The organism is Cryptosporangium arvum DSM 44712 (genome assembly GCF_000585375.1).
In the GTDB taxonomy this organism is placed as follows: Bacteria; Actinomycetota; Actinomycetes; order Mycobacteriales; family Cryptosporangiaceae; genus Cryptosporangium; species Cryptosporangium arvum.
Map to the genome: position 1 here is coordinate 5,532,512 of NZ_KK073874.1, position 56,306 is coordinate 5,588,817.

The 56,306-nt window shown below is 73.0% G+C and carries 54 protein-coding genes and 1 pseudogene (2 of these 55 running past the window's edge); 26 read left to right on the forward strand and 29 right to left on the reverse strand.

From position 1 onward, the window contains the following. The 4 genes in view from CRYAR_RS43615 to CRYAR_RS25250 are tightly spaced (at most 21 nt apart) and all read left to right on the forward strand, a layout consistent with a single transcriptional unit that may run on beyond the window. A protein-coding gene (locus tag CRYAR_RS43615; RefSeq protein ID WP_051570929.1) for a phosphatidylglycerol lysyltransferase domain-containing protein crosses the window boundary here: on the forward strand, window positions 1–2,447 show its 3' portion. It extends 499 nt beyond the left edge of the window; only the last 2,447 of its 2,946 coding nucleotides appear in the window; the start codon falls outside the window, past its left edge; the stop codon is at window positions 2,445–2,447. 21 nt (window positions 2,448–2,468) lie between these two features. Then, window positions 2,469–3,011: a TetR/AcrR family transcriptional regulator gene (locus CRYAR_RS25240; protein WP_035855617.1), complete on the forward strand. Its 543-nt coding sequence runs from the start codon at window positions 2,469–2,471 to the stop codon at window positions 3,009–3,011. Continuing rightward, on the forward strand, window positions 3,008–4,186 hold the full coding sequence (gene pabB / locus CRYAR_RS25245) for an aminodeoxychorismate synthase component I (RefSeq protein ID WP_063725761.1): 1,179 nt from the start codon (window positions 3,008–3,010) through the stop codon (window positions 4,184–4,186). Before CRYAR_RS25240 ends, pabB begins: the two co-directional genes overlap by 4 nt. After that, a complete protein-coding gene (locus tag CRYAR_RS25250) occupies window positions 4,183–4,752 on the forward strand; it encodes a DUF6518 family protein (protein ID WP_035855621.1) in 570 nt (189 codons plus the stop codon). Before pabB ends, CRYAR_RS25250 begins: the two co-directional genes overlap by 4 nt. Here the strand turns inward: CRYAR_RS25250 and CRYAR_RS25255 are convergent. Continuing rightward, a complete protein-coding gene (locus CRYAR_RS25255) occupies window positions 4,742–5,065 on the reverse strand; it encodes an STAS domain-containing protein (protein ID WP_035855622.1) in 324 nt (107 codons plus the stop codon). The genes CRYAR_RS25250 and CRYAR_RS25255 overlap by 11 nt on opposite strands. A 152-nt stretch (window positions 5,066–5,217) precedes the next feature. Continuing rightward, entirely contained in the window at window positions 5,218–5,628 is a 411-nt protein-coding gene (locus CRYAR_RS25260) for a hypothetical protein (protein ID WP_063725934.1), read from the reverse strand. A 73-nt stretch (window positions 5,629–5,701) separates the two neighbouring features. On the opposite strand from CRYAR_RS25260, the gene CRYAR_RS25265 reads away from it, so the two are divergent. Both CRYAR_RS25265 and CRYAR_RS25270 read left to right on the forward strand, forming a co-directional pair. Further along, a complete protein-coding gene (locus CRYAR_RS25265; RefSeq protein WP_035855623.1) occupies window positions 5,702–6,757 on the forward strand; it encodes a sensor histidine kinase in 1,056 nt (351 codons plus the stop codon). Next, complete coding sequence (locus tag CRYAR_RS25270) at window positions 6,754–7,404, forward strand: response regulator (protein ID WP_035855624.1); 651 nt, start codon at window positions 6,754–6,756, stop codon at window positions 7,402–7,404. The genes CRYAR_RS25265 and CRYAR_RS25270 overlap by 4 nt, the downstream gene beginning before the upstream one ends. Window positions 7,405–7,578: 174 nt before the next feature. On the opposite strand, the gene CRYAR_RS25275 is transcribed toward CRYAR_RS25270, so the two are convergent. After that, window positions 7,579–8,442 carry a TIGR03564 family F420-dependent LLM class oxidoreductase gene (locus CRYAR_RS25275; RefSeq protein ID WP_035855625.1) on the reverse strand — a complete coding sequence of 288 codons (864 nt, stop codon included), beginning with the start codon at window positions 8,440–8,442 and terminating at the stop codon, window positions 7,579–7,581. 82 nt (window positions 8,443–8,524) lie between these two features. Here CRYAR_RS25275 and CRYAR_RS25280 point away from each other — a divergent pair, with 82 nt between their 5' ends. Then, the gene (locus CRYAR_RS25280; protein ID WP_035855626.1) at window positions 8,525–9,373 is read left to right on the forward strand and encodes a LysR family transcriptional regulator; all 849 of its coding nucleotides are present in this window, start codon (window positions 8,525–8,527) and stop codon (window positions 9,371–9,373) included. Window positions 9,374–9,518: 145 nt separating this feature from the next. Next, complete coding sequence (locus tag CRYAR_RS25285; RefSeq protein ID WP_157018045.1) at window positions 9,519–11,024, forward strand: AbfB domain-containing protein; 1,506 nt, start codon at window positions 9,519–9,521, stop codon at window positions 11,022–11,024. On the opposite strand, the gene CRYAR_RS25290 is transcribed toward CRYAR_RS25285, so the two are convergent. After that, window positions 11,021–11,506 carry an LURP-one-related/scramblase family protein gene (locus tag CRYAR_RS25290; protein ID WP_035855627.1) on the reverse strand — a complete coding sequence of 162 codons (486 nt, stop codon included), beginning with the start codon at window positions 11,504–11,506 and terminating at the stop codon, window positions 11,021–11,023. The genes CRYAR_RS25285 and CRYAR_RS25290 overlap by 4 nt on opposite strands. Before the next feature lie 131 nt (window positions 11,507–11,637). On the opposite strand from CRYAR_RS25290, the gene CRYAR_RS25295 reads away from it, so the two are divergent. Both CRYAR_RS25295 and CRYAR_RS44635 read left to right on the forward strand, forming a co-directional pair. Further along, complete coding sequence (locus CRYAR_RS25295) at window positions 11,638–12,045, forward strand: DUF6069 family protein (RefSeq protein WP_035855630.1); 408 nt, start codon at window positions 11,638–11,640, stop codon at window positions 12,043–12,045. Between the two features lie 53 nt (window positions 12,046–12,098). Next, window positions 12,099–13,466, forward strand: a complete 1,368-nt coding sequence (locus CRYAR_RS44635; RefSeq protein WP_063725762.1) for a toll/interleukin-1 receptor domain-containing protein — start codon at window positions 12,099–12,101, stop codon at window positions 13,464–13,466. A 134-nt stretch (window positions 13,467–13,600) separates the two neighbouring features. Here CRYAR_RS44635 and CRYAR_RS25305 read toward each other — a convergent pair whose 3' ends face one another. Further along, window positions 13,601–14,827, reverse strand: coding sequence for a cytochrome P450 (locus tag CRYAR_RS25305; RefSeq protein WP_035855631.1), 1,227 nt, complete (start codon window positions 14,825–14,827; stop codon window positions 13,601–13,603). Window positions 14,828–15,077: 250 nt separating this feature from the next. Between CRYAR_RS25305 and CRYAR_RS25310 the strand changes: the two genes are divergently transcribed. The 6 genes from CRYAR_RS25310 to CRYAR_RS25335 are packed head-to-tail and all read left to right on the forward strand — an operon-like array spanning window position 15,078 to window position 22,142. Next, window positions 15,078–16,505: an APC family permease gene (locus CRYAR_RS25310; protein WP_051572176.1), complete on the forward strand. Its 1,428-nt coding sequence runs from the start codon at window positions 15,078–15,080 to the stop codon at window positions 16,503–16,505. Beyond that, window positions 16,502–17,857, forward strand: coding sequence for a type I glutamate--ammonia ligase (locus CRYAR_RS25315; RefSeq protein ID WP_035855632.1), 1,356 nt, complete (start codon window positions 16,502–16,504; stop codon window positions 17,855–17,857). Before CRYAR_RS25310 ends, CRYAR_RS25315 begins: the two co-directional genes overlap by 4 nt. Further along, complete coding sequence (locus tag CRYAR_RS25320; RefSeq protein WP_211247625.1) at window positions 17,845–19,104, forward strand: amidohydrolase family protein; 1,260 nt, start codon at window positions 17,845–17,847, stop codon at window positions 19,102–19,104. The genes CRYAR_RS25315 and CRYAR_RS25320 overlap by 13 nt, the downstream gene beginning before the upstream one ends. Next, a complete protein-coding gene (locus CRYAR_RS25325) occupies window positions 18,995–20,128 on the forward strand; it encodes an alpha/beta hydrolase family protein (protein ID WP_035855633.1) in 1,134 nt (377 codons plus the stop codon). The genes CRYAR_RS25320 and CRYAR_RS25325 overlap by 110 nt, the downstream gene beginning before the upstream one ends. Beyond that, window positions 20,128–21,285 (forward strand): M20 metallopeptidase family protein, encoded by a 1,158-nt coding sequence (locus CRYAR_RS25330; RefSeq protein ID WP_035855634.1) that lies wholly within the window; start codon window positions 20,128–20,130, stop codon window positions 21,283–21,285. Before CRYAR_RS25325 ends, CRYAR_RS25330 begins: the two co-directional genes overlap by 1 nt. After that, window positions 21,285–22,142 (forward strand): LLM class flavin-dependent oxidoreductase, encoded by an 858-nt coding sequence (locus CRYAR_RS25335; protein WP_051570932.1) that lies wholly within the window; start codon window positions 21,285–21,287, stop codon window positions 22,140–22,142. The genes CRYAR_RS25330 and CRYAR_RS25335 overlap by 1 nt, the downstream gene beginning before the upstream one ends. Here the strand turns inward: CRYAR_RS25335 and CRYAR_RS25340 are convergent. After that, the gene (locus tag CRYAR_RS25340) at window positions 22,113–22,484 is read right to left on the reverse strand and encodes a hypothetical protein (protein WP_051570933.1); all 372 of its coding nucleotides are present in this window, start codon (window positions 22,482–22,484) and stop codon (window positions 22,113–22,115) included. The genes CRYAR_RS25335 and CRYAR_RS25340 overlap by 30 nt on opposite strands. Before the next feature lie 81 nt (window positions 22,485–22,565). Between CRYAR_RS25340 and CRYAR_RS50315 the strand changes: the two genes are divergently transcribed. Continuing rightward, window positions 22,566–22,853 carry an ROK family protein gene (locus tag CRYAR_RS50315; protein WP_051570934.1) on the forward strand — a complete coding sequence of 96 codons (288 nt, stop codon included), beginning with the start codon at window positions 22,566–22,568 and terminating at the stop codon, window positions 22,851–22,853. Window positions 22,854–23,038: 185 nt separating this feature from the next. After that, window positions 23,039–23,299 (forward strand): ROK family protein, encoded by a 261-nt coding sequence (locus CRYAR_RS50320; RefSeq protein WP_051570935.1) that lies wholly within the window; start codon window positions 23,039–23,041, stop codon window positions 23,297–23,299. Between the two features lie 25 nt (window positions 23,300–23,324). On the opposite strand, the gene CRYAR_RS25350 is transcribed toward CRYAR_RS50320, so the two are convergent. After that, a complete protein-coding gene (locus tag CRYAR_RS25350) occupies window positions 23,325–23,876 on the reverse strand; it encodes a DUF4232 domain-containing protein (protein ID WP_169745082.1) in 552 nt (183 codons plus the stop codon). A gap of 58 nt (window positions 23,877–23,934) precedes the next feature. Between CRYAR_RS25350 and CRYAR_RS25355 the strand changes: the two genes are divergently transcribed. Beyond that, window positions 23,935–24,705 carry an SAM-dependent methyltransferase gene (locus tag CRYAR_RS25355; protein WP_035855637.1) on the forward strand — a complete coding sequence of 257 codons (771 nt, stop codon included), beginning with the start codon at window positions 23,935–23,937 and terminating at the stop codon, window positions 24,703–24,705. Window positions 24,706–24,739: 34 nt separating this feature from the next. On the opposite strand, the gene CRYAR_RS25360 is transcribed toward CRYAR_RS25355, so the two are convergent. Both CRYAR_RS25360 and CRYAR_RS25365 read right to left on the reverse strand, forming a co-directional pair. Further along, entirely contained in the window at window positions 24,740–26,056 is a 1,317-nt protein-coding gene (locus CRYAR_RS25360; protein ID WP_051570937.1) for an amino acid permease, read from the reverse strand. A 131-nt stretch (window positions 26,057–26,187) separates the two neighbouring features. Then, window positions 26,188–27,141 (reverse strand): AraC family transcriptional regulator, encoded by a 954-nt coding sequence (locus tag CRYAR_RS25365; RefSeq protein WP_035855640.1) that lies wholly within the window; start codon window positions 27,139–27,141, stop codon window positions 26,188–26,190. A gap of 80 nt (window positions 27,142–27,221) precedes the next feature. Here CRYAR_RS25365 and CRYAR_RS25370 point away from each other — a divergent pair, with 80 nt between their 5' ends. Beyond that, the gene (locus CRYAR_RS25370) at window positions 27,222–28,034 is read left to right on the forward strand and encodes an NmrA family NAD(P)-binding protein (RefSeq protein WP_035855641.1); all 813 of its coding nucleotides are present in this window, start codon (window positions 27,222–27,224) and stop codon (window positions 28,032–28,034) included. A gap of 54 nt (window positions 28,035–28,088) precedes the next feature. On the opposite strand, the gene CRYAR_RS25375 is transcribed toward CRYAR_RS25370, so the two are convergent. The 4 genes from CRYAR_RS25375 to CRYAR_RS25390 are packed head-to-tail and all read right to left on the reverse strand — an operon-like array spanning window position 28,089 to window position 32,060. Next, on the reverse strand, window positions 28,089–29,693 hold the full coding sequence (locus CRYAR_RS25375; RefSeq protein WP_035855642.1) for a GMC family oxidoreductase: 1,605 nt from the start codon (window positions 29,691–29,693) through the stop codon (window positions 28,089–28,091). A gap of 18 nt (window positions 29,694–29,711) precedes the next feature. Continuing rightward, window positions 29,712–29,999: a hypothetical protein gene (locus tag CRYAR_RS25380; RefSeq protein ID WP_035855643.1), complete on the reverse strand. Its 288-nt coding sequence runs from the start codon at window positions 29,997–29,999 to the stop codon at window positions 29,712–29,714. Between the two features lie 2 nt (window positions 30,000–30,001). Next, window positions 30,002–31,189, reverse strand: coding sequence for an amidohydrolase family protein (locus CRYAR_RS25385; RefSeq protein WP_035866311.1), 1,188 nt, complete (start codon window positions 31,187–31,189; stop codon window positions 30,002–30,004). Between the two features lie 13 nt (window positions 31,190–31,202). Then, on the reverse strand, window positions 31,203–32,060 hold the full coding sequence (locus CRYAR_RS25390) for an amidohydrolase family protein (RefSeq protein ID WP_035855644.1): 858 nt from the start codon (window positions 32,058–32,060) through the stop codon (window positions 31,203–31,205). Window positions 32,061–32,124: 64 nt separating this feature from the next. On the opposite strand from CRYAR_RS25390, the gene CRYAR_RS25395 reads away from it, so the two are divergent. Together CRYAR_RS25395 and CRYAR_RS25400 are read left to right on the forward strand one after the other, a co-directional pair. Continuing rightward, window positions 32,125–33,222: a TIGR03857 family LLM class F420-dependent oxidoreductase gene (locus CRYAR_RS25395; RefSeq protein WP_342673874.1), complete on the forward strand. Its 1,098-nt coding sequence runs from the start codon at window positions 32,125–32,127 to the stop codon at window positions 33,220–33,222. Next, window positions 33,219–34,277, forward strand: coding sequence for a phosphotransferase (locus tag CRYAR_RS25400; protein ID WP_169745083.1), 1,059 nt, complete (start codon window positions 33,219–33,221; stop codon window positions 34,275–34,277). Before CRYAR_RS25395 ends, CRYAR_RS25400 begins: the two co-directional genes overlap by 4 nt. 1,795 nt (window positions 34,278–36,072) lie before the next feature. On the opposite strand, the gene CRYAR_RS25405 is transcribed toward CRYAR_RS25400, so the two are convergent. From CRYAR_RS25405 to CRYAR_RS48195, 8 genes are all read right to left on the reverse strand, one after another. Further along, entirely contained in the window at window positions 36,073–36,891 is an 819-nt protein-coding gene (locus CRYAR_RS25405) for an SDR family NAD(P)-dependent oxidoreductase (RefSeq protein WP_051570938.1), read from the reverse strand. A 47-nt stretch (window positions 36,892–36,938) separates the two neighbouring features. Next, window positions 36,939–39,230: an APC family permease gene (locus CRYAR_RS43630; protein ID WP_051570939.1), complete on the reverse strand. Its 2,292-nt coding sequence runs from the start codon at window positions 39,228–39,230 to the stop codon at window positions 36,939–36,941. A 239-nt stretch (window positions 39,231–39,469) separates the two neighbouring features. Next, window positions 39,470–40,108, reverse strand: a complete 639-nt coding sequence (locus tag CRYAR_RS25415; protein ID WP_035855646.1) for a class I SAM-dependent methyltransferase — start codon at window positions 40,106–40,108, stop codon at window positions 39,470–39,472. After that, window positions 40,090–41,148, reverse strand: coding sequence for a glucosidase family protein (locus CRYAR_RS25420; RefSeq protein ID WP_035855647.1), 1,059 nt, complete (start codon window positions 41,146–41,148; stop codon window positions 40,090–40,092). Before CRYAR_RS25420 ends, CRYAR_RS25415 begins: the two co-directional genes overlap by 19 nt. Next, on the reverse strand, window positions 41,145–41,864 hold the full coding sequence (locus CRYAR_RS25425) for a class I SAM-dependent methyltransferase (protein ID WP_035855650.1): 720 nt from the start codon (window positions 41,862–41,864) through the stop codon (window positions 41,145–41,147). The genes CRYAR_RS25420 and CRYAR_RS25425 overlap by 4 nt, the downstream gene beginning before the upstream one ends. Further along, window positions 41,858–43,081 carry a glycosyltransferase gene (locus tag CRYAR_RS25430; RefSeq protein ID WP_035866322.1) on the reverse strand — a complete coding sequence of 408 codons (1,224 nt, stop codon included), beginning with the start codon at window positions 43,079–43,081 and terminating at the stop codon, window positions 41,858–41,860. The genes CRYAR_RS25425 and CRYAR_RS25430 overlap by 7 nt, the downstream gene beginning before the upstream one ends. Before the next feature lie 109 nt (window positions 43,082–43,190). After that, window positions 43,191–44,399, reverse strand: coding sequence for an acetyl-CoA C-acetyltransferase (locus CRYAR_RS25435; RefSeq protein WP_035855652.1), 1,209 nt, complete (start codon window positions 44,397–44,399; stop codon window positions 43,191–43,193). Further along, on the reverse strand, window positions 44,396–44,845 hold the full coding sequence (locus CRYAR_RS48195; RefSeq protein ID WP_035855654.1) for a MaoC family dehydratase: 450 nt from the start codon (window positions 44,843–44,845) through the stop codon (window positions 44,396–44,398). The genes CRYAR_RS25435 and CRYAR_RS48195 overlap by 4 nt, the downstream gene beginning before the upstream one ends. A gap of 62 nt (window positions 44,846–44,907) precedes the next feature. Between CRYAR_RS48195 and CRYAR_RS25445 the strand changes: the two genes are divergently transcribed. Continuing rightward, window positions 44,908–45,483, forward strand: a complete 576-nt coding sequence (locus tag CRYAR_RS25445; RefSeq protein ID WP_035855656.1) for a TetR/AcrR family transcriptional regulator — start codon at window positions 44,908–44,910, stop codon at window positions 45,481–45,483. Window positions 45,484–45,488: 5 nt separating this feature from the next. Here CRYAR_RS25445 and pgfA read toward each other — a convergent pair whose 3' ends face one another. Continuing rightward, window positions 45,489–46,568 carry a cell envelope lipid trafficking protein PgfA gene (pgfA, locus tag CRYAR_RS25450; protein ID WP_035855659.1) on the reverse strand — a complete coding sequence of 360 codons (1,080 nt, stop codon included), beginning with the start codon at window positions 46,566–46,568 and terminating at the stop codon, window positions 45,489–45,491. A 208-nt stretch (window positions 46,569–46,776) separates the two neighbouring features. Here pgfA and CRYAR_RS25455 point away from each other — a divergent pair, with 208 nt between their 5' ends. Beyond that, complete coding sequence (locus CRYAR_RS25455) at window positions 46,777–47,991, forward strand: CaiB/BaiF CoA transferase family protein (RefSeq protein ID WP_035855660.1); 1,215 nt, start codon at window positions 46,777–46,779, stop codon at window positions 47,989–47,991. On the opposite strand, the gene CRYAR_RS25460 is transcribed toward CRYAR_RS25455, so the two are convergent. After that, window positions 47,980–48,690 carry a GntR family transcriptional regulator gene (locus CRYAR_RS25460; protein WP_211247626.1) on the reverse strand — a complete coding sequence of 237 codons (711 nt, stop codon included), beginning with the start codon at window positions 48,688–48,690 and terminating at the stop codon, window positions 47,980–47,982. The genes CRYAR_RS25455 and CRYAR_RS25460 overlap by 12 nt on opposite strands. A 67-nt stretch (window positions 48,691–48,757) precedes the next feature. Between CRYAR_RS25460 and CRYAR_RS25465 the strand changes: the two genes are divergently transcribed. Both CRYAR_RS25465 and CRYAR_RS25470 read left to right on the forward strand, forming a co-directional pair. Continuing rightward, entirely contained in the window at window positions 48,758–49,507 is a 750-nt protein-coding gene (locus tag CRYAR_RS25465) for an enoyl-CoA hydratase-related protein (protein ID WP_035855662.1), read from the forward strand. Window positions 49,508–49,525: 18 nt separating this feature from the next. After that, the gene (locus tag CRYAR_RS25470) at window positions 49,526–50,713 is read left to right on the forward strand and encodes a CaiB/BaiF CoA transferase family protein (RefSeq protein ID WP_035855663.1); all 1,188 of its coding nucleotides are present in this window, start codon (window positions 49,526–49,528) and stop codon (window positions 50,711–50,713) included. On the opposite strand, the gene CRYAR_RS25475 is transcribed toward CRYAR_RS25470, so the two are convergent. The 6 genes and pseudogenes from CRYAR_RS25475 to CRYAR_RS25500 all read right to left on the reverse strand — a co-directional run. Next, window positions 50,710–51,924 (reverse strand): amidohydrolase family protein, encoded by a 1,215-nt coding sequence (locus tag CRYAR_RS25475; RefSeq protein ID WP_035855665.1) that lies wholly within the window; start codon window positions 51,922–51,924, stop codon window positions 50,710–50,712. The genes CRYAR_RS25470 and CRYAR_RS25475 overlap by 4 nt on opposite strands. Then, complete coding sequence (locus tag CRYAR_RS25480) at window positions 51,921–52,664, reverse strand: hypothetical protein (RefSeq protein WP_211247627.1); 744 nt, start codon at window positions 52,662–52,664, stop codon at window positions 51,921–51,923. The genes CRYAR_RS25475 and CRYAR_RS25480 overlap by 4 nt, the downstream gene beginning before the upstream one ends. Continuing rightward, the gene (locus CRYAR_RS25485) at window positions 52,654–54,171 is read right to left on the reverse strand and encodes a FadD3 family acyl-CoA ligase (protein WP_245620500.1); all 1,518 of its coding nucleotides are present in this window, start codon (window positions 54,169–54,171) and stop codon (window positions 52,654–52,656) included. Before CRYAR_RS25485 ends, CRYAR_RS25480 begins: the two co-directional genes overlap by 11 nt. A 7-nt stretch (window positions 54,172–54,178) precedes the next feature. After that, complete coding sequence (locus CRYAR_RS50915; protein ID WP_051572179.1) at window positions 54,179–55,018, reverse strand: enoyl-CoA hydratase-related protein; 840 nt, start codon at window positions 55,016–55,018, stop codon at window positions 54,179–54,181. Then, window positions 55,019–55,729: pseudogene (locus tag CRYAR_RS50920) on the reverse strand (enoyl-CoA hydratase/isomerase family protein); the annotation flags it as partial. Beyond that, window positions 55,726–56,306 carry the 3' portion of an enoyl-CoA hydratase/isomerase family protein gene (locus CRYAR_RS25500; RefSeq protein WP_035855670.1) on the reverse strand. 214 nt of this gene lie beyond the right edge of the window, so only the last 581 of its 795 coding nucleotides appear in the window; its start codon lies off the right edge, out of view; the stop codon is at window positions 55,726–55,728. The gene CRYAR_RS25500 and the pseudogene CRYAR_RS50920, both read right to left, overlap by 4 nt.

The following is a 56,306-nucleotide window of genomic DNA, read 5'->3' on the forward strand; positions in this document are numbered from 1 at the left end:
CGCCGCTGGGCCAGCACATCGTCCAGCAGGTGCTGCCCGAGGCGCGGCGGGCGCCGTTACTCGGTGACCTGCCGGATCTGGCCGATCCGGGCGCCGCCGGTGAGTTCATCGGCTCACGCCTGCTCTACCGGCACCTGGCGCCCGCGGCGAAGTGGCTGCTGATCCCGGTGGCCGTGCTCCTCGCGCTGCGCATCCACGGTCTGGTCCGGCTCGTCTCCCACCCCGCGCGCTTCGAACGCTGGGGGTTCTTCCTCGGCGCCGGCCTGGTCGCGGAGATCGCGCTGATCGCGCTGCTGGTCCTGCTCGTCATCCGCACCGTCTACACCGGATTGGCGTCGAGCGGGTTCGGGCCCCGCGGCCGGGGCTCGAACGCCGCACCGCAGGCCGCCGCCGCGGCGCTGTGCGCGCAGGGGTTCGCCGGCCTGATCACCGGCCACACCCACCAGCCCGAGCTGAGCCCGGTGCCCGGCGGCTTCTACGCGAACACCGGCAGCGGCACCCGGGTGGTCGAGCGGCGCGCGGCGCGCTGGTTCCTGCCTCCGGTCTTCGTCCCGCTGCTGCGCCGTGTCTGGGTCGAGCTCGACGTGGTTCACGACCTGCGGATCCGGCTGGTCGTCCACCAGACGCCCAGCGGGGAGAGCACCCGGGTCGAGCGGCTGGCGGCCCGCCGGGTCGCGACCCGCGAGTCGGTCGTCGCGCAGCTGCCGGGACAGGCCGGTTGGCCGTTGCCGCAGTGCGGGCTGGAGCGTCGCGCCCGGCTCGAGCGCACCCGCCGGCTCGCGGCCCTCGCGGTGGCGGCGGTCGCGCTCGTCGGGCTCGGGTCGGCGCTGACCGCACCGCTGCACGGCCGGTTCGACGCGCTGCTGGACGTGCTCCCGATCGAGGCACCGCGGGCGGCGGCCGCCGCCGTGGTGTTCACCAGCACCGCGCTGCTGCTCCTGGCCTGGGGGCTGCGCCGGGGCCGGAGCGTCGCCTGGGCCACCGCGCTCGCGCTCCTGCTCTCCTCGGCGGCGCTGCACGTGCTCAAAGGACTGGACCTGGAGGAGGCCGGGCTCGCGCTGCTGGTGGCCGGTTGGCTGGTGCGCCAGCGGGCGGCGTTCCCCACGCATCCCGACCGGCGGACGCTGCGCTGGACGCTCGCGGTGCTCGCCGCCGGGGTCGCGGTCGTCGGGGGCGCCAGCGCCGCGCTCGGTGGCCTTCGCGGCGGGACCGTCCGGGCGGTCGTCGAGCGGATGGTCGGGGAACACGACCGGCCGCTGCCGGGTGCGGGGCCGGTGCTCGCGCCGGTGCTGATCGCGGCCGGGCTCAGCCTGCTGCTCGTGCTGGCCTGCGTCCTGCTGCGCTCCCGCCGGCTGCCGGCGCCCAGCGGAGCGGACCGCGCCGCCGACCTGGCCCGCGCCCGCCGCATCGTCGCCCGTCACGGCGGCGGCACCCTCGACTACTTCGCGCTGCGCGACGACAAGAGCTGGTTCTTCACCGGCGACTGCCTGGTCGCGTACGCGATCCGCAACGGCGTCTGCCTGGTCTCCCCCGACCCGATCGGGCCACCGGAACAGCACGCCGACGCGTGGGCGCAGTTCACCGCGTTCGCCGATCGGCACGGCTGGCCGGTGAGCGTGCTCGGCGCCACCGAGGGATGGCTGCCGATCTACCAGGCCGGTGGTCTGCGCCCGATCTACCTCGGCGACGAGGCGATCGTCGACTGCACCGCGTTCACGCTCGATGGCCGACCGTCCAAGAGCATCCGCGGTGCGTACAACCGGGTGCGGAAAGCCGGGTACACGGTCCGCTTCTACGACCCGGCCGACCTGCCGCCTGACCTCGCGGACGAGTTGCGCGCGCTGGCCACCGAGAGCCGCATCGGGGAGGTCGAACGGGGCTTCTCGATGACGCTGTCCCGACTCGGCGAGGCCGACGACACCGGGCTGATGCTCGCCGTCGCGCACGCCCCCGACGGCCGGCCCGACGCGTTCTGCCACTGGGTTCCGGCCGCCGATCTCCACGGCTGGTCGCTGGACCTGATGCGCAGGCGCACCGATCGGGAGCTGCCGAACGGCCTGACGGACTTCGTCATCATCGAGACGATCCTGCACCTGAAGACGCGCGGCGAATGGGGTCTCGGCCTGAACTTCGCGGTCATGCGGGCGGTGCTCGCCGGTGAACGCGGCGAGGGCCGGCTCAGCGAACTCCAGCGGCAGTTGCTGCGCCGGTTCTCCGACGGCACGCAGATGGAGACGCTCTGGCACTACAACGAGAAGTTCCGGCCGCTGTGGCGCCCGCGCTACGTCGTGCTCAGCGACCTGAGCAACGTCGCCCCGCAGGGCCTCGCGATCGCCGGCGCGGAGGGGCTCACCGAGATCCCGGTGCTCGGCCCGCTGCTGAGGCCGCGTCCGGCCGTCCACGTCACCGCCCCGGAAAAGCGTACGGAGGCGTATAGCATACGGTGACGTACAGCTCGAGGAGGGGTTGTGCGCACACCGCGTGGCAAGTGGATCGAGGCCGGCCTGCAGGCGCTGGCCACCGGCGGCCCCGACGCCGTCCGGGTGGAGGCGCTGGCCAAACAGCTCGGCGTCACCAAGGGCGGTTTCTACGGGTACTTCGCCGACCGCGACGCCCTGCTCGGGGAGATGCTCGACACCTGGGAACGGGAGAGCACCGACGACGTTCTGGCCCGGGTCGAGCGTGAGGGCGGCGACGCACGCACCCGGATCACCCGGGCCGGTCTGCTCACCTTCTCCGGGAACCGTCTCCTGCCGATCGACCTGGCCGTCCGTGACTGGGCCCGGCGCGACCCGGCCGTGGCCGAGCGGCTGCGCCGGGTCGACAACCGGCGTTTCGCTCTGCTGCGCGAGGTGATCAGCGGCTCCGGCGCCGACGCCGACGAGGTGGAGGCCCGCAGCATGCTCGCGTTCTGCCTGGCGATCGGCGGGCACTTCCTGGTGGCCGACCACGGCGGCCGGTCCCGGGCCGAGGTGGTGGCCCGGGCCGCCGACCTGATCTTCGAGCGATGATCCGCCTGGACGACCTGCGCACCGGCCGGACACTCGGCTTTCCCGACGTCACGACCGTGATCGAGGCCCGGTCGACGGCCGAGGTCGAGCCGGCGCTGGAAGCCGTGCAGGACGCGGCCGACGCCGGGCAGTGGGCCGTCGGCTACGTCGCGTACGAGGCCGCGAGCGCGTTCGATCCGGCGCTGCGCACGCGGCCGCCGACACCGGGCCTGCCGCTGGTGTGGTTCGGGATCGCGGCCGGCCCCCGGCCGGTCGCGGCGCTCGAGCCCGCGCCGTACACCACGAGCGAATGGGCCGACGGCTGGACCTACGCCGAGTACCACGACGCGTTCACCGCGGTCCGGGCCGCGATCGCCGCCGGCGACACCTACCAGTGCAACCTCACCACCCGGCTGACCAGCCGGTTCGACGGTGACCCGACCGGCTTCCACGCCGACGTCGCGGCCGCGCAGCGCGGTGCCTACCACGCCTACCTCGACCTCGGCGACCACGTGGTGGCCAGCGCCAGCCCGGAGTTGTTCTTCCGCCTCGACGGCGAGGACCTGCTGCTGCGACCGATGAAGGGCACCGCACCGCGGGGAACGGAGCCGGCCGAGGACGCCGCGCTGGCCGAGGCCCTGCGCACCAGCACGAAGGAGCGCGCGGAGAACGTCATGATCGTCGACCTCCTGCGTAACGACGCCGCGCGGATCGCCCGCACCGGCACCGTCGACGTCCCCGCGCTCTGCCGGATCGAGCACTACCCCACCGTCCACCAGCTCACCTCGGACGTGACCGCGCGGCTGCGTCCCGGCGTCGGGCTCGTCGACGTCTTCCGGGCGCTGTTTCCCTGCGGTTCGGTCACCGGCGCACCGAAGGCGAGCACGATGGCGCTGATCGCGGACCTGGAGAGTGATCCGCGCGGGGTGTACTGCGGTGCGATCGGCGTCGTGGCTCCGGGGCGGCGCGCGCAGTTCTCGGTCGCGATCCGCACGGCGGTGATCGACCGGCGCACCGGCCTGGCCACCTACGGCGTCGGCAGCGGTGTGACCTGGCCGTCGGTCGCGGCGGACGAGTACGCGGAGCTGCACGCCAAAGCGGCGGTGCTCCCCCACCACATCAGTCGCACGACAGACGCCGGACACCTCGTCCGACCGATGCGTCGGCACCGGGGTGGCGTCATCGTGGAGGCGTGACCATCCTGCTCGCACCGGTGGCCGGTGTCCTGCTCGGCGCCCTGGACTTCCTCTGGATCAAGTACGTGCCGTTCCCGTTCGGCGGGCTCGGCAACTCCAGCGCGGTCTGGGCCGTCGCGGCGTTCCTGTTCGCGTACCGGCGCCGGTCGCTCGTCGGGTCGGTCGTGCTGCTCGTCGTCGCGGTGCCCAGCTACTACCTGGCGGCGACGGTGGTGCAGGGGGACGACCTCGCCAACGTCTGGAGCCCCGCCTGGACGCTGTTCGCGGTGATCGCGGGGTGCGTGTTCGGCGCCGCCGGGGTGCTCACCCGGCGCACCGACCGGTGGTCGGTCGTCGCGCTCGCGGTGCCGGTCGCGGTGCTGTTCGCGGAGGCGGCGCTCCACCTGGCGCGTCCCTCGTCGGACTCCGGCGACGTGCGGCACGCGGCGCTGGTGACCGCGCTCGGTGTCCTGCTACCGCTGGCGGTCGGAACGACCTACGCGCGGCGGGCGGCGGCTGTCGGGCTCGCGGTCCCGATCGCGGCCGCGGGTTACGGCTTGTTCCGGCTGGCCGGGTTCATGTGGTGATCCCGACCCGGAACGTGTCGGTGAGGCCCAGCCCGGCCAGCACCCGGCGTACCGGCGCCGACGGCGCTTCGACGAGCAGCGACAACATGTCGAGGTCGGCCATCTTGCGCAGGCGCACCAGGAAGGCGGCGCCCTCGGCCGAGAAGAACGACACTCCGGAGAGGTCGGCGTGGATCGTGTGCGGCCGGAGCGTGGACGTGGCCCGCACGGCGTCCGCGAGGTCGTCGCGCGAGCCGAGGTCGATCGCTCCGGTGAGCGTGATGCGGAGATCACCCGGAGGCTGTGGTCGTACCGTGCACGTGTAGTGCGACATGGGAAACTTCTTCCAGCTCGGGGGGACGGGTCGCCCTGGTGCATTCGGCAGGCGTCTGCGTCGTGCGCCCCGGTCACCAACCCGAAGCCGGACCTACCTCTCCAGCCTGCGCGTTGGCCGTGAATATCGCAACTCGGGTGACCTGGGAATTCTCAATAACGAAAGGCTCGGCGGACGATCGGAGCCCAGCCCGACGGATGGGAATAGCGTCCGAATCGCCGGAGCATCAGCACGATCATCGCCACCATCATCAGGACGTGCCCGGCGGTGTACACGACGTCCGCGGCGACCAGGCCGAACCCGTACGGCGCGAGCAGCAGCAGGAACGGCGCGACCATCACCGCCGACATCTCGCCGATCATCCGGGCGTCGTGGCCACGCACCGCCATCCAGGCGCCCATCCCGACCGTCATGTCGAACGCCATCGTGAGCACCATCCCCACCGTGCTCCCGGTGAGCCCGACCACACTCCACAGCGGCCCGAGCAGCATCATCCCGGCGATCATCGCGACCACCATCTCGACCAGGTGCAACAACCAGTGACCCGCGCGTCGAATCGTCATGACGACGAGGATGCGGCGCCGGAAGGTCACTCCACCCGTGCCGAAGGTCACGGCCGGGGTCATGATGTGACGGGTGAACCGCATCCTGTGGCTGGTGACCGCCGCCGCGTACGGCGTCCTGCTGCTCGGTGCCGCCGGGTGGCCGACCGCGCTGCTCGGGGCCCTGTTCGCCGTCTCGACGGTGCTCGGCACGCTGGTCCTCCCGGGCCGGTCCCTCCCCTGGCGCGGCGTGTTCGTGGTGGTGCAGCTCGGGCTCGGGTACCTGGTCTTCGCATCGGCCGGCGCGTCCGCCGGGGCGACGTTGCTGCTGATCGTCCTGGTCGTGCAGGCGGGGCTGCTGCTCCCGCTGGCCGGTGCGCTCGCGGTCGCGGTCGTCATCCCGTTCGCGCACCTCGGGATGGAGTGGCGCGACACGGTGCGCGAAGGGCTCGGCACGCTCACCGCGACGCTGCTCGCCGTCGCCGTCACCTGGCTGCTGCGGCGGGAGCGGGAGACCCGCCGCGCGCTCGTCGCGCAGGCCGAGGAACTGGCCACCACGCAGGAGCGCAACCGAGTCGCCCGCGACATCCACGATGGACTCGGGCACTATCTGACCGTGCTCCAGATGCAGGTCCGTGCGGGCCGGGCCCTGCTGCCCTCCGACGCCGCGCGCGCCGACGCCGTCCTCGGCCAGGCCGAGGAGCAGGCGCGGGAGGCGCTGGGCGAGGTACGCCGATCGGTCGCGGCGCTCCGCGAACCGCGGGTCGCGCTGGCCGCGCGGCTGGAGCGGCTCGGTGCCGCGGTGGACGTGGACGGTGTCGTCCGCGCGCTGGCCCCCGACGTCGAGGAGGCGTTGTTCCGCGCGGCGCAGGAGGGACTGACCAACGCACGCAAACACGCGCGGGCGACGTCGGTGTCGATCGTGCTCGCCTACACCGACGGTGAGGTGCGCCTCGCGGTCCGCGACGACGGCGTCGGCACCGCGACGCCGGTGTCCGGTGGCGTCGGCACCGCGGCCGGTGGCTCCGGCGTCGCGGGGGGTTTCGGGCTGGTCGGGGTGGGTGAGCGGATGGCCGCGCTGGGCGGGACGCTCACGCTGGAGTCCTCGCCCGGTGCGGGCACCACGCTCACCGTGAGCGCACCGGCGTGATCCGCGTCCTGCTCGTCGACGACCAGCGGCTCTTCCGCGAAGCGCTGGCGATGCTCCTGTCCGTGCACGACGACATCGAGGTCGTCGGCGGGGCCGGCGACGGGGCCGAGGCCGTGGAGCTGGCCGCGCGGCTCGACCCCGACGTCGTCCTGATGGACCTGCGGATGCCGGGCACGGACGGGGTCACCGCCACCCGGCGGCTGCGCGCCGAGCGGCCGCGCACCCAGGTCATCGCGCTGACCACGTTCGACGACGACACCGACGTGTTCGCCGCGATCCGCGCCGGCGCGATCGGCTACCTGCTCAAGGACGCGTCCTCGGAGCGGCTGGTCGAGGCGGTCCGGGCGGCCGCACGGGGCGAGTCCCCGCTGGAGCCCGCGGTGGCCGCGAAGCTCGTGGCGCGCTTCGCGCAGCTGGCCGACGAGCCCGGCCGGTCGCGTCCGCAGCCGCTGGTCACGCCGCTGACCGACCGGGAGCTCGACGTCGTCCGCCTGCTCGCCGACGGCCGGAGCAACCGCGAGATCGCCGCGGCGCTGTTCCTCGCCGAGGGCACGGTCAAGAACCACGTGACCGGCGCGCTGGCCAAACTCGGCGCCCGCGACCGGACCCAGGCGGCCCTCAAGGCACGCGACCTGGGTCTCCTCTGAGCTCCCGAGGAGCCCACCGTGGGCGTAATAAGCCGGTGCGGCGCATGGTCGGTATCCCCCAGGTGTCGGTTGCGGTGACAGCACACACGTCGGCGGGCCGGGTTGCCCGGTCCGCACCGGGCCGGGAGCAGCGCGGTTGCGCCGGACGGCCGCCCGGATTCCGCAACTCCGCGGTCACCGGGAGGCCGTCACCACGTCCAGGATCCGCGCGCGCTCGTCGGCCGCACCGAACGGCATCAGGACGACGTCGGTCGCGCCGGCGTCGCGGAACCGGTCGAGCTCGGCGGCGACGACCGACTCGTCCCCGACGATCACGGTGTCAGCGATGCCGCTGATCCCGAAGCGCCGGAGCGAGTCCCGGTAGGCCGGCAGGTCACCGGCGAAGCCGAACTCGCGGGTGATCCGCTCCCGGGCCGCGTCCGGGTCGTCGCTGAGCACGACGCCGACGCCGGCCACCACGCGCGCGCCCGGCGCCACGGCCGGAACGATCCACGAGCCCACCACCTCCGGCGTGACCCAGGTCAGCACCACCCCGTCGGCCCGCTCCCGGGCCAGCTCGAGCATCTTCGGGCCGAGCGCGGACATCAGCACCGGCGGTGCCGGCGCGGACACGGTGAGCGCGGCGTCCACCGTGTAGAACTCGCCGGTGTGCGTCACCGCCTCCCCGCGCAGCAGGGGCCGGAGCACCGACAGGTACTCCCGCGTGTGGCGCAGCGGCGAGGTGTACGGGATCCCGAGCATCCGTTCGACGAACCAGGCGTGGCTCGGCCCGATCCCCAGCGTCAGCCCGCCCTGTGCGGCCTGCAGCGTCAGCGCCTCGGAGGCGAGCGTGACCGGGTGCCGCGGGTAGGTCGCGACGATCGCGGTGCCGATCTCCGGCGGACGCTCGTCCAGCCCGGCGAGCAGCGCCAGCGGGTCCCAGCCGCCGGGCAGCTGATTGGTCCAGAAGCTGTCCAGCCCGCGCCGGGCGGCGTCGGCGGCGGCCGCGACGACGTCGGCGGGTGAGGTGGTGACGGCCAGGGCGGTTCCGATACGCATGCCTCCATCCCAGTCGCCGGTGAAACCGTGAACCAGACGCACTTCGCTCGGGCAGCGATCACTTTTTGTGATAGAGAGAAACGTGGAACTCAGGGCGCTGCGGTACTTCGTGACGGTCGCCGAGGAGCTGCACTTCGGCCGGGCGGCCGAGCGGCTGCACATCGTCCAGCCCGCGGTGAGCCAGCAGATCAGCCGGCTCGAGCGCGAGCTCGGCGTCCGGTTGCTCGACCGCTCGTCCCGTCGGGTGCGGCTGACGCCGGCCGGTGAGCGCGTGCTCGGCGCCGCCCGCGACACCCTCGCCGCCGCGGCCCGGGTGCGCGTGGTGGCGGGCGAGGAGGCCGCCGCGCTGCGGGTCGGGGTCGCGTCGTGCGTCACCGAGCGGCTCGACCGCGCGCTCACCCGGCTGCAGGGCGGCGACCGTCCGGCCGAGCCCGTGCTCGTCGACCTGCCGGTGGCGGCGCGGCTCGACGCGGTCCGCGACGGCGAGCTCGACCTGGCCCTGGTGCGCGGCCCGGTGACCGCCCCGAACCTGACCGTGCTCCGGGCCTGGTCGGAGCCACTGCACGCGGTGGTCGCGCGGACCCATCCCGCGGCCGGGAAACCCGCGATCGGGCTCGACGACCTAGACCCGGCCGGTCTCCGGCTGCCCTCCCGCGAGACCGACCCCGGCGTGCACGACGCGATCGTCGCGGCGCTGCCCGGCGCGCCGCCCCGCCCGGCCGCCGGAAACCTGGTCAACGTGCTGTTCGAGGTGGGCAACGACCCGCGGGGCTGGAGCCTGCTGCCGGCCGAGCAGGTGGCCGGAGCCAGCGTCGACCGGCTGCGCACGATCCCGCTCGACCCACCGGTGCTCGTCGACGGCTACGTCGTGACGTCACCGGCGACCCCGTCGTCATGCGTCGAGTCGTTCGTCGCCGCGTTCGCCGACTAGCGCGTCGGCCTCCCGTATTTCAGTCCAAATCGGACCGCGTCCGAATGAAATGCGCCGAACGAGTTGGCGTGCAGAGGCCCAACCGGTTTAGTAGTCGGCACAGTCTGGTGTGACTAATGAGCCACATGGTGCTCCGCGCGGTGAGGTGACCGAGAACGTGTCGACGGCACTGCCGAGTACGGCAATGGTGCGCGCTGCTCAGGACGGCGATCTCCAAGCCGTCCGGACGCTCGTCTCCGACCACCTGCCGTTGCTGTACACGCTCGTGCTCCGGGCCGCGGGCCCGTCCGTCGACGTCGACGACGTGATGGTCCGCACGGTGTCGCTCGTCGCCGCGGGCATGCCCGGCCTGGCCGAGCCGGACGCGTTCCGCCCGTGGCTGATGGGCACCGCGCTGCGGTTCCTCTGGACGGCGGAGCAGACGGCCAACCGGGCCCGCCCGTGCGGGGCCGACTGGCCCCCGGTCGCCGCCAGCGACCCGTCCGACCAGCGCGAAGAGGCGAACAACGCGGTGCGGTGGCTCGCCCCCGACGACCGTGAACTGCTCTCGATGTGGTGGCTGGAGGCCTCCGGCGAGGTCACCCGGGACGAGGTCGTCGCGGCCTGCGGGCTGACGCCCACGGTCGCGGAGAACCGGCTGCGCCAGATCGAGGCACGCTTCGAGGACGCCCGCACCGCGATCCGGACGCTCGGCGCGTCGCCGCCGTGCGCGCCGCTGACGAACCTGCTGCAGCACTGGGACCGCCGCCCGTCCGACCGCCAGCGCCGGCAGATCGCGCGGCACGCCACCGACTGCCCGACCTGCTCCGGGCGGGCCGCCGACCTCATCCCGGCCGACCGGCTGCTGCGCGGAACACCGCTGATCGCGCTCCCGCACGCGCTGCGCGAGTCGTTGCTGGCCCGCTGCGAGCAGGCCCCCGACCCGGCCGACGGGTCGGGTTCGACGGCGATCGTGGAGCGTGTGCGCCGGACCGCCGCGAACCCCTGCGTGGGGAACATGGCCCGGATCGTCGCGGTGACTATCGCGGTCGTCCTGCTGATCATCTCGCTGGCGACGTACGCCGACAGCCGGAAGTCACGGCCGGTGACGACCGGGGTGCGCAACAGCCCGTCGGCCTCCGCGGCCGCGTTACCGTCGGGCTCCGCGTCGGCCCGGCCCTCCACGATCGTCTCGTCGGCGCTCGGCACGCCCTCCCCCACCGGGGCCCGGACGGGTGAGCTGATCGGTCGCCGGGCCCTGCGGTCGGCCGCGACCCCCGACCGGTACGTCCAGGTCGTCAACGACGTCGCGTTCGTGCTGCCGGTGACGCCGACCAGCCCGGTCGCGCTCCGCCAGAGTTCGACGTTCGAGCTGGTGACCGGCCTGGCCGACGCCGAGTGCCGGTCGTTCCGGGTGGCGTCGGGCCAGTACCTGCGTCACTTCCGCTTCCGGGTGCGGGTCGACCCGGACGACAAGTCCGCCCTGTTCCGCAAGGACACCACGTTCTGCCCCCGCCCCGGTGCGACGCCGGGCTCGGTGTCGTTCCAGTCGATCAACTACCCCGACCAGTACCTGCACGTACGCGGGGACGAGCTGTGGATCGACAAGTCCGACGGCACCGCGGCGTTCCTGAAGACGTCGTCGTTCGACGTCGTCGGAGGCTGGGCCTAGTCGTTGTCCTTGCGGGCGAGTGCGAGTTCCAGCGCGAGCACGCCGGCGAGGATCAGCAGGTCGTTCTCCCCCGCGACGATGTCGACGGCGTACGTGTCGCGGACCCGGAACCACTTCTTCGAGACCGCCGCGACGTGGCGCCCGCCCCGCTCGACGCGGAACTCGTGGTCGATCAGGTCGCCCTTCATCTCCAGGTCGTCGGGCCCGGGCACGTCGATCGTGAACTTCTCGCGGAACGGCGTGAAGAGCTTCTTCTTCACTTCCGCGGCCTTCTCCCCGCCGATGGTGATCTCGTAGGTGGGCCGCAGCGAGATCAGGTGCCGATGGACCGAGGCCAGCTCCTGGCCGTCCAGGTTCTCGATGATCAGCCGGTTGCGCAGGCTGAGCACCTTCCCGTCGACGTGCAGGAGCTTGGTGCCGTGTTCGTCGGTGATGTCGTAGTCGTCGCCGATGTCGAAGAACCGCTCCTTGATCAAGTACATGGCTCGATTGTCGTCCCTCCCCGCCACCGTCAGAGTGGCGGGAAATTTTTTCCACCCAGGTGTCGTAGTGGGCCCGGCGGCTTCGTAGCCCGGATGAGAGACCGGAAACCACAGCTCATCGGAGGCTCGCCATGACCACCACCGCCCTCACCCCGGCCGGCACCTCGACCCGCGCCCTGCTCGTCGCCAGCCTCGCGGCCACCGTCGCCGCCGCCGCGGCCACCTCGGCCGTCGCGGCGGCAGGCCAGGCGGCGGGCATCAGCCTGGACGTCTCCGGCGCGCCGATCCCGGTCGGCGGCTTCGCCACCCTGACCGCGTTCTTCTCGATCGTCGGCCTGGTCCTGGCCGCGGTGATCGGGCGTTTCGCGTCGCACCCCCGCCGGGTGTTCGTGCGCACGACGGTGGCGCTGACCGTGCTGTCCCTGGTCCCCGACCTCCTGGCCGACGCGACCACCGGCACCAAGCTCCTCCTGATGACCACCCACCTGGTCGCCGCCGCGATCGTCATCCCGGTCGTCGCGCGCCGCCTGCGCGCCTGAACCACCGCGCCGAATCCGCTGCGACCGGCGCCCGCGCTTGCGAGTATTCGTCGATGCAGAACGGCGGCAAGCGCTGGGACGTGTTCGTCTCCTACACCCACGCGGACCGGGCCTGGGCCGAATGGGTCGCGTGGGTGCTGCAGGAGAGCGGCCGGACGGTGCTGTTCGACAAGTGGCACATCGTCCCCGGCATGCGGTGGGTCGCGCACATGGCGGAGGGCATCCGCACCGCGGAGCGGACGGTCGCGGTGTACTCCGAGGCCTACCTGGAGTCCGAGCACGGCGCGACCGAGACCGAGGGCGCCTACCTCCGGGACGCGCGCGGGGCCGACCGCCGCCTGATCCCGGTACGCATCGAGGACTGTCCCCGGCGGGGCATCTTCGACGGCATCGTCGGGATCGACCTGTTCGACCGCGTCACCGAGGCCGATGCCCGGCGCGCTCTGCTCGACGGCGTCCGGGCGGCCGAGCAGGGCACCGCTCCGCCGCCGCGTCGGCCCGGCTGGCCCGGACGGGACGCGCCGGACGTTCGCCCGGCCTTCCCGCCGCGAGGCCCCGCCGAGCGCCTCACCGAGGCGGCGTTCCTCGATCGCGTCCGCTCCGGCGAGTACCCGGACGGCTACGCCGACGCGCTGGGCGCACTGTTCGGGGAACTCCGGGAGCTGGGGCTGACGTTCGAGTGGGGCACGGCCGGAGCAAGCGTGCGGCTCCGGTTCGCGGGGCGCTCCCAGCCGGTCTCCGTGGGGTGGATCTTCACCCGGACGCCCGGGTGGTACGGCCTGCGTGACCTGACGCTGGGCTTCGACCCCGCGACCGCCGCCTCGTTCGCGCGGGCCCGCCCGGCGCTGGAGGCCTACCGGACGGCGGTGTCCGGGGTGGAGGGGGCCGTCCGCGTCCCGAAGCTCGAGGCGTACCGGTTCGCGCCGGCGGTCGTCGTCGCCGAGCGGAGCGCGATCGTCGGAGCCGCGCGGAGCTTGTGCGCGGCGGTGGGCACGCGCGGCCCGGCGACTCCGGTGAGCCCGGCGGGCCCGGTGAGCGGCAGCGCCGTCTTCGAGGACGCGATCGGGTCGGCGCCGGTCGATCGGCAGCAGGAGCTCCACCGGCTGCTCGCGTGGGCCCGGGATCTGGAGCGCGAAGGGCTGGCCGAGCTGTCGACCTCCACCGGCCGCGATCGCTGGGTGCTGCGGATCCACGTCCCGGGCCGGGGACGCGGCCTGGTGGTGCTGTGGAACGAACGGGGGCCCTCGCTCTCGCCGTACCGATCGGTGTTCGCGGACCTGGCCCCGGGCGCGCTCGCGCGACTCGACGAGCGCCGGCCGGGCGAGGTCCGCCAGGGCTCCCCGCTCACCAACCCCGTCGACGACGGCACCCTCGACCTGCTCCGCACCGCCTACCGCGAGGCGAGCGGCTCCTCCGCCTAGAGAAGGCCGAGCGACACCGCCGGCCCGGAGCGCAGCACACGCCCCGGGCCGTGCCCTGTCAGGGACCGTCGGGGCCCTGTCGCCACCCGGGAAGGCCTCCGCAAGGGTGTCGGAGGCCTTCCCCGGACGGTCTCCTACCAGGTCGCTTCGAGTACCAGCGGCCCGCGCACGTTCAACGACCTGCGCACGTCGACGTGCTGGTCCTCCACCAGGCGCAGACCGGGCAGCCGCTCGACCAGGGTCTGGAGCGCGACCCTCATCTGCAGCCGGGCCGACGCCGCGCCCACGCACGTGTGGACGCCCGCTCCGAACGCGAAGTGGCGGCTCGGCTTGCGGGTCACGTCGAAGCGCTCAGGATCCGGGTAGCGCTCCTCGTCGCGGTTGGCCGACGCGAAGAGCAGCATCACGTCCGCGCCGTCGGGGAGGTCGACGCCGCCGACCGTGGCCGGGCGGGTGGTGAGGCGGAACTGCGCCGGGATCGGAGGTTCGAAGCGCAGCGCCTCCTCCACCGCGTACGGCACCAGGTCGGGCTGCCGCTGCAACAACTCCCACTGGTCGGGGTGCGCGAGCAGCAGCGCGAGGGCGCTGCCGATGCCGTCGGCGGTGGTGATGTGCGCGGCCCCGAACGTGCTGGCGAACGTCGCCACCAGCTGGGCCTCGTCCTCGAACGACAGCGGCCCGTCCCCGGGGTAGAGCGCGGCGGCGACGTCGCTGATCAGGTCACCGGTCGGCTCGGCGTGCCGGGAGCGGGCGTACTCGGCCAGCCGGTGCTGGAACGCGACGACGTGGCGCGCGACCTCGACCTCCTCCGCTTCGGTCTGGTCGGGCGTCGCCAGCGCGAACAGCGACCGGCTGCCGACGTCGGCCAGGGCGACGTCGTCCGGCGCGAAGCCGAACAGGTCACCCGCGGTCTCGAGCGGCAGTGGAGCCGCGTAGCTCGAGATCAGGTCGACGGTGGAGCCGAACGAGTCGATGTGGGCCTCGGCGCGTTTGCGGATCGCGGGTTCGCTGCCCTTCACGCGGCCGGGGGTCGTCATGTGCTTGCTGTAGGGCACGCGCAGACGGCGGTGGGCCTCGCCGTCGGACGTGACGTGGTCGGGGCGCTGCGGGTAACCGGTCATCAGGACCTCGATCGAGGCCGGATACGGCGACCGCAGCGGCCGCAGGCTGTTGACCGAGGAGAACCCCTCCGGGTCTTTGATGATCGCGTCGACGTCGGCGAACCGCGTGACGACCCAGGCGTCGAGGCGCGGGGCGAAGAAGATCGGCTCTTCGCGTCGCGCCCGGGCGTAGCTGGGATAGGGATCTGCGTAATCCGCCCCTAACGGATCGAAGCTCTCGGCGAGCTCGCTGACGGTCAACTCTGCTCCTCTGACGGTGTATCTGTAATGACGCGCGTCGTACCTCATGAGCATGGCCCGACCCCTCCACAATGGGCAAACGCGCCGGGATCAGCTGTCTCCTCTCGCCACCGACGCCCCCTCCGACACGGCGCGGACCCCACGAACGTTCACCGGGAACCGTTCGGCCCTTGCCCCGGGCAACCAGGGAGGGATATTCCTGCGGGAGCCTCGCGTGCGACGCGGGCACCGGGTGGACGGAGTGTGCACCGTGGCGGGTCAAGGGCCGCGGCTCGGCCGCGAACTGAGCATCTGGGAGGCCGTCGGGATCTCCGTCGCCCTCATGGCGCCGTCGATGGCGGCGAACATCAATCCGCAGGGCATGGTCGGCAGCGTGGGGCGCGCGGTACCGCTCACGTTCGCGCTGGCCACCGCGGGAGTCCTGTTGGTCGCGTACACCTTCGTGCGCCTGACGCAGAAGTTCCACCACTCCGGGTCGGTCTACGGCTTCGTGGGCGCGACGCTCGGCCCGCGCCCCGGCGTCGTCGCCGGCTGGGGTCTGCTCGGCACGTACCTCTTCTACGCGGTGGTGACGTCCACCGCGTCGGCCCGGTTCCTGGTCGCGTTCCTCGACGGCACCGGCCTCTGGGACGCCCCGCCGGACTGGATCGTGCTGCCGATCGTCGCCGTCGTCCTGCTCGGTGTGCTCGCGCTGACGATCTCGCCGATCCGGCTCGGCACCCGCGTGCTGCTGATCGTCGAGGCCGCCACGGTCGCGCTGATCCTCGTCGTCGCGGTCGTGGTGCTGGCCCAGGTCGGCGCGGACGGCGACATCACGGTGAGCCCGTTCACGGTGCCGGCGGGCACCGACACGAGCGCGCTGTTCCTCGGCGTCGTCTTCGGCTTCCTGTCGTTCGCCGGGTTCGAAGCCGCGGCGACGCTCGGCGAGGAGACCCGGCGGCCCCGCCGCGACATTCCCCGCGCGATCCTCGGCACCGCGATCTTCGGCGGCGTCTACTTCGTCTTCGTGACCTGGGTGGAGGTGCAGGGCTTCGGCACCGACCAGGAGGGCCTCGACGCGTTCGCGAGCTCCGGGTCGCTCTTCGGGGACCTCGGCACCCGGTACGTGGGCGCCTGGCTCGGTGACCTGATCAGCCTCGGTGCCGCGATCAGCGCGTTCGGGTGCGCGCTGGCGTGCGCGGTCGGCGCGTCCCGGCTGCTCTACGCGATGGCCCGCGACGGGCTCGCCCCGGCGGCGCTGGCCCGGGTCGATCCGACCCGGCGCACCCCGGCCGGGGCCGCGCTCGGCGTCGTGGCCGCGGCCGCGGTGATCGAGGTGCTGCTCTGGTTGATCTACGACACGTCACTCGATGTGTTCGTCGCGGCCGGTGTGATCGGTACGTTGGTGCTGCTGGTGGTCTATGTCCTGGCTTCGGTCGGCGTCATCCGGCTGTTGTTCGTGAACCGAGACCCCACTGTCCGCACCTGGGAAGTGATCGTTCCGGTCGGGGGGCTGATCGTGCTGGGCTACACGCTCTACCGCAACGTCGTGCCGCTGCCGGAGGGTCGCAGCCTGGTCGCGCCGCTGGTGGCGGCGGTGTGGCTGCTCGTCGGGGTGGTCGTGGTGCTCGCCGCCCCGCAGCTGGCCCGGCGGGCCGGAACCGCGCTCACCGCCGACGAAGGGCTCACGAAGGTATGACCGATCCGACCCGTGCCCAGCAGATCGCCCACGAGCTCGCCGGACTCGGCGTGCACGGCGTCGCGCTCTCCTACGTGGACACCGCGGGCATCTCGCGCGTCAAGGCCGTGCCGACCAAGGCGCTCGCGAGCGCGGTACAGCGGGGCGTCGGCATGTCACCGGTCTTCGACCTGTTCCTGGCCGACGACTCGATCGTCGCCAGCGACCGGCAGGGCGGCCCCGACGGCGACCTGCGCCTCTACCCCGACCTCGACCGGCTGGTGGTGCTGGCCGCCGAGCCCGGCTGGGCCCTGGTGCCGGCCGACCGGCTCACCCAGGACGGCGTCGCGCACGTCAACTGCTCGCGGTCGCTGCTGCGCCGTACGGTGGCCGACGCCGCCGGCCGGGGTCTCACGTTCCGGACGGCGGTCGAGATCGAGTTCGTCCTCGGCCGGGGCGACGGGCCGGATTTTGTGCCGGCGTGCCAGGGCCCGGCCTACGGGCTCACCCGGCTGACCGAGCTGAGCGCCTACTGCGACGACGTCCTGACCGCGCTCGACGCGCAGGGCGTCCCGGTCGATCAGATCCACCCGGAGTACGCGCCCGGCCAGTACGAGGTCTCGGTCGGTGCGACCGACCCGGTCGCGGCGGCCGACCGGTCGGTCCTGGTCCGCTCGACGCTGCGCGCGCTCGCCCAGAAGCACGGGCTGCGGATCTCGTTCTCCCCGTCGGTGCTGGCCGGAGGAGTCGGGAACGGCGGGCACGTGCACCTCTCCACGTGGCGCGACGACCGGAACCTCCACGGGGGCGGCACCGGGCGCTACGGCCTCACCGGGGAGGCCGAGGCGTTCGCGGCCGGCGTCCTCGACGCGCTTCCGGCGCTGGCCGCGGTCACCACCCCCAGCCCGGCGAGCTTCCTGCGCCTGCAGCCGAGCCACTGGGCCGGCGTCTACACCTGCTGGGGTCACGAGACCCGGGAGGCCGCGCTGCGGATCGTCACCGGGGCCACCGACGTCCGCGACACCGCGGCCAACCTGGAGGTGAAGGCCGTCGACCTGGCCGCGAACCCGTACCTGGTGTTCGCCGCCCTGGTCACGGCCGGGCTCGACGGCGTCGACCGGCAGCTCACGCTGCCGGAGGAGATCACCGGCGACCCGTCGCGGTTCTCCGCGGCCGAGCTGGCCGCGCGCGGCATCCAGAAACTACCGACCACGATGGACGACGCCGTACGCGCGTTCAGCGGCGGCGTACTGGCCGCGGCCTGGGACGAGTTGCTCGTCGACGCGATCGTCACGGTCCGGCGCGGAGAGGCGGCGCGGATGGACGGACGGACGCCGGCCGCGATCGCGGAGGCGTACCGGTGGGTCTACTGATCGATCATCACTGTCACGGCGTCGTCACCCGCGAGCTCGACCGCGCGGGATTCGAGGCCCTGATCAGCGAGGGCGGCGCCCCACCGCCCGGCGACACGAACTTCGACACGCCGGTCGGCCTGGCGATCCGGCGGCACTGCGCCCCCCGGCTCGACCTGCCGGAACACGCGTCGCCGGAGGACTACCTGGCGCGCCGCGCGGAGCTGGGCACCGAGGAGGTGACCCGCCGCCTGCTCGCGACGACCGGCACCGCGCGCTACCTGGTCGACACCGGGTTCAACGCCGAGGGCCTGACGACGCCGGAGCAGCTCGCCGGGATCACCGGCGCCCGCGCCCACCACGTCGTGCGGCTGGAGAAGGTCGCCGAGGACCTGGCGTCCGACGGTGTGGACCCCGCGGAGTTCGCCGGCGCGTTCCGTGACCGCCTGCACCGGGCCGTGGCCGACGTCGGCGCGGTCGGCGTGAAGTCGGTGGCCGCCTACCGCACCGGCTTCCGCCTCGACCCCGCGCCGCCCGGCGCCGCGGAGGTGACCGCGGCCGTCGCCCGGTGGGGCGGCACCACGCGTCTGGCCGACCCGGTGCTCCAGCGCTTCACGCTGGAGGCCGCCGTGGAGCTCGGCCTTCCCATCCAGTTCCACGTCGGTTTCGGCGACCGCGACATCCGGATGACCGACGTCGACCCCACCCTGCTCAGCGACTGGATCGGCCGCCACCGCGTCCCGGTGATGCTGCTGCACTGCTGGCCGTACCAGCGGCAGGCCTCGTTCCTCGCCGCGGTGTTCCCGAACGTCCACGTCGACGTCGGGCTGGCGCTGCACTACGTGGGGCCGCGCCGCGGCGTGGCGGTGCTCGCGGAGCTCGCCGAGGTCGCCCCGTTCACGCGGGCTGTACTCCTCGGACGCGTACGGCGTTCCGGAGCTGTACCAGCTGGGAGCGCACGGCTTCGCCACGGCACTGACCGCGCTGCTGGAGGACCGGGTCGGCAGCGGCGAATGGGCCCGGGCCGACGCCGAGCGCATCGCCGCCCTGATCGGGCACGGCAACGCCGAACGCGTCTACCGGCTATAAACCGCGCCGATGGCAGGCATCAGAAGATCGCTGTTCCGCATGGCTGCCCGATCGGTGATAGTCATCAGCGTGTTCGAATACTTTCCCGGCAATTACGTCTGGAACCTGGGCGTCGTCGCGGCCCTCAACTCCGGCGGGCTGATCGACGAGGTCGATCGGGCCTGCCGCCCGATCCGTGAGGCCGCCGCGCAGGGCGAGGACGCCGGTACCCCGGACTTCCTGCGCGCGTGGACGGCGCTCACCGATCAGCTCGTCGGCCAGGCCGAGGACGCCGGGAAGGCCGGTCACGCGCGTACCGCGACGCAGCTCTACCGACGCGCGACGAACTACCTGTGCCAGGCCGAGCGGATGCTGTCGAACGCCGACCCGAACCGCATCCCCACCTACCGCCGGGTCCTGGAGCTGCAGGAGAAGGCGTTCCCGGAGAGCGTGCGCCGGGTCGCGGTGCCGTACCGGGGCACGACGCTCCCGGCGTACTTCAGCGCCGCTCCCGGCGACGGTCCGAGGCCGGTCGTCGTGCTGGTCAACGGGCTGGACTCCACGAAGGAGCACCAGTTCTCCTCCGGCCACTGGGAGGAGCTCGCCGCGCGCGGCGTCTCCTGCCTGATGCTCGACCAGCCCGGCAGCGGTGAGGCGTTGCGCCTGCAGGGCCTGACCGCACGCATCGACGCCGAAGCCTGGGGCGCGGCGGCGGTGGACTACCTGCTCACCCGCGACGACGTCGACGGCAGCCGCCTGGGCATCGTCGGCTGGTCGCTGGGCGGCTACTACGCGCCCCGCGTCGCCGCGTTCGAGAAGCGGTTCGCGCTCTGCGTGGCCTGGGGAGCGAACCACAACTGGAGCGCGGTGCAGCGCCGCCGGCTCGAGCGCGAGGGCGAGCGCCCGGTGCCGCACTACTGGGAGCACGTGCTCTGGGTGTGGGGCCACACCGACCTCGACGAGTTCATCGCGTTCGCCGACGACGTGCACCTGGACGGCGTGGTCGAGAAGATCACGGTGCCGTTCCTGATCGCGCACGGCGCGAACGACCGGCAGATCCCGCTCGAGTACGCGCACCGCTCCTACGACCAGGCCGTGAACGCACCGCGGCGCGACCTGCGCGTCTTCACGCCCGAGGAGGGCGCGACCGAGCACATCGGGCTCGACCACCTGCCCTACGTCAGCACGTACATCGCGGATTGGGTGGCGGATACGTTCGCCTAGTGGACGAACTCGCAGACGCCTGGCGCGCGGCGCTGGCCGATGAATTACCGGGCGCGGTCGCGCTCCGGCACGAACTGCACGCCAACCCGGACGTCTCCGGCGCGGAGGATCCGACCGCGGACCGCGTCGTGGCGGCGCTCGGCCTCCCGGCCGAACGGATCGCCGGAACCGGCCGGCTGCTGCGGATCGGCCCGGACGGCCCGTCGATCGGGCTCCGCGCCGAGATGGACGCGCTGCCGGTGACCGAGGCGACCGGCGCTCCGTTCGCGGCGGGGAACGGCGCCATGCACGCGTGCGGGCACGACGTGCACCTCGCCGCGCTGGTGGCGGTGGTGCGGGCCGCGCGGCGGCTGGAGCTGCCGCGGGGCCTGGTCGTGGTGCTCCAGCCGCGCGAGGAGGTGGGGCCGACCGGGGCGATCGACGTCGTCACCTCCGGGCGGCTGCTCGATCACCAGGTGCGCGCGTTGATCGCCGCGCACGTGCAACCCCTGGTCGCGGCGGGCCGGGTCACCAGCGACCCCGGGCCGGTGAACGCGTCGGTCGACGAGGTGGACATCGTGATCACCGGGCGGGGCGGGCACGGGGCGTACCCGCACCTGGCGGCCGACCCGGTGCCGGTGCTCTGCCGGGCGGTGCTCGCGCTGGGCGACGCCGCCCGCGCCGCGGTGGACCCGCTGCACCCGGTCGTGGTGACCTTCCCGCAGATCGAAGGTTCCGGGGCGCCCAACGTCATCCCCGGCACCGCACGGGCGTCGGGCACCGTGCGGGCGATGCGCGAGGAGGACCGCACGCTGCTGCACGAACGCCTGGCCCGCACCGTCGACGGGATCGCCGCGGCCGGCGGCTGCGTCGGCGAGTACCGGGTGCGCCGGGGCGAGCCGGCGCTGGTGAACGACCCGGCGCTGGCCGCGTCGGCCGGCCGATGGCTGCGCGCGTTCGGGGTGCCGGGCGCGAGCTTCGCGTCCTGCGGCTCCGACGACTTCGCCACCTACGGCCCGCAGGTGCCGATCCTCATGCACTTCGTCGGCACCGGGGAGGGGCCCGCGGGTCCGATGCTGCACGACGCGCGTTACCTTCCCGACGACCAGGTCATCAGCACCGTGGCCACCGCACTGCTCGGCGGGTGGCTCGGCGCGGCCACCGCGGAGGGGACGTAATGCAGCTCGACGCCGTCATGTGGCCGGACGCGGCCTGGCCGGTCGTGCGGGAGGAGTGGCGGCACGCCGAACGCCTCGGGATCCACCGCGGCTGGTTCTACGACCACCTGAACCTCCACGGCCCGGCGCCGTGGCACGAGGCCTGGACCGCGCTGGCGGCCGTCGCGGCGGCCACCTCGCGGATCGGCGTCGGCACCCAGGTGACCTCGCCGAACTTCCGGCATCCGGTCACCACGGCCAAGGCCGCGCTGAGCCTCGACGCGCTGTCCGAGGGGCGGTTCGTGCTGGGCATCGGCGCGGGCGGACCGGGGCGCGACTCGGACGCGTTCGGGGGCGTGCCGCTCTCCCGGGCCGAGCGCACCGCCCGCTTCCGCGAGTACGTCGACCTGACCGACCGGCTGTTGCGCCGCGAGCACACCGACGTCACCGGCACGTTCTTCAGCGCGCACGACGTCGCGCTCGGGGGTGGGGAGCCACGCCGGCCGCCGATCGCGATCGCCGCCACCGGGCGGCGGGGTATGGCGCTGGCGGCCGCGTTCGGCGACCTGTGGATCACCCAGGACGTCGCGAAGGACCCCGCGGTCTCCGGCCACGCCGAGATCGGCCGGCAGCTCGCGGAGCTGGCCGAGGTCTGCGCCGAGCACGGCCGCGACCCGGCGACGCTGCCGTCGCTGGCCGTGCTCGGGTACGGCGACGAGCGGCCGCTGGACTCGATCGAGTCGTTCCGCGACTGCGTGGGCCGCTACGGCGAACTCGGGGTCACGACGCTGGCCGTGCTCTGGCCCCGCGAGCACGGCCGGCTGTCGGTCCTGGAGGAGGCCGCCGCGCTACTTCCAGGGCCGGGCCCGGACGCATGAGGCCGGGTCCTCGTTCCCCCGGCCCACGACGACCGTCCCGGCGGGGTCGACCGCGCAGCGCCGGGGAGGGCCGTCCCACTCGCTGATCGTCTCCCCGGTGCGGCTGATCGCCCGCACGAGGAGGACCGAGACCACGTTGGTGCCGGTCAGCGCGAGTCCGGCCGCGAACGTCCCGTTGATCACCGGCACGGTCCGGGTGTTCCCGTCGACCGTCACCCGGACGGTGTCCACCTCCGCCGTCGCACGACCGAGGACCTGCGCGTACCGTCCCGCGCTCGGGTACGCATCCGGGTACGCGGCGCTGGGGAGCCACCCGGGGTTCGGCAGAGCGCGGGGCCGCACGATCGTGGCCTCGGGCGGCAGCGAGCCGCCGCCGCGGCTCGCGCGCCACAGGCCCGGAAGTGGTGCTGGGCGCGCGGAGCGGTGGTCGACGGGAGCCTCGCCGAGCACGCACCGGGCCGAGCCGTCTGGGGTACCGGCGTCGGCGTTCCCGGCCCGGTCGAGTTCGACACCGGTCTGCCGGTCGCCCCGCCGATCATGCCGGGCTGGGACGGGTACCCGATCCGCGACCGGCTCTCGCGCCGCTGCGCCGCAGCGACCTGGATCGACAACGACGTGAACCTCCTCGCGCTGGGCGAGGTGCGCACCAACCCCGCGGCCGCGGCCGACATGCTGTTCGTAAGATCGGCACCGGCATCGGCGCCGGTCTGATCTCCGGCGGACGGCTGCACCGCGGCCGGAACGGCTGCGCGGCGACATCGGGCACGTGGTCGCGGCCGAGACCGAGGGCGTGATCTGCCGCTGCGGCGACGCCGGGTGCCTGGAGGTCGTCGCCGGGGGCGCCGCGCTGGCCCGGGAGGGGGCGCTGGCTGGCCGAGACCGGCGGCCGCCCGCTGATGGCCGAGACGCTCGCGACCACCGGGGCGCTGCGGGCCTCGGACGTCACGACCGCCGCGCATCGCGGCGACCCCGGGGCGCGGGCGTTGCCGGCCCGGGCCGGGCGGCTGGTGGGCGCGACGCTGGCGACGCTCGTCAGCTTCTACGACCCCGGGCTGGTGGTGGTCGGTGGGGCCGTGGCGCACGCGGGCGACTACGTGCCGGCCGCGATCCGCGAGTCGGTGTGCCGGCGGTCGCCAGCGGCCGACCCCGCCGCCTGAGCGGCGGCCCTGCCTCCGCGGCCGGTTACTCGCGGACCCAGGGGCTGACCGCGACCGCACCGGTGTTGCCGGCGTCCACCGTCAGCGCGAGGAGCTGCGGTGTCCGGCCGGGCCCGGTGGCGACCCGCAGGTACTCGCCGTGCACCGCGGTCTCGGCGACCGTGGTGACGTTGCGCCAGAGCAGCACCGCTCCGGCCTCCTCGCCCCGGGCGAGCGTGATGCTCGCGGGTGGACCGTCGTAGCGCTCGATCCGATGCACGTGCTCGGTGCCGTGCCGCACCTCGACGTCCACCCGGCGTCCACCGGCGTCGAGCACCTCGAGCGCGGGATACCCGTGGAGGGTGTACGCGTCGCGTCCACAGTTACGCACCGTGATCCCCACGGCTCGCAGCCCCATCGCGCCGTCAACCTCACCGACGGTGATCAGGACACCTTTCACGCACGGCGCCTGCCCGGACGGGGTGGCGCTCACGGCCACGCTCGGCGGCGCGACCACCGCGGGCCGGAGCACGTCCGTGCCCGCACCGCACCCGGCCAGCGTCATCACCACGAACGCACCCGCCAGAGCTTTCCGCACCGGCCCCATGATGCCCGAGCATGGTGCGACCGGGACCTCATCGATCCACAATGGTCGTATGAGCGACGCCGTCGAGCTGCGCACCGAACGCCCCCACCCGGCCCGGATCTACAACTATCTGCTCGGCGGCGACGACAATTATCCCGCCGACCGCGCCGCCGCCGAGGCCGGCCTGGCGGTGAACCCCGGCGCGCGGGTCGCCGCCCGGTCGAACCGCGAGTTCCTGCGGCGGGTGGTGACCTTCCTGGCCGGCGCGGGCGTCGATCAGTTCCTCGACGTCGGCAGCGGGATCCCGGCCGCCGACAGCACGCACCTGGTCGCCCCGGACGCCACGGTCGTCTACCTCGACTACGACCCGCTCGTCGTGGCCCGCGGCCGGGACGAACCGGGACGCGTCCGGTACGCCCACGCCGACCTGCGCGAACCCGACCGGGTGCTGGCCCGGGCGGCCGAGACGCTCGACCTGTCCCGCCCCGTGGGCCTCCTGCTCGTGGCCGTGACCCACCACCTGCTCGACGCCGAGGACCCGCACGCGCGCGTCGCCCGGCTGGTGCACGCGCTGGCCCCCGGGTCGTATCTGGCGCTCTCCCAGCTCACCTCCGACCTGGCCCCGGACGGGTGGAGCGCCCTGGAACAGGACTTCACGAAACGCGGCGTGGTGTTACGTCCGCGGCCGGCCCGGGAGATCGCCCGCTTCTTCGACGGCCTCGAGCCGGTCGAGCCGGGCCTCACCCTGGTCCACCGCTGGCGCCCCGACGCCCACGACCTCCAGTCCGACCAGCCGGACGACCTGGTCTCCGTCATGGGCGCCGTCGCCCGCAAGCCCTAGCGCCTGCGCGCGGCCGTCCTGCTCGATGCACACCTCATTCGGGGGCCGCCGGGGTCGGGTCGGTGGCCCGGTGGCGGCGGGCCACCAGCGCGTGCGCGGCTACGACGAACGCCAGCGAACCCAGGCTCAGCAGCAGCTGCGAGCGCGTGTCCGACCTCACCCCCATCGACACCAGCACGACGAGGATCGCGAGGACGACGAGGCCGGTCAGGACCGGGTAGCCCCACATCTTCACCGGGAGTTCGTCGTCCGGGGTGCGGCGGCGCAGGATCAGCTGCGAGAGGCAGATGAACAGGTAGACGAAGAGGATCACCGCGCCGGAGGAGTTCAGCAGGAAGAGGAACACGGTGTCGGGTGAGATGAAGGCCGCGATCACGCACAGGAAGCCGATGACCGTCGACACGAGGATCGCCGCGACCGGGACGCCGCGGCCGGAGAGGCGGGTCAGGCGCTGCGGGGCCTCGTGGCGCGCGGCCAGCACGAACACCATCCGGGAGGCGGTGTAGAGACCGGAGTTCAGGCACGAGAGCACCGCGGTGAGCACGACCGCGTTCATCAGGTCGGCCGCGCCCGGGATGCCCATCACGTCGAACGCGCTCACGTAGGGCGACTCGCCCAGGCGGGTCGAGTTCCAGGGCAGGATCGCCGCGAGCAGGAACACCGAGCCGACGTAGAAGATCGAGATCCGCACGACGACCGAGTTCGTCGCCTTGGAGATCGCCCGGGCCGGGTCGTCGGACTCGGCGGCGGCCACGGTCGCGATCTCGGCGCCCACCATCGAGAAGATGACGACGACGATCGACGAGAAGATCACGCCGGTACCGTTCGGCAGGAACCCGCCGTGCTCGGTCAGGTTCGAGAAGTCCAGGTCGCGCCCCGGCCAGAGGCCCAGGACGAAACACGCGCCCAGCGCGAGCATCGCGCAGATCGCGAACACCTTGATCCCGGCGAACCAGTACTCGAACTCGCCATAGGAGCGCACCGAGAACAGGTTCGTCACGGTCATCAGCACCATCAACGCGAGCGCGAGCGTCCAGAGCGGAGCGTCGATCCAGCGCCGCAGGATCTCGGCGCCGGCGACGGCCTCGAAGCCGACGACGATCACCCAGAAATACCAGTACAGCCAGCCGACGGAGAAGCCCGCCCAGTTGCCGAGCGCGGTCCGGGCGTAGTCGGCGAACGAGCCGGTGGACGGGTGCGCGACCGCCATCTCGCCGAGCATCCGCATGACCAGCACGATGAGCACACCGGTGACGGCGTAGGTGAGGAACGCGGCCGGACCGACGTCGTTGATCACCGCGCCGGAGCCGACGAACAGCCCCGCGCCGATGACGCCGCCGATCGCGATCATCCGGAGATGGCGCGGCCTCAGTCCTTTGTGTAGTTCGGGCGCTGACGGTGCTTCGCTGACCTGGGCCATGGCACGCTCCTCCCGGACGGATACGGTGTGCGTACCAACCACTGCGCTCGGTGAAACCCCGCTCACACCGCGGCGCGGAACTCCGCCGGGCTCACGCCCCGGACCCGCTTGAACGCCGAGCTGAGCGCGAACGGGCTCGAGTACCCGACCTTGCGGGCGACCGCGCCCAGGGTGGCGTCCGGCTCACGCAGGAGATCCGCGGCCAGCGCCAGACGCCAGCCGGTCAGGAACGCCATCGGCGGTTCGCCGACGAGATCGGTGAACCGGCGCGCGAGCGCAGCCCGCGAGACGCCGGTCTCGCGGGCCAGCAGCGCGACCGTCCACGCCCGGGCCGGGTCCGTCTGGAGCATCCGGATCGCCGGGCCCACCACCGGGTCGCCGTGCGCGCGGTACCAGCCGGGCGCGGCCGCGTCCTGGCGCGCGAACCACCAGCGCAGCGCCCCGATCAGCAGCAGGTCCAGCAGCCGGTCGAGCACCGCGGCCTGGCCCGGGGCATCACGCACGACCTCCTCGGCCAGGAACCCGATCAGGGGGTTCTCCCAGGACGAGCCCCGGATCACCAGCACCGGCGGCAGCGTGGCCAGCAGGCGGGAACTCACCTCGCTGTGCACCTCGTAGGTGCCGGTCAGCAGTTCGGTGCCACCGATCGCGTCGTTGCCCCAGGTGCGGACGCCGAGCGCGCCGGGCGGCGACATCAGGTCGGTCATCAGGCCGAGCGGGGCACCGGCCGGGGTCTGGCACACCTGCCCGGGCAGGATGTGCACCTGCGGCGCGGTGCCCGGGTCGTCGGCGACGGTGTACGGATCCGGGCCGCGGAAGATCGCCAGGTCGCCGGCGGCGAGCCGGGTCACCCCACCGGCGTCCGGCAGCACGCACAGGGTTCCCTGCACGACCGCGCAGAGCGTCAGCGGTGACTCGTCGCGGATCCGGATCGACCAGGGTGGAGTCAGCAGCGAACGGACCAGGAACGCGCCCCGGGCGCGGGGTCCGTCGAGGAGGCCGGCGAGAGTGTCCACGCGCTCACGGTAGACGATCGCGTATGCGGCTGCGGCTCGCGGCGATGGAACCGTCTCGCCGAAACCGGTCTCCTGGAGACATGACGATCCTCATCACCGCAGGACACGGAAAGACCGGCCGGCGCGTCGCCGCGCGCCTCGACGCGCTCGGCATCCCCACCCGGGTGGGCTCACGCACCGGCACCCCGCCCTTCGACTGGTACGCGCCGGAGACCTGGCCGGCCGCGCTCGCCGGGGTGGACGCCGCCTACCTCGCGTTCGTCCCCGACCTCGCGGTGCCGGACGCCCCGAAGACGATCGAGGCGTTCACCGCGGAGGCCGCGCGGCAGGGCGTCCGCCGCCTGGTGTTGCTCTCCGGACGCGGCGAGGCCGAGGCCGAGCGGTGCGAGCACCTCGTGCGTGCCGCCACCCCGGAGTCGACGGTCGTGCGCTGCAGCTGGTTCGCGCAGAACTTCAGCGAGGACTACCTGGTCCCGCCGGAGGACGGGGTTCTCCGGCTGCCGGTCGGGGACGTGCGCGAGCCGTTCGTCGACGCCGACGACATCGCCGACGTCGCGGTCGCCGCGCTCACCGACGGACGGCACGCCGGTCAGGTCTACGAGCTCACCGGTCCGCGTGCGCTGACGTTCGCCGAGGCCGCGGCGGAGATCGGCCGGGCGTCCGGGCGGGACGTCCGGTTCGAGCCGGTGCCGCTGGACGCCTATACCGGTGCGCTCCGCGACGCGCAGACGCCGGAGGAGGTGATCGCGCTGGTCTCCTACCTGTTCACCGAGGTGCTCGACGGACGCAACGAGGGCGTCCGCGACGGTGTGCGCCGCGCGCTGGGCCGCGAGCCGCGGGACTTCGCCGACTACGCGCGCGACGCCGCGCGCACCGGCGTCTGGGCCGGCTAGCCGGGTCGTCGAACGCGGTGATCCGGGCGGGTCGCCCGGATCACCGCGCACCGGTCAGAAGAACGTCGACGCCCGTTCGGCGAGCATGACCGCGGTGGCGTTCGTGCCGCGGCGGGGCACCGCGGGCAGCACCGACGTGTCGACGACACGCAGGCCCTGGACGCCCCGGACGGCCAGCGAACCGTCGACGACCGCGCCGGGATCGGAGTCCGGGCCCATCCGCGCGCTCCCGGACAGGTGGAAGTTCGAGTTCAGGTGCGCGCGCAGCCACCGGTCGAGCGCACCGTCGTCGGTGAGCGTCGCGGCGTCGGGCCCGGTGATCGACGCGACGTGCGCGGCGAGCGGCCCGCTGCGCAGCAGCTCGACGGCGGTGCGGACCCCGGTGCGCAGCCGCGCCCGGTCGCCCGCCGACCGCAGGTAGTCGAAGTGCAGTACCGGCTCCCCCGCGACCAGCTCGAGGTGGCCCCGCGACTCCGGACGCTGCAGCGCGACCATCAGGTTGAGGTCGCCCTGCCGGATCACCTGCGTCGCCAGGCGCCGCAACGACACCCCGCGCAGCGCCGCGAGGGTCCGCCGCGGCCGGCGCAGCACGTCCGACGCGCCCCGCACCAGCGACGTCCGGCCGCTGCCGGTGTCGGTCATCATCGCGCCGAGCGGGATCGCGAACAGCAGCAGTTCCAGGTCACCCGCCGGGTCGGCGCCCGAATCGAGGTTCAGGCCGACCTGCGCGGTCAGCGTCGACGGGTCGAACGGCAGGTCACCCCGCGCGTTGAAGCCCACGTACACGTCGGGGTGGTCGGAGAAGTCGTGGCCGACACCCGGCGCGTCGACGACGACGTCGATGCCCGCCGCACGTAACCGGTCCGCCGCCCCGATCCCGGACGTCATCAGCAGGTGCGGCGACTTCACCGACCCCGCCGACAGCACGACGTCGCCGGCGCGGAGCAGTTCGCCGCCGACGTGCACGCCGACCGCGCGGCCGCCGTCGATCGCCACCCGGGTCACGTCCGCGTTCCCCCGCACGGTCAGGTTCGGCCGGTCGAGGTGCGGGAGCAGGTGTGAGATCGCGGTGTTCACCCGCACCCCGTCGACGAAGTTGCCCGGCACCAGGCCGACGCCGGGCGTCTCGTCGCCGTTCTTGTTCTTCTCCTCGGGGAAGCCGGCCGCCAGGCAGGCGTCGAGGAACGCGGCGGAGAGCGGGCTGAGCGCCTCGCCCCTGACCCGCTGCACCGGCAGCGGACCGCGGGTGTCGCCGGGGTAGTCGAGGTCGTCCTCGGCGCGGCGGTAGAACGGCAGGCACGCCTCGTACGACCAGTCGGGGTTGCCGAGCGCGACCCAGTCGTTGAAGTCGGCCCGGGTCGCCCGGACGTAGTTCGCGCCGTTCAGAGCCCCCGAACCGCCGAGCACGCGGCCGCGCGGGATCGTCCACGGCAGGTCCGGGGTGAGGAACGCGGGCCAGGACGAATTGTACGGATTGCCGGGGAGGACGGCCGAGAGCGACGAGACGCGGAGGAGCTCGTCGGGGAACTCACCGGGCGTGGCGAAGACCGGACCGGCCTCGAGCAGCAGCACGCGGCGGTCCGGGTTCTCCGACAGACGTCCCGCGAGCACGCACCCGGCGGTGCCGGCGCCCACGACGATGACGTCGTACTCCCTCACCCCGCCATTGTTGCTCGCTCAGGAACGGGCCGTGCCCGTCCAGTCGTCGACCAGGTAGGCCCAGCGGTCGGAGATCGCCTGTTCGAGGTCGGACATGTCGGTCATCGAGGCGTGGGCGGCGGCTCCGGTGATCGTCGGCAGCAGCGCGTGCAGTTCGTCGCCGCTCAGGCCGATCGCGCGGAGCGTCGGCGCGTCCCGCTCGACGTCGATCTCGTCGGGCAGGTCGGAGCGGGCGAGGAGCACCGCCAGGTCCTCCTCGCCCTCCTCCAGCAGCAGGCCGGCCAGGCTGGCCTTCGAGACACGCATCGTCAGACCGGCCGGCGCGTGGCCAGGAAACGCCCGTTGTCGCGCATCACAGCCTGGCACGCCTCGTCGCTGTAGTCGTAGTTCTTCAGGTCCTTGAGGTAGGAAGCCGGCTCGGCGAGCCCCTCGACGTGCGGGTAGTCCGAGCCCATCAGGATGTGCTCGGCGCCGATCAGGCGCAGCAGGCTGGCCAGCTCGTCCTCGTAGAACGGCGAGACCCACACGTGCCGCTTCAGCGTCTCGCGCGGGTCCTCCGGGTAGAGGTGCGGTACCTGCCCGTAGGACTTCGTGAGCTTCTCGAACAGGTGGAACACCCAGTCCGAACCGACCTCGATCGACGCCACGCGCAGGTTCGGGAAGCGGGCGAACAGGCCGAGCGCCAGGTGCGAGGCGATCGTGTCCTGGAGCGGGTTGGCGCTCACCAGACCGCGGAACGCATTGGCCCGGAACGCCTCGGTGAAGTCGTTCTCGCCCCAGTCCTTGAGGTACCTCGTGTACGGCGACTCGCCGCCGTGGTAGAGCACGGTGATACCGGAGTCGTTCGCGAGCTGCCAGAACCCGTCGAACATCGGGTCGCCGGGAGCGCGTGACCCGAGCGCGGTCGTCACCGGCCCACCGACCATGACGACGAACCGCGCGTCGCGCTCGAGCGCCCACTGCAGCTCGGCCACGGCGTTCGCCGGGTCGGAGAGCGTGATGTACGGGGCGGCGAAGATCCGGCCCTGGTAGGCGAAGCCCCAGTCCTCGTCGAGCCAGCGGTTGAAAGCCCGGAACGCCGCGGTCATCGCCGGGAGGTCGTGGATCAACGCCTGCTCCATGCCGACGCCGAGCGTCGGCAGCATGATGCAGGCCTCCATGCCCTGGCGGTCCATGCACGCGAGGCGGGCGTCCCGGTCGCGGTACTCGGCGCGGATCGGCTCCAGCTCGCCGAACAGCTGCTTCGGGTCGGCGCTCTTCGGGTTGCGACCGCGGAAGTACTCGTCCATGACGCCGGGCGCGGCGACCGGGTCGAAGGTCGGGTTCGGGATGAACTTGTTGACCTTGCCGCCGACGAGCAACCGCTGCCTGCCGTTGATCGTCGCCCACTGCATCGTGCGCTTCTTGTACTCGGGCTCGAGATGGCGCGTGAACGCGTCGAGCGCCTCGTAGTAGTGGTTGTCGCAGTCGAAGAACGTCCACGGGAGCTCGGTCATCGTCGTCACCTCTCTACAGGCCCAGCAGGCGGGCCGCGTTGCCGTACAGGAACTTGGGCCAGACCTCGTCTTTGAACGGCACGTCCGGCATGTCCCGGAAGATGCGTTCGAGCGACAGCCCCATCGGGAAGTAGCCGGCGTAGAGCACCTTGTCGGCGCCGCGGGTGTTCGCGAAGTCGACGACGGCCTTGGGGTAGTACTTCGGGGCGAACGCCGACGTCGAGTAGTACAGGTTCGGCCACTTGAGCATCAGCTTCACCGCGAGCTGCTCCCACGGCTCGCAGCCGTGCCGGGTGACGAACACCAGGTCGGGGAAGTCGAACATCACCGTGTCGATGCGGCTGACCTCCTGCGGCGCGAACTTCAGCCGAGGGCCGGGCACGCCGGCGCAGACGAAGATCGGGATGCCAAGCTCCACGCAGGTGGCGTAGATCGGGTACATCTTCGGGTCGTCGATCGGCACCTGGGGGAACGTGCCGCTCGGGAACGCCGACGTGGCCCGGATGCCGAACTCCTCGTACTCCCGCTTGATCGCGCGGACGCTGCCGACGACGTCGTTCGGGTCGTTGATGCTCCCGGACGGGATGAAACGGTCCGGGTGCTTCTTCAGCGCGAGCTGCGACGTTTCGTCGGAGACCCCGACCATGCCCTTCTCGACGCCGAACCGGTCCATCTCGTGGAGCGTGACCGCGATCGGGTCGGAGGTCGGCAGGTCCTTCGGCACGTTCTTGAACATGTACTCGGCCGGGAACTCCGAGTCCTTCGACGCCTGGTCCTTCGTCTGCTTGCGGATGAAGTCGTAGACGGCGAACCCCTCATGGGGGAACCCGATCATCGTGTCGATCACGGGCAGCCCGGCCGGAAGCGTCATGGCGACACTCTGAAACGAAATTCTAGTTCTGTCAAGCCGTGCTAGCGTGCCCTTTGTATATTTCATATTGTCTGGGGGCTCATCGATGAGTAACCTGACCGAGCTCGGCTTCTACACGCTCGCCGGTCACACCCGCAGCCCGCGCGACGTGGTGCACGAGGTACCCGCGGCGGAGGCCCTCGGCCTCGGTGCCGGCTTCCTCTCCGAACGCTTCAACTTCAAGGAGGCGGGCACGATCGCCGGCGCGATGGGCGCGGTCTCGTCGACGCTCGGGCTCGCCACCGCGGCCACGAACCACAACACGCGCCATCCCCTGCTGACGGCGTCCCTGGCGACGTCGATGCACACGCTGACCGGCGGCCGGTTCGCGCTCGGGCTGGGCCGCGGCATCGAGCTGCGCAGCCGGGCCATCGGGCTGTCCCCGGTGACCTCGGTGCAGCTCGAGGACTTCGCCGGCCTGATGCGCCGGCTGTGGAAGGGCGAGGCGATCTTCGGCCACGACGGCCCGGCCGGCTCCTACCCCTATCTGCACCAGGAGTCGTACTTCGACTTCGACATCCCGATCGTCCTGGTCGCGATCGGACCGCGGACGCTGGAGCTCGCGGGCCGCATCGCGGACGGCGTCGTGCTGCACACCTACTTCTCCGACCACGCGCTCTCGACGGCGCTCGACGCGATCGCCCGGGGCGCGAAGTCGGTGGGGCGCGACCCGGCGTCGATCCGGGTCTGGTCGGTGCTCGCGACGATCGGCGACCACCTCCCGGCCGACGCGCGTCTGAAGAAGACCGTCGGGCGGCTCGCCTCGTACCTGCAGGGATACGGCGACGTGCTGGTCGCGATCAACGACTGGGATCCCGCGGTGCTGACCCGGTTCCGGGCCGACCCGGTCGTCGGAAGCTTCCTCGGCGCGATCGACGACCGCGCGAGCACCGACCAGCTCGAACACATCGCGACGCTGCTCCCGTCCGAATGGCTGTCGGCGGCGGCGACCGGGTCGCCGGCCGAGTGCGCCGCCGAGGTCGCCCGCCAGTTCGGCCTCGGCGTGTCCGGGGTGATCCTGCACGGCGCGACGCCGGACGAGCTCGCGCCGGTGGTCTCGGCGTACCGGGCGGTCCGGCCGGCGTTACCGGAGTACCCGGCGAACCCGGGGTGGGTGGCGTGACGCTCTCGTTGCCGGTCGAGCCGGATCCGTCGCTGATCGCCGACAGCGCGGACGCGTTGACCGCGTCCTGGCTGGGGCGCGTGCTGGACGTCCCCGTGAGCGCGGTGCGCGTGCAGCGGATCGGGACCGGGCAGATCGGGGCGAGCTACCGGGTGTGGCTCACCTCCTCCGGCGCACCGGCCTCGGTCGTGGTGAAGATGGGCACCGGCGCCGACCGGAGCATGACCAGCCAGGGCTACGCCTGGGAGGTCGGCTTCTACCTGCACCTGGCCGCCCGGGTGAACGCCCGGCTCCCCCGCTGCTGGTACGCCGCGATCAGCCCCGACCACACCCGGTTCACGCTGGTGCTGGAGGACTTGGCGCCGAGCACCCCGGGCGCCCAGGCCGACGGCTGCACGGCGGATCGGGCGCGCGACGCGGTCGTCAACCTGGCCGGCCTGCACGGCCCGTTCTGGAACAGCCCGCTGCTGGCCTCGGGCCTGGACTGGCTCGCCCCCGCCGACGCCGAAGGAGCAGCGTTCCTGGGCGCGCTGCACCGCGACGCGACCGAGGTGTTCGTGCACCGCTTCGGCGCCGAGCTCGCGTCGGACGACGCGTCGACGCTACGCGCGGCCGCCGCCCTCACCGAACGTTGGTTGCGCGACCACCAGACCCCGTTCTCGCTGGTGCACGGGGACTACCGACTCGACAACCTGATGTTCCACCCGACGTCGCCCGAGGTGGCGGCGCTCGACTGGCAGACGGTGTCGGTGGGGCACCCGGGCCGGGACCTGGCGTACTTCGTGGCCCTGTCCCTCCCGGTCGAGGACCGCCGGGCCGCCGAGGACTCGCTGGTGGAGGCGTATCACACGGCGCTGGGCGTACCGGGGTATTCACTCGCGGACTGCCGGGAGGGATACCGGTCGGGCATGCTGCACGCGCCGGTGATCACGGTGCTGGGGTGCGTGTACGCGGCAGTGGAGCGGACGGCGGCGGCGGACGCGATGTTCTTGTCGATGACGGTTCGAGCGTGCCAGGCGATCCGTGACCACGGCACGTTGGAGTGTGTCTCGTGAGCAGGCGCCGCGGTGGCGGGTGACCTGAGCGGGTGGGGTGGCCCGGTGGTCTTGTCGAGGCGTCTCCGAGCGGAGGTGGTGGCCGGGTCGGCCGGTTCCCTGCGCCGCAGCCCTAACCGGCCGGTGGTGTCCGGGTTCGTTCCTGTGGAGTTCCTGCCTGCTGGATCTGTTCGTGCCGCCCGCATCGCTGCCGGGCTGGTAGTGGCGGTGCCGTAGTTGCTGTGCGCGCGTCGGGCTCATTCGCGGAGGGGGCGGGGTGTGGCCGGGCTCGTTCCGGCTGCGCTGGAAGCGGCCTGCACCCGGTGATGGCGGACGCGGCCGGGGTTACCAGCGCCGGGCTACCGCAGCCGGTTTCCCGAGACGGCTCGGTGCGACCACGGGACGCGACTCGACCCGGCGCGGCTCAGCCCCGCGGTTCCGGTTGGGCTTGGCGTGCGGCTGGGTACGGCGCAGCGCCGTTCGGCGCGGGGCAGCGCGGCGCCGTTCGGCGCGGGGCAGCGCGGCGCCGTTCGGCGCGGGGCAGCGCGGCGCCGTTCGGCGCGGGGCAGCGCGGCGCCGTTCGGCGCGGGGCAGCGCGGCGCCGTTCGGCGCGGGGCAGCGCGGCGCCGTTCGGCGCGGGGCAGCGCAGCGCCGTTCAGCGCGGGGCAGCGCAGCGCCGTTCAGCGCGGGGCAGCGCAGCGCCGTTCAGCGCGGGGCAGCACAGCGCCGTTCAGCGCGGGGCAGCACAGCGCCGTTCAGCGCGGGGCAGCACAGCGCCGTTCAGCGCGGGGCAGCACAGCGCCGTTCAGCGCGGGGCAGCGCAGCGCCGCTCGGCGCGGGGCGGGACCGTTCGGCGCGGCGCGGGGCGGGGCCGTTCGGCGCGGGGCGGGGCGGGGCAGCTAGGCGCGGGGCGGCGCAGCTCGGAACGGCCTAGGTCTTGGCCTTGCTCGGCTTGGCGCGAGGCCCGGAGCGGCGCGCCCCAGCTCCACCGGACCGGTATGGTCGGGACATCGGTGCGGCAGGGCTCGATGCGGCACGACACGGCTCAACGCGGCCGGGCTCGGTATGACACGGCCCAGGTCGACCCGGCACGGTTCGTCGCCGCTCGGTCCGGTTCGGCGCGCTTGGCCCCGCGCGGTGCGGCACGGGCCGGGCTGGCCCGCCGCGGTACGGCGCGGCCTCGCCCGCCGCGGTACGGGGCGGCGCGGCGCGGCGCGGGCAATTTTCGGCCCACCCAGCCCGACTGTGACCAGCCCTGCTCGGTGCGGCCAGCACAGTGCGGGTGGACTCGGTGCGCGTGGCCGGCTTCTGGCCGAGTTCTATGCGGCGCGACCTGGCGCGACGCAGCTCAGCCGGGCTCGGCTCGGTGCAGTGCGCGCAGTTCGATACGACCACGGCGCGACACGGCACACCCGACTCGGCTCGGTTGACGCCGAGTTCGGCGCAGCCCGGCGCAGCCCGGCGCGGCACGTTCAGCGCGGTGCGGCACGGCGCGGCCCGGGGACAGCCCGGCACGGCCTGGCCTGGCACGGGCGCGGCGCGGCGCGGCGCGGCGCGCATAGCACCGCGCGCCTAACTCGGCGCGGCATGGCGCGGCACGGCACGGCGCGGCATGCATGGCACCGCGCGCCTAACTCGGCGCGGCTCAGTGCGGTCGGCCCGGCTCGGCCCGGTGCGAGGGAGCACGGTGCGAGGGAGCACGGTGCGAGGGAGCACGGTGCGAGGGAGCCGACTCTCGCCGGCTCATGGGATGGGGAGTGGTGCCGGGTTCGGCGTCGGGGACGTTCGGGGCGGTGTCGCCTGGGCCTTGGGCCCGTCAGGCCGGGGGTGGGAGGGGCTCGGTGGGGGTGGTCAGGCGCTCGCTGACGGCGATCAGGTCGGGGTAGCGGCGGGTTCGGGCGCCGCCGTCGATGCTGTGGACGCTGCCGGTGATGAAGCCGGCTTCGTCGGAGGCCAGGAACAGGATCAGCGCGGCGATCTCCTCCGGGGCGGCGAAGCGGCCGAGGGGCGTGTTCTCGACGTACTCTTCGACCGCGCCCGGTAGGGCCCAGAGCGGTTCGGTGGCCGGGGTGCGGACGAGGCCGGGGGCGACCGCGTTGACCCGGATGCCGGCCGGGCCGAGTTCGAGCGCGGCGACCTCGGTCAGCGCGACCACCCCGGCCTTCGCCGCGCAGTAGGCCGCCATCCCGCGGCCGGGCTGGATCGCATTCAAGCTCGCCAACGCCACGATGGCCCCACCCGCTCGGAGCACGCGCCCCGCGTGCTTCACGGTGTGGAAAACCCCGTGCAAGGACAGGTCGACGACGCGGCGCCACTCGGTGGCGTCCAGTTCGGTGATCTCGCCGATCGTGGCGCCGCCGGCGTTCGCGACCGCGATGTCGAGCCCGCCGAAGTGCTCGGTCGCGGACGACACCAGCGCGTGGACGTCGTCCTCGACGGTGACGTCGGTGTGCCGGGCGGCGAAGCTCTCGCCGAGTTCGGCGCTCAGCGCGGCGAGGCCGGCGTCGTCGATGTCACCGCCCACCACGTGCGCGCCCTCGGCGACGAAGCGACGGGCCACGGCGGCACCGATGCCGTTCGCGGCGCCGGTGACCACTGCTGTCTTCCCGGTCAGCCGGGCGTTCGAGTCCACCATGGAGGCAGGGTGGCAGGGCGGACGCGCCGAATCAACGGAATCGTCGCTCATGGTGCGGGCGGTTGGTGCTGCGAGGTCCACCAGTCGTACTCGGGTGCGGGTCGCTGGGCCGGGATGTCCGGTCGCTGCGCTCGGGTCGCCGGATGCTGCTGGGGCGCGTCTTCCGGAACGATCTCCGGCTGCCCCGGCCACGGATGGTTCCCGCCGTCGGCACGCACCGGCCCCGCCAACCGCCGCGCCCCGGAACCAACCGCCCCGCCGCGCGCCCCGGAACCAACCGTCCCTGCCCCCGGTCCAGGCCCCCCGACCCACGGCCCGGAATCGGGCCCCCCGACCCAAGGTCCGGGCCCGACCACCCCGGCCGCCCCAGCGGCCCCAGCGGCCCCAGCGGCCCCAGCGGCCCCAGCCGCACCGGTCTCCCCGACCGCCCCGACCGCCCCGACCCAAGGCTCCACGACGGGCGCCCTGTCCGGCCGATGCCACACCCCAGGCACCACCTCACCCGGCGGCACCGCGTACGGCGAACCCCCCGGCGTCTCGAAGCCCTCAAACCCCCCGGAACGAACCCCCGGCGGCGGCGCGGACGGCGAGCCCACCCGCCCTCCAACAACCGCATCCCCCGCCATCAAAGGCCCACCCACCGCCTGCGCATACCCAGGAGCAACCCGCGCCCGCTCGTCCTCCCCCAACTGCCCCAAATCCCCCACCCGAGAATCACCCGGAACGAACCCCGCCGAAGCCGGATGCGTCGCCCGGTCCCGGTCCGAAACCCCGCCCCGATCCGAAACCCCGCCCGACACCGACACCCCGCCCGGCACCGGAACCCCCTCCGACACCGGAACCCCGCCCGACACCGGGACCGCGATCGTCGGCGGCGCCGTCGGAGCCGCCATCGGCCTCACGACCGGAGCGTCCATCCCCGAGCGTCCGATCATCGCGTACACCGACGGCCGCGTCTCACGCAGCACCAGCGCCCCGATCACCCCGAACCCGAACGGCACGAACACCAGCGCGGCCACCGGCCACGTCCCGCCGGACCCCTCCGGGTTCAGCGCGGGCACGTGGGTGAGCCCGTACGCCACGATCAAACCCAGCGTCAGCGCGGAGAACGCGGCCGCGACGACCTGCCCCTCCCAGCCGAAGAACCCCGTCTCGTCGGCCTCGCCGCGCAGGAACCACACCGTGGCCGACAGCGACGCGAGCCCCAGCATCCCGATCACCCCGAGCGTGGACCCGATCAGCACCCAGGGCTCGAGCGCGCCGGTCGTGCGGTCGCCGAGGAACAGCGCCACGCAGCCGCCGACGGCCGGGTGCGCGAAGTGGAGCAGCAGCGGGCGCCTGCCCTTGACGTCGGGTTCGATCAGGGCCGGCGGCAGCACCCCGTCGCGCGCCAGCCCGGCCAGCTGACGCACGAGCGCGCCCTGGAGCGCGGCCGTCGCGCCGAACACCCCGGTCAGCAGCACGGCCATCAGGACGTTGGTCACCAGCACCGCGTCCTGCGGCCCGACGACCTGCGCCACCAGCAGCGGGAACAGCGCCGGGCCGGCCTGCTGGGCCGTCGCGGCCGCGTTGACCGGCCCGACGAGCACGCTGATCGCCACCGCACCGGCGACGGTGACCGCGGACGTGATCGCGTACGACAGGTACGTGGCCCGCGGCAACGACCGGCCCGGGTCCTTCAGCTCCGCGGTGTAGTTGGCCGCCGTCTCGGTCCCGGTCGACGCCATCAGCGCGAACACCACCGCCACGCCGAACGTGCCGGTGAGCAGGCCGCCGGGTTCCAGGCTCTGGTACGACGCCATCCCACCGGCGGGCGAGCGGAACGCCGCGACGAGCGTCACGACGACGGTCACCAGCTGCAGCACCAGGATCACCGCGAAGATCGGCAGGACCTGACGGGCCCGGAACCGGCTCAGGACCGCCCCCGCGGTCACGCACAGCACGATCCCCACCCAGAGCGGCACGCCGTACCCGAAGACGCTCTGCGTCAACGCTTTGAGGACGCCGGCGAAGAAGCCGTACATCCCGGCGACCATGCCGATGTAGACGACGAGCAGCGCGGCCGCCGCGCCCACGCCGACCGGCCGGCCGAGGCCGTGCGCCACCTGGACGTACAGGCCGCCCGGATGGCGCAGCCGCTTGGCCAGACCGCTGTAACCGAAGACGAACCCCAGCAGGACGACGCCGGAGAACGCGAAGACCAGCGGCGTCGCCTCGACCTGCCCGACGCGGTAGGTCTCCGGCACCGCGCCCCACAGCAGGGTCAGCGGCGTGTGGGTGACGAGCAGGAAGATCAGCAGATGACCGGTGCGCAGACGTCTGGAGTCGGTCGAGCCCATGGGGAGCCTTCCGTAGGTCGACACGACCGTGGGGTCCCGGCAGGTACTCGCCCGAAGCGGTGAGCCCCCGCGCCGGAAGGTGACGGCGGGCGCGGGGTGGAACGGAGACGCGGCGACACGACGGGGCGACCGAGAGCCCGGACACGTGTCGATCGGGTGACGGGTGTATCCGGAACTGGGACCGGACTCTAGTTATAGATTTTTACACGGTCAACAGCCTGGAAGGGACTGCCGACGGGCTAGCTCAGCCGCTCGAGCACCCGCAGCGACCCGGTGACGCTCACCTCGGCGAACGCTCCCCCGTCGATCGCCTCGCGGTAGATGCGGTACGGCGCCTGCCCGCCGTCGGCCGGGTCCGGGAACACGTCGTGGATCACCAGCGCGCCGCCCGCCCGCACCCAGGGCGCCCAGCCGCGCAGGTCGGCGCGGGCCGCCTCGTCGGTGTGGCCGCCGTCGATGAACAGCAGGTCGACCGGGTGCGCCCACCACCGGGCGACGTCGACCGAGCGGCCGACGATCGGCGTCACGACGTGCTCCAGGCGGGCCGCGGCCAGCGTGCGGCGCAACTCCGGCAACGTGTCGAGCCGCCCGGTCGAGTCCACGAGCGACCGGTCGTGGTACTCCCAGCCCTCCTGGTGCTCCTCGGAGCCGCGGTGGTGGTCGATCGTGACGACCGTGCCGCCGGTCAGCGACGCGGCGTGCCCCAGGTAGATGCTCGACTTGCCGCAGTACGTGCCGATCTCCACCGCGACGCCGTCGCCGAGGTGGGCCAGCGCCGCCGCGTGCAGCGCGAGCCCTTCGTCGGCCGGCATGAAGCCCTTCACCGACTCCGCGAGCGCAGCCAGCTCACCGGGGAAGGTCACAGATTCGCCGGGCATGAGCACGTTCCTTCCAGAACACCGGGTGGGAGTCCTTCGCCGCGGAACAGTCCGCTGGCCGGCGTGGTGCGCGACAGCGCGTCGGCGGCGAGGATCACGGTCGCCGCGGTCCACGCCGTCTGCTCGACCGGCCAGCGGGTCGCGTCGGGGTAGACGTAGCCGGTCCAGTACGAACCGTCGGCTTCCCGCAGGTGTTGCATCGCGCTGAACTGCTCCAGCGCGTCGTCCTTCCGGCCGAGCGCGTCGAGCGCCAGAACGAGCTCGCAGGTCTCCGCGCCGGTCACCCACGGCTGGTCGGCGACGCAGCGGATGCCCAGGCCGGGGACGACGAAGTCGTCCCACCGGGCGGCCAGCCGCGCGGACGCCTCCGACGCCCCCAGCGAGCCGCCGAGGATCGGGTAGTACCAGTCCATCGAGTAGCGGCTCTTGTCGGCGAACCGCTCCGGGTGGGAGTCCAGCGCGTGACGCAGGCGGGCGGCGGCCAGCTCCCACTCCGGTACGACCTCGCCGGCCAGCTCGGCCAGCGCGACCGCGCACCGCAGGCTCAGGTGCATGCTCGCGTTGCCGGTGAGCAGCACCTCGGTACGTGACGCCCCGCCCGCGTCGCGGCCCCAGGGGATCTCGCCGCCGGGCGACTGCAGGCGCAGCACCGCGTCGATCGCGTCGCGCACCACCGGCCACATCCGGTCGGCGAAGCCGCGGTCCCCGGTGATCGTCCAGTGGTGCCAGACGCCGGTCGCCACGTAGGCGCAGAAGTTCGTGTCGATGCTCGGGTCGGTGATCTCGTCACCGACGTACTTCTCGGCCCAGGTCCCGTCCGGCCGCTGGGCGCGGCGGCACCACTCGTAGGCCCGCGCGGCCGGCTCCAGGAAGCCCGCGGCCGACAGCCCCATCGCGCTCTGCACGTGGTCCCACGGGTCGGTGTGACCGCCGGGGAACCACGGCAGCGCGCCGGACTCCTGCTGGGTGCCCGCGATCGCCGACGCCGTCCGGACGCACTGTTCGGTCGAGAACACGCCGTCGACCGCGGGCACGGTCATGCCGAGACCGGCTTCTGGAAGTACAGCGCGACGCTCTTGCCGATCAGCGGGTTGAGCACCTGCTCGGCGACCTGCGTCACGGCCGGTTTGCTCATCAGGTCCCAGACCAGCAGCTTGTGGTAGGCCTGCACCGCCGGGTGGTCGTCCTTCGACGAGCCGACCGCGCACTTGAGCCACCAGTACGGCGAGTGCAGCGCGTGCGCGTGGTGCCGGTGGGTCGCGACCAGCCCGGCGTCGACGAGCTTGCGCTCCAGCGAGTCGGCCCGGTAGATCCGGATGTGACCGCCCTCGTTCGCGTGGTACTCGTCGGACAGCGCCCAGCAGATCCGCTCCGGCAGCCAGCGCGGCACGGTCACCGCGAGCGTTCCGCCCGGGGCGAGGATGCGCACCAGCTCGGCGATCGCGGCGTCGTCCTCAGGTACGTGCTCGAGGATCTCGGAGGCCAGGACGACGTCGAAGTGACCGTCCTCGTACGGCATCTCCAGGACGTTTCCGGGCTGCACCGCACCGGAACCGCCCGGCGGCACCTCGCCGGCCTCCTCCATCGCCGCGAACATGTCCGCGACGCTCTTGAGCTCGATCTCGTCCAGATCGAACGCGATCACCTCGGCCCCGCGGCGCAGCGCCTCGTACGAGTGCCGCCCGCCGCCGGCGCCGACATCGATGAAACGGGTGCGCCGGCCGACCCGCAGCCGGTCGAAATCCACCGTCAGCACTTCGCGTCTCCCCTGGCGTCCTCGTAGGCCCGGACCGTGGCCCGTGCCACCGAGATCCAGCTGAACCGTTCCTCCGCGCGGGCGCGGCCGGCGGCGCTGAGCCGCTCGCGTTCCTCCGGCGAGGCCAGGAGACCGTCGATCGCGGTCACCAGCGCGCCCGCGTCCCCCGGCGGCACCAGCACCCCGGCGTCCCCGACGACCTCGGGCAGCGCGCCCGCCCGGCTGGCCACGACCGGGGTGCCGCAGGAGAGCGCCTCGACGGTCGGCAGCGAGAAACCCTCGTAGAGCGACGGCACGCACATGACCTCGGCGCTGGCCAGCAGCGCCGCCAGGTCGGCGTCGGAGAGGCCGGTGCGGACCGTGACGCAGTCGGTGAGCCCGAGCTCGGCGATCCGCTGCTCGGTGGCGCCGCCGGGCTCCAGCGCCGAGACCAGCTGCAGCTCGACCGCGTGGTCGACGCGCAGCTTGGCGACCGCGTCGAGCAGGTGGGCGACGCCCTTGAGCGGCCGGTCGGCGCTGGCGATCGCGACGATGCGGCCGGGGACGCGCGGCCCGGCGGGGCGGAAGACGTCGGTGTCGACGCCGAGCGGCACGACCCGGAAGCGCGCCGGGTCGATGCGGAAGTCGGTGATCGTGTCGGCGGTGGCGACGTCGGACACGCCGACCAGCACCGGGAGCCGCCGGGCGACCCGGGCCTGCATCTTCACGAACCCGTACCAGCGCAGGATCCCGTACTTCTTGCGTAACCGGGCGGCGTCCAGCTCGACCCGCCGGTCCCGGCTGATCGGGTGGTGGATCGTCGCGACCAGCGGCACCCCGCGGCGCGCGAGCGTCAGCAGCCCGTAGCCGAGCGACTGGTTGTCGTGGACGACGTCGAAGTCGGCGGCCCGCGTCTTCATCAGATGCGCGATTCGCGCCCCGAACGCGAGCGGTTCGGCGAATGTCCCGGTTTTGGTAGTTACGAATTCCAGAACGTCGTACCGATCACGGAAGTCCCGGAACCGCACTTTGCGCGGGAAGTCGGGTCCGCCGAACATGTCCAGGCTGGGCACCGCGGTGAGCTTCACCCGCGGGTCGAGGTCCTCCGGATAGGGTTGGCCGGAGAAGACCTCCACCTCGTGGCCCAGCTCCACCAGTCCACGACTCAGATACCGGACGTACACTCCCTGGCCGCCGCAGTGCGCTTTACTACGGTACGAGAGCAAGGCGATTCGCACATCCACCTCCTCTCACTACTGTCCCAGTAACTTACTCGTCAGTATAAGTAGAATCCTGTTTCTTAGGGCAGATTCACCGAACTAGGGTCCCGTTCGGACACTCGGTGAGCTACGTCACACGCTCGAACAGAGCCGCCAGCCCCTGGCCCCCGCCGATGCACATCGTCTCCAGGCCGTAACGCGCGTCGCGGCGGTCGAGTTCGTGCAGCATCGTGGCCAGGATGCGTCCGCCGGTCGCGCCGACCGGGTGGCCCAGCGAGATCCCCGACCCGTTGACGTTGAAGCGCTCGAAGTCGGCGTCGCCGAACCCCCAGGCCCTGGTGCAGGCCAGCACCTGGCTCGCGAACGCCTCGTTCAGCTCGATCAGGTCGACGTCGCGGAGCGCCACGTCCGCGCGGCCGAGCGTCTTCGCGACGGCCGGCACCGGCCCGATGCCCATCGTCTTCGGCGGCACCCCGGCGACGGCCCAGGAGACCAGCCGCGCCAGCGGGCGCAGCCCATACTCGTCGGCCTTCTCCCGGGTGAGCACCACGCACAGGGCCGCGCCGTCGTTCTGCCCGCTGGCGTTGCCCGCGGTGACGGTCGCGCCGGGATCGGTGCGGCCGAGCACCGGGCGCAGCTTCCCCAGCTTCTCCAGCGACGAGTCGGCACGCGGGTGTTCGTCGGTGTCGACGACCGCGCCGCCGGGGAGCGTGACCGGCACGATCTCGGCCGCGAAGCGCCCGTCCCGCTGGGCCGCCACCGCCCGCTCGTGCGAGCGCAGCGCGTACTCGTCCTGCTCACGGCGGGAGATGTCGTACTCGCGGCGCAGGTTCTCGGCGGTCTCCAGCATCCCGCCCGGCACCGGGTAGAGCTCGCCGCCGGCGGTGACCCGGGCCCGGGCCAGCCGGTCGGAGAACACCAACTGGTCGCCGGCGGCGCCCCAGCGGGCGGCCGTCGAGTAGAACTCCACCTGGCTCATGCTCTCGGCACCGCCGGCCAGCACGACGTCCGCGGCACCGGTCTGCACCTGCATCGCGGCCCAGAGCACGGCCTGCAGGCCCGAGCCGCAGCGCCGGTCGACCTGGGCCCCGCCGACCTCGACCGGCAGCCCGGCGTCGAGCGCGGCGACGCGGCCGATCGCCGGCGCCTCCCCGTTGGGGTAGCACTGGCCGAGGACGACGTCGTCCACCGACCCGGCGGGCAGCCCGGTGCGTGTGAGCAGGGCGCGGATCACGGTCGCACCGAGCGTCGCGGCCGGCACGTCCTTCAGCACGCCGCCGTAGCGCCCGACCGGGGTACGCAGCGGCGCGCAGATCACTGCCTCACGGGGGTTCACAGGTAGAACCGTCCCACGGTCTCGGCGACCACCGCGGGTTTCGGCTCGCCTTTGAGCTCGACGGTGACCGACGACACGACCTGGAGAGCGTCGCCGACCTTCGTGACCTCGATCAGGCGCACGACCGCGCGGATCGACGCACCGACCCGCACCGGCGCCGGGAAGCGCAGTCTGTTGAGGCCGTAGTTGACGGCCATCCGCGCCTCGACCCGGTAGATCCCGCGCATCATCGCGGGCAGCAGCGCGGCCGTCAGGTAACCGTGGGCGATCGGCGCGCCGAACGGGCCGGCCTTCGCCCGTTCGGGGTCCACGTGGATCCACTGGTGGTCGTCGGTCGCGTCGGCGAACCGATCGACGCGTTCCTGCGTGATCTCCCACCAGTCGCCGGTACCGAGTTCGGTGCCGACGGCCCGCTCGAGTTCGTCCGGAGTAGTGAAGACACGCATCGGCGGCTCCTAGGTGCGCTGAGATTATATACAATACGCAGCCCCGCCTTGGAGGTGCGCGCGTGACGACGTCGTCGTGGCAGGTCGAGCGCCGGGACCGGATCCTGCGCGCGGCCCGGGAGTCCCTGGAGGAGCAGGAGTACGAGGCCATCCAGATGCGCGACGTCGCCCAGCGCGCCGGGGTCGCCCTCGGCACGCTGTACCGCTGCTTCTCGTCGAAAGAGCACCTGTACGCGGCGGTGGTGACCGATTGGGGCAGCCGGTCGGCGTTCGCGGCCTCCGGCGCGTCGCCGGAGACGCGCGTGCGCGCCCGGGTGCACGGCGTGATCACCGCCTACGAGCGGCAGCCGCAGTTCTACCGGGCCCACGTCACGCTGCAGAGCAGCGCCGACCCCAACGCGCGGGAGCTGCTCACCGAGTTCGCCCGCGACGCCCGGGACGCGCTCGCCGCGGAGGTCGCGGTGCTGGGCCGGGCCCCCGCCGACGACGCCGCGACGATGCTGTGGGCGCTCATCACGTCGCGGCTGACCCACGCGATCTATCGCGGCGGCGACGTCGGCGAGATCCACCGCATCGCCGACAAGTTCGTCGACCTGCTCGTCCCGCGCTTGCGGGACGAGCAGGCCGGGAAGAGCTAGCGGCCTCAGTGCGCCGACGTCCGGCGGCGCGGCCGGACCGGGCGCCCGACCAGCACCGCGGCGACGAAGAGGATCAGCCCGAGCACCACCAGCACGATCGAGGCCCGGCCGCGCAGCCACGGCAGCAGACTCTGCGCCTGCTCGGCCCGCTCGAGCCGGTCGTCGGCGTTGCGGACGCTGTCCATCTTCGCCTCGAACGCGGTCACGGTCTTGCCGTTCGCGGTGTACTGCTGTGTGATCTCCTCGCGGATGCCGATCACGTCACCGGAGTTCGGCTCGATCCAGTACGTCCGGGTGCTGGCGTACCAGGATTCGGCGTCGAGGCCCGGTGCACTGGAGTCGAACAGCGCGCCCGGCAGTTCCCTCGACCCGATCCTCTGCAGCGGGACGGCCTTGCGGAACACGTAGACGTCCAGGCCGTCCTTCGTCGACTCGCCGACGTACTCGGCCGTCGTCGCGCGCTCGAGGTTGACGTCCCAGATCTGGTACGACTTCTTCTGGGTGTCGAGCGGGAACGTGTAGTAGCCCTCGTGGCGGAGTTCCTTGCCGTCGGGCTCCGCCTCGTCGGTGACGACGCGGTCGCCGCAGCAGTTCGTGGACTCGCCGGTACGGGGGTCGATCGAGAGCCGCTCGACCCGGGCCTGCAGCAGCCCGCGCCCGTCGACCTCGATCCGGGTCGCGATGTCCCAGACGTTGTCGTCGCCGTCGTTGTCGACACCGGTCGCCCGGGAGACGAAGTTCCGCGCGGTCACGTCGACGCCGGTGAGCACCGTCGCTCCGGCCGGCGCGTCCATGTCGGGCATCAGCACGGTGGCGTCGCCGCCCTTGAGGATCTGCTCGGTCTGGGGATCGGCCGGGAGGACGGCGACCCGGGGATAGACGTAGAGCGGCAGCAGGATGCCGACCACGAGAAGGAAGATCCCGGCACCGATCAGCGCGAGCCGGAGCAGGCGACGGGAGCGTGGCGGCTCCCCCTGCGCACGCTCGGGAGCGTGGTCCGGGAGGACCGGCGGCGCCACCGGCGCGGTAGGCGCGTCCGAGGGCGCTTGGCGCTCGGACGTCACCGGGTCGGGTGCAGCGGTCATGGGGACACCATCCGATCGCCGTTGATCCAGATACGTAGCTGGCGGGAGGAGCGTCGTGCTGGAGCCGGGCGCTTCGGGCCCACAGTTCGATGTCCGGACGGAGTACACAGGACAACGTGGCGGAAATACTAGAACCGGTTCTACCCACGGTCAACTGGTCCGACGTCTTGATTCGGTTCAGATCTTTAATACTGTATATAATCTGAGCGTGCCTGATGCTCCCCTGCACGGCCTGCGGATCCTCGAGTGCTCGATCCTCGGTCCGGCCGCGGTCACCACCCACCTCGCCGACCTGGGGGCCGAGGTGATCAAGGTCGAGCCACCGGGCGGTGACTACGTGCGCGGCATGGCGTGGCCGATCGTCGACGGGGTCTCGCTGATGCACCTCCACCTCAACCGGGGCAAGCGCAGCGTCGTCCTGGACCTGCGCGAACCGTCCGGGGTGGCCGCGTTCACCGCGCTCGCGGCCCGCTCCGACGTCGTCGTGGAGGCGATGCGGCCCGGCGGCCTCGCGCGGCGCGGGCTCGGGTTCGACGCCCTGCGCGCGGTGAACCCCGCGCTGGTGTTCGCGACCGTGAGCGGGTTCGGCACCACCGGGCCGCTGGCCGGCCTGGCCAGCCACGGGATCGCGTTCGACACCTGGGCCGGCGTGGTCGCGCCGGAGACCGACGCCGACGGGTTCCCCACGATTCCCGACCACGTGTCGATCGGCATCACGGCCGGGCCGCTGTTCGGGGCGCTGGGGATCCTCGCCGCGGTGCTGCGGGCCCGCGCGACCGGCGTCGGGGCCCGGGTGGAGGTCGCGCAGTCGGACGCGGCCGCCGCGTTCGACTGGCTCCGGATCGAGGGGTGGCGCGCGTACCGGCGCCCCGCGGACGAGGTCACCGGCAACCCCGCCGACGGGCTCCGGCGGCGCGCTCCGGGCACCGGCGGCATGCGGGAGAGCGTCCGCTACCAGCTGTACGCGACCGCCGACGGACACGTGCTGCTGATGGCGTCCGAGAACAGGTTCTGGCGCAACTTCTGCCACGCGGCCGGGTGCCCGGAGCTGATCGACGAGACCGACACGCGGGAGATCGCGAACCACGCGGCGGGCGACGTGGCGCTGCGGCGCACGCTGACCGCGCTGTTCGCCCGGCGTACCACGTGGGAGTGGGTGGAGCTGGGGGTCACCGCGGACGTGCCGCTGGCCCCGGTGAACACGCCCCGGACGGTCGGCGACGACCCGCAGTTCGTCGAACGGATGCCCTGGACGGACGCGGCGGCCACCGGCACCGAGATGATGCCGAGCCCGATCCGCTTCCCCGATCTGGACCTACCCGGCCCCACGACCGCCCCGGCACTGGGCGCCGACACCGAGACCGTCCTCCGCGACGTCGCCGGCTACTCCGACGCACAGGTCGCGGCGCTGCTAGGACAGTAGGCCGCGCTGTTCCAGGAGAGAAACGACGCTGTCGGTCTCGGCCCGGAGCAGGTCGACGAAGGCCGCCTCGGCGCCGGTGCCGTCGCCGGCCTTGAGCGCCTTCACGATCGCGCGCATGCCCCGCTTGTGGATACGGATCACGCCCGGCACCTGGGCGAAGAAGTTCCCGGGCACGATGTTCGTGGTGATCACGCGCGCGACCGCGCTGATCCGCCGCGAGGAGGCCAGCACCAGCACCTGGCGCAGGAACGTGGTGTTCAGCGCGGCGAACGCGTCCGCGTCGTTCGTGGCCTGCAGTTCCTTGGCGGTCTCGGCGAGCGCGGCGATGCCCTCCTCGGTGCCGCGCTCCACCGCGCGCCGCGCGGCCAGCCCGTACATCAGCCCGAGCAGCTCGTAGTGGTCGCGGACCGAGTTCTCGTCCAGCCCGTTGACGAACGCCCCGAGGTGCGGGCGGGACGTGACCCACCCCTCCCGGTCCAGCGCGATGACCGCCTCGCGCACCGGGACCCGGCTGACCCGCAGCTCGGCGGCGATCTCGTCCTGCGGGACCCGCTCGCCGGCCCGGAGCCGCTGATCGAAGATCATCCGCCGGATGTGGGCGGCCACCTGCTGCGCACTGGTGGGGCGGGAGAGACCACCGGCCTCGTCGGCGACGAACTCCACGCCGGATGCTCCCACCTCTGCTCGCGTGACGATCACGACCTCCTCGTGCCCCAACTCCGATATACATTATTCCATACGTATTGAGCAGGCTGGAGGCGCGCCCGTGCCCACCGTTCGGACGTCACTGATCCGCGGCGTCGGCCGCCTCACGCTCGCCGATCCCGCCCACCGCAACGCGCTCAGCCGCCGGCTCAGCGACGAACTGGCCGCCGGGGTGCGCGCACTGCTGGCCGAGGGCGCCCGTGTGCTCGTGCTGGACGCCGAACCGCCGGTGTTCTGCGCGGGCGGGTCGCTGGACGGGCTGGCCGACCGCACGTCCCCGCTGGCGGCGTCGTACGCCGGGTTCACCGCGCTCGCGGACGCTCCGGTGCCGACGATCGCCGCGGTCGAGGGCCCGGCCATCGGCGCCGGCGTCAACCTACCGCTGGCCTGCGACGTCGTCCTCGCCGGGGAGAGCGCCCGGTTCGATCCGCGGTTCCTCGACGTGGGCATCCACCCGGGCGGAGGGCACCTGTGGCGGCTGTCGCGGCGGATCGGCGAGCAGGGCGCGGCGGCGCTGGTGCTCTGCGGTGACGTGCTCACCGGCCCCGAGGCCGTGGCCCACGGCCTGGCCTGGCGCTGCGTCCCGGACGCCGCCCTGCCGACGCTCGCCGACACGTTCGCCGAACGGGTGGCCGGCCGCTCCCCCGAGCTGGTCCGCCTGACCAAGGCCACGTTGCGGGCCTCCCGCGGCCTGCGCGACCCGGCCGACGCCGCCGCGGTCGAGCTCGCCGCCCAGGAGTGGTCGGTGGCCCAGCCGCACTTCCGCGAGACCGTCGCGCGTCTGCGCGAACACGTCCGCTCCCGGCCCTGAGTTCTGTATATTTTATTTATGATGCCGCTCTCGGGTATCCGCGTCCTGGCCCTGGAACAGATGCAGGCGGTGCCGTTCGCCACCCAGCTGCTGGCCCGCCTCGGCGCCGACGTCGTGAAGGTCGAACCGCTCACCGGCGAGTCCGGCCGCGCGGCCCAGCCCGCGATGGTCGACGGCTCCGGCCGCCGCGCCGGCGCCACGTTCCTGCGTTACGGCAGCGGCAAGCGCAGCCTCGCGGTCGACCTGAAGGACCCGCGCGGGCGCGACCTCGTGCGCGGGCTGGCCGGGAGCTTCGACGTGGTGGCCGAGAACCTCGGCCCGGGCCGCGCCGACCGCCTCGGGCTGGGGTACGACGCCGTCCGCCACCCGAGGCTCATCTATCTGAGCGTCACCGGGTTCGGGAAGGACTCGCCGTACGAGCGGTGGCCGGCCTACGCGAGCGTCGCCGAGGCGATGTGCGGCGCCTACGAGTACGCGCGCCGGCCGAACCAGCCGCCGGTGCTCAACCCGATGGGTGGCCTCGGCGACACCGGCGCCGGGCTGTTCGGCGTCATCGGGGTGCTCGCCGCGCTCCGCCACCGGGAGCTGACCGGCCGGGGTCAGCTCGTCGACGTCGCCATGCTCGACGCGATGCTCTCGATCTCCGACATCGTGACGAACTTCTGGTCGATGGGGCTGCGCCGCGAGCCCGACGTCGAGACGCGGGTGCCGTACCTGCTCACGTCGTTCCACTGCCACGACGGGTGGTGCGTGCTGCAGGTCAGCCGCCCGCACCAGTTCGAGCGGCTGGCACGGCTGCTGGGGCGGCCGGAGTGGATCGGCGACGAGCGGTTCGCCGACGGGTGGGGCTGGCACGACCGCTGGGCCGACACGATCCGGCCGGCCGTGGAGGACTGGGCGGCCCCGTACGGCATGCGCGACGCCGCCGAGCGCCTCGCCGGGGCCGGGCTGGTCGCCGCCCCGTGCTACCGCCCCGGGGACGTGGTCACCGATCCCCACGTCCGGGCCCGGAACATGCTCGTGGAGATCGCCCGTCCCGACGGCGTCGACCAACCCGTGCTGGTCGCCGGTAACCCGATCAGGATGTCGGGCGTCCAGGCCCCCGAGGAGGCCCGCCCGCCCTACCTGGGCGAGCACACCTCGGAGGTCCTGGGCCTGGACGCCGCGACCCTCGCGTCGCTGCGGGCCGACGGCGTCATCGCCTAGGGCTCCAGCGGGAGCTCGAACAGGCGGATCGCGTTGCCCCGTGCGATCTTGCGGATCTGCTCCGGCGGCAGGTGCCCGAACTGCTCCTCGGCCGCGGTGATCGACGCCGGCCAGGTCCCGTCCTGGTGCGGGTAGTCGGTCTCGAACAGGATGTTGTCGACCCCCACCCGCTCGATCAGGTCGATCCCGACCCGGTCCTTGAAGAAACACGCCGAGACCTGCCGGAAGTAGTACGAGGACGGCAGCTCCGGGCAGTTGAGCTGCGAGTTGCTCCAGCCCTTGTGCGTCTCCCAGACGTCGTCCACCCGCTCGAGCAGGTACGGGACCCAGCCGATCTGGCACTCCGCGTACATCAGGCGCAAGGTGGGGAACCGGTGCAGCACGCCGGAGAACAGGAAGTCGGTGAGGCTCGCGACCGAGTTGCCGAAGATGATCGTCGACGCCACCGCGTCCGGGGCGTCCTTCGACGTGTTCGGCGTCTTCGTGCCCGAACCGATGTGCATGCACACGACCGTCCCGGTCTCGGCGCACGCGGTGAAGAACGGATCCCAGTACCCGCTGTGGATGCTCGGTAGCCCCAGGTAGGCCGGGATCTCGCTGAACGCCACCGCTTTCACCCCGCGGGCCGCGTTGCGCCGCACCTCCTCGGCCGCCAGCTCGGCGTCCCACAGCGGGACCAGGCAGAGTGGGACGAGACGCCCGGCCGACCCGCCGCACCACTCCTCGACCATCCAGTCGTTGTAGGCCCGCACGCACAGCAGCGACAGATCCTTGTCCGCGCCCCGCAGGAAGATCTGCCCCGCGAACCGCGGGTAGTTCGGGAAGCACATCTGCGCCTCGACGCCGTTGGCCGCGTTGTCGGCGATCCGCGCGGCCGGATCCCAGCAGCCGCGACGCATCTGCTCGTACGTGACGCCGTCCATCGTGATCTCGTCGGCCGGGAACCCGGCCGCGGCGATCAGGCGCTTGATCGAGTACTTGTGGTCCTCGTAGAACCACCAGGCCACGTCGGGCCCCTCGGTGCCGGGCTCCTCGACGTACATCCCGCCGTCGAGCTTCGGCTTCCCGCCGGGGAGGTAGACGATGTGCGGCCCCACGTCGCGATACTTCGCCGGCAGGCGCGACGTCCAGAGGTCCGCGGGCTCCACCACGTGGGCGTCGACGTCGACGATGCCCGGGATGGCCGACCCACCGGTTTCGACAACAGTCATGACGACTCCTTCCACTCGCTGCGGCGGTCAGCGCGGGTCGGCTGCCGCCCGGTCCGGAACGGACTCAGCTCGGCGTCGACCAGCAGGAACCGGTGCGCCGATGTCGTGCGCGGGTAGAACGCGCGCCGCCAGCGCCCCAGCGCCGAGTCGGCCCGCTCGGCCTGCTCGGCGGCGGCCCACTGCTCCCAGGTCGGGATGGCCCAGAGCAGGAAGATCTCCGACCCGCCGGTCATCGCGGTCTCCCACGCCCCGGCGAGCACCCAGCCGAACTCCTCCAGCAGGGACGACGACGCCGCCGCGCGCTCCAGCAGCGCCGGCGCACCCCCCGGCGCGCACGTGAACTGCTCGTGCGCGTACGTCTCGCCCCGTACGCCGTCGGCGCACAGTTCGGTGATCGTGCGTGTCCACGGGGCCGGCACCAGCAGCCGGTCGGTGCCGTGCGACCGGAACTTCGCCGCCTCGGCCCACCAGTGCGCCAGTTGCGGATCCTGGAGACCCCCGCCCCGCAACTCGTGCCGGAACGACGAGGCCATCCCGTCGAAGCCGTCCTCCTCCCACAGGTTGAGCACCGACGGCCAGTCCCGGGTCGTCCCGACGATCCCCCAGACGCCGTAACAGAGCTGGTCGCGCTCCTCCTGGGCGATCGGGCTCCAGTTCGCGGTCATGTGGTGCAGGTAGTCCGCGCGGTGGTGGCCGATGATGTCGACGAACTCGTGGATGTAGACCTTCTCATTCACCACGGGCGCGCCTCCGCAGCTCGATCTTCTCGACCTTGCCCATCCGGTTGAGCGGCAGCGCGTCCACGATCCGCAGGTAGCGCGGCACCTTGTAGTTGGCCATCCGGCCCCGGCACCACCCGAGCACGTCGCCGGGGTCGGCCCCCGCGCGCGGCACCACGAACGCGTACCCCACCTCGCCGAGCCGCTCGTCGGGCGTGCCCACGACCGCCGCGGCCGCGATGCCGGGGTGCTCGAGCAGCACGTTCTCGATCTCGGCCGGGTAGGCGTTGAACCCCCCGACGATGAACATGTCCTTGATCCGGTCGGTGATCCGCAGGTTCCCGGCCGCGTCCAGCACCCCGATGTCGCCGGTGCGCAGCCAGCCGTCGGCGTCGATCGCCGCGCTGGTGGCGTCGGCATCGCCGTAGTAGCCGCGCATGACCGCGAAGCCGCGGGCGAGCACCTCCCCCGGTGCCCCCACCGGCACCGGCGCGCCCGCGGTGTCGACGATCCGCACCTCCATGCCCGGGATCGGCCGGCCGCTGGTGTGGGCGACGACCTCGATCGGGTCGTCGTGCCGGCACGCCGTGACCGTGCCGGTGGTCTCGGTCAGCCCGTACGCGGTCACGACCGACGCGAACCCGAGCTCGTCGCGCATCCGGCGCACCAGCTCCACCGGCACGGCGGCCGCCCCCGTCACCGCCAGCCGCAGCGACGAGCGGTCGTAGCCGGACAGGTCCGCGGCGAGCAGCGACTGGTAGAGCGACGGCGGCCCCGGCAGCATCGTGATCCGCTCGTCACGCACCAGGCGCATCACGGTGTCGACGGCGAAGACCGGGCACGGCACGATCGTCGCGCCCCGCAGCACGCACGCGAGCACCGCCGATTTGAGGCCGGCGCAGTGGAAGAACGGATAGACGACCAGGTACCGGTCCCCGTGGCGCAGCCCGACCGCGTCCGACCAGGCCTCGTACGTACGGGTGCTCGACCCGTGGGTCAGCAGCGCGCCCTTCGGGCGCCCGGTGGTCCCCGACGTGAAGATCACGTCGGAGGGGTCGTCCGCGGTCAGGGCCGCTTCGGCCGGAGTGTGGTCGACGCCCGCTCCGCGGCCGAGGAACTGCTCCAACCGCGTGATGACGACGACGTCCAGTGAACCGAGAAGTTCCGGGTCGACCTCCAGCGCCCGGGAATAGTCGGCTCCGAGGAAATCATCGACGGTGAACAGGAACCGGGCTCCGGCGGTCCGTAACACCCGGGCGGCCTCCGCCCCGGTGAAACGGGTGTTGACCGGGGCGAGGATCGCGCCGGCCGCGTAGACGCCCATCGAGATCGCGATCCAGTCGGCCGAGTTCGGGGCCCAGAGCCCGACCCGGTCGCCGGGGCGCACGCCGCTGCCGATCAGCGCGCGGGCGATCGCGGTGGCGCGGTCTCCGAGCTCGGACCAGGTGGTGTGCGCTCCGTTCTCGACGATCGCGGTCTCGCCGGGCCACCGCTCGGCTGCTCGCCGTAACGCGGCCGGGATCGTCATTGATACTTTATACATTATTGTTCACCGCCGGTGGGGCCCAGCGGGCTTCGCGTTTCTCGGCCCACGCGGCCGGCCCCTCGGTCTGGTCGGGGTGACCCCACACGCTCACCAGGTCCTTCGCCCCGCGTCGGCACGCTTCGGTGAGGCCGGTCTCCAGCGCACCCCAGAGCGCCCGCTTGGTGGCGGCCATCGCGACCGGCGAGTTCCGCGCGATCAGCTCGCCGAGCGCCTGCGCCTCGGCCCGGAGCCGGTCCGGTTCGACCAGCTGGCTCACCATGCCCAGCTGGTAGGCCCGCTCGGCCGACATCCGCTCGTGCCGGCCGGTGAGCGCCATCCGCATCACCGGTTCGAACGGCATCTTGCGCAGCAGGCCGATGGCCTCGATCGCCACCACCTGACCGATCGAGACGTGCGGATCGGTGAACTGGGCGTCGGTCGCGGCGATAACCACGTCGGCGTCGGCGAGGAAGTGGAACCCTCCCCCGGCGCAGATGCCGTTGATCGCCGCGATCACCGGCTTCGCGACCCGCTGGTGCCAGGCCGTGAAATGCACGTCGAAGTTCTCCATCGAGGCGCGGTAACGCTCCATGCCGACGCCGTCGGAGGCGATCTCGGCGACGTCGACGCCGGTCTGGAACGCGCGCCCCTCGCCGGTGTTGACGATCACCCGCACCGCGGGGTCCCGGTCGAGCTCGAGCCAGGCCGTCGCGAGCTCGTCACGCATCTGGTTGGTCATCGCGTTCAGCTGGTCCGGCCGGTTGAACAGCAGCCACCCCACCGGTCCCCGCCGCTCGATCCGCAGCGTCGCGAACTCGGTGTAGGTGAACGTCTCCGCGTGCGCGGTCATGGGTCCCTCTCCGTCCTCGGTCGGCCCGCCCCGGCTCGCGGTGCGGCTGACGTCCAGTGCCGACCACAGCGCGCGCTTGGTGGCGCGCAGGGTTTCGGCCGGGTGGGTGGCGACGAGCTCGGCCAGCGACTGGGCGGCGTCGGCCAGTTCGGCGGCGGGGACGACCTGGCTGACGATGCCCAGCGTGTAGGCGCGGGCGGCGTCGAGGCGTTCGTGGCGGCCGGTCAGCCCGAGGCGCGCGACCGGCTCGACCGCGCCCCGGTGGGCGAGCCCGATCAGCTCGTAGACGCTCGCCTGCCCCACCGAGACGTGCGGGTCGAGGAACTGGGCGTCCCCGGCCGCGAGCACGACGTCCGCGTCGGCGACGAAGTGCAGACCGCCCCCGGCGCACAGCCCGTTGACCGCGGCGACGACCGGCTTCGACACCCCGTTGTGCCCGGCCGTGAGCCGCAGCTCGGCCCGCTTCGTCCGGCGCGACTGCTCCCGCAACGCGGCCGGGTCGCGGGCGAGCTGACGCACGTCGAGCCCGGTCTGGAACGCCGGCCCGGCGCCGGTGTTGACGATCACCCGGACGTCCGGATCCGCGTCGAGCTCCCGCCACGCCAGCGGCAGGTCCGCGAGCATCGCGGCGTCCATCGCGTTGCCGACCGACGGCCGGTCGAAGATCAGCCACCCGACCGGTCCGCGCCGCTCGATCCGCAGGCCCCTCATCGGCCGCTGAACTTCGGCGACCGCTTCTCCCGGAACGCACTCAACCCCTCGCGGAAGTCCTCGCTGCGTGACGAGAGCTCCAGCGCGAACGCCTCGTCGCGGAGCTGCGCGTCCAGCCCCGACCCCCTCCCGGTGTGCAGCAACGACTTCGTGAGCCCGAGCGCGACCGTCGGCCCCGCGGCGAGCGCGGCCGCCACCTCCGCGGCCTCGGCGTCGACCCGCGCGGCCGGGACGGCCCGGTCGACGAGGCCCCAGCCGGCCGCGGTCACCCCGTCGATCCGCTCCCCCAGCAGCACCATCCGCCGCGCACGCACCTCGCCGATCCGGCGCGGGAGCAGCCACGTGACGCCACCGTCGGGCGTGAACCCCCGGGCCGCGTACGGGGCCCAGAAGCGGGCGTCCTCGGCCACCACCGCGACGTCGGCGGCGAGCGTGAGAGCCAGCCCGATCCCCGCGGCCCAGCCCCGCACCGCGCCGACGATCGGCGTCTGCGTCTCCAGCAGCACCGGGATCAGCCGGTGCGCCTGGTCCGGCAGACGCCGCTGGATGCTGCCGACGCGCGGCCGGGTGTCCCCGC

What these genes read in the sequence shown, in the direction of transcription:
- CRYAR_RS50320 (WP_051570935.1), top strand. Translation starts at nt 23,039, where the DNA reads ATGGCCGAGACGCTCGCGACCACCGGGGCGCTGCGGGCCTCGGACGTC.
- CRYAR_RS25380 (WP_035855643.1), bottom strand. Translation starts at nt 29,999, where the DNA reads ATGCGTGTCTCGAAGGCCAGCCTGGCCGGCCTGCTGCTGGAGGAGGGC.
- CRYAR_RS25295 (WP_035855630.1), top strand. Translation starts at nt 11,638, where the DNA reads ATGACCACCACCGCCCTCACCCCGGCCGGCACCTCGACCCGCGCCCTG.
- CRYAR_RS25315 (WP_035855632.1), top strand. Translation starts at nt 16,502, where the DNA reads ATGACCGATCCGACCCGTGCCCAGCAGATCGCCCACGAGCTCGCCGGA.
- CRYAR_RS25405 (WP_051570938.1), bottom strand. Translation starts at nt 36,891, where the DNA reads ATGGTGGACTCGAACGCCCGGCTGACCGGGAAGACAGCAGTGGTCACC.
- pabB (WP_063725761.1), top strand. Translation starts at nt 3,008, where the DNA reads ATGATCCGCCTGGACGACCTGCGCACCGGCCGGACACTCGGCTTTCCC.
- CRYAR_RS25390 (WP_035855644.1), bottom strand. Translation starts at nt 32,060, where the DNA reads ATGACGCTTCCGGCCGGGCTGCCCGTGATCGACACGATGATCGGGTTC.
- CRYAR_RS25385 (WP_035866311.1), bottom strand. Translation starts at nt 31,189, where the DNA reads ATGACCGAGCTCCCGTGGACGTTCTTCGACTGCGACAACCACTACTAC.
- CRYAR_RS25370 (WP_035855641.1), top strand. Translation starts at nt 27,222, where the DNA reads ATGACGATCCTCATCACCGCAGGACACGGAAAGACCGGCCGGCGCGTC.
- CRYAR_RS44635 (WP_063725762.1), top strand. Translation starts at nt 12,099, where the DNA reads ATGCAGAACGGCGGCAAGCGCTGGGACGTGTTCGTCTCCTACACCCAC.
- CRYAR_RS25255 (WP_035855622.1), bottom strand. Translation starts at nt 5,065, where the DNA reads ATGTCGCACTACACGTGCACGGTACGACCACAGCCTCCGGGTGATCTC.
- CRYAR_RS43630 (WP_051570939.1), bottom strand. Translation starts at nt 39,230, where the DNA reads ATGGGCTCGACCGACTCCAGACGTCTGCGCACCGGTCATCTGCTGATC.
- CRYAR_RS48195 (WP_035855654.1), bottom strand. Translation starts at nt 44,845, where the DNA reads ATGCGTGTCTTCACTACTCCGGACGAACTCGAGCGGGCCGTCGGCACC.
- CRYAR_RS25360 (WP_051570937.1), bottom strand. Translation starts at nt 26,056, where the DNA reads ATGATCGCGATCGGCGGCGTCATCGGCGCGGGGCTGTTCGTCGGCTCC.
- CRYAR_RS25475 (WP_035855665.1), bottom strand. Translation starts at nt 51,924, where the DNA reads ATGACTGTTGTCGAAACCGGTGGGTCGGCCATCCCGGGCATCGTCGAC.
- CRYAR_RS25420 (WP_035855647.1), bottom strand. Translation starts at nt 41,148, where the DNA reads ATGACCGTGCCCGCGGTCGACGGCGTGTTCTCGACCGAACAGTGCGTC.
- CRYAR_RS25335 (WP_051570932.1), top strand. Translation starts at nt 21,285, where the DNA reads ATGCAGCTCGACGCCGTCATGTGGCCGGACGCGGCCTGGCCGGTCGTG.
- CRYAR_RS25290 (WP_035855627.1), bottom strand. Translation starts at nt 11,506, where the DNA reads ATGTACTTGATCAAGGAGCGGTTCTTCGACATCGGCGACGACTACGAC.
- CRYAR_RS25485 (WP_245620500.1), bottom strand. Translation starts at nt 54,171, where the DNA reads ATGACGATCCCGGCCGCGTTACGGCGAGCAGCCGAGCGGTGGCCCGGC.
- CRYAR_RS25415 (WP_035855646.1), bottom strand. Translation starts at nt 40,108, where the DNA reads ATGCCCGGCGAATCTGTGACCTTCCCCGGTGAGCTGGCTGCGCTCGCG.
- pgfA (WP_035855659.1), bottom strand. Translation starts at nt 46,568, where the DNA reads ATGACCGCTGCACCCGACCCGGTGACGTCCGAGCGCCAAGCGCCCTCG.
- CRYAR_RS25275 (WP_035855625.1), bottom strand. Translation starts at nt 8,442, where the DNA reads ATGCGTATCGGAACCGCCCTGGCCGTCACCACCTCACCCGCCGACGTC.
- CRYAR_RS25260 (WP_063725934.1), bottom strand. Translation starts at nt 5,628, where the DNA reads ATGACGATTCGACGCGCGGGTCACTGGTTGTTGCACCTGGTCGAGATG.
- CRYAR_RS25470 (WP_035855663.1), top strand. Translation starts at nt 49,526, where the DNA reads ATGATGCCGCTCTCGGGTATCCGCGTCCTGGCCCTGGAACAGATGCAG.
- CRYAR_RS25355 (WP_035855637.1), top strand. Translation starts at nt 23,935, where the DNA reads ATGAGCGACGCCGTCGAGCTGCGCACCGAACGCCCCCACCCGGCCCGG.
- CRYAR_RS50915 (WP_051572179.1), bottom strand. Translation starts at nt 55,018, where the DNA reads ATGACCGCGCACGCGGAGACGTTCACCTACACCGAGTTCGCGACGCTG.